Source organism: Paraburkholderia panacisoli, from assembly GCF_008369935.1.
GTDB classification, from domain to species: Bacteria; Pseudomonadota; Gammaproteobacteria; order Burkholderiales; family Burkholderiaceae; genus Paraburkholderia; species Paraburkholderia panacisoli.
The window spans coordinates 113,261-170,213 of record NZ_VTUZ01000015.1 but is presented as its reverse complement, the minus strand read 5'-3'; the positions used below and the strand labels follow the sequence as shown (position 1 = coordinate 170,213).

At 62.6% G+C, this 56,953-nt stretch carries 47 protein-coding genes and 6 pseudogenes (2 of these 53 cut by a window edge); 32 read left to right on the top strand and 21 right to left on the bottom strand.

Going from position 1 to position 56,953, the window contains the following annotated elements:
- The 4 genes in view from FVF58_RS23085 to FVF58_RS23070 are tightly spaced (at most 13 nt apart) and all read left to right on the top strand, a layout consistent with a single transcriptional unit that may run on beyond the window.
- Positions 1-664, top strand: partial view of a polysaccharide deacetylase family protein gene (locus FVF58_RS23085; RefSeq protein ID WP_246217160.1) — the 3' portion only. 308 nt of this gene lie to the left of the window's left edge; 664 of the gene's 972 nt are visible here — the last part of the coding sequence; its start codon lies beyond the left edge, outside the window; its stop codon occupies positions 662-664.
- Positions 661-1,974: a glycosyltransferase gene (locus FVF58_RS23080; protein ID WP_149672150.1), complete on the top strand. Its 1,314-nt coding sequence runs from the start codon at positions 661-663 to the stop codon at positions 1,972-1,974. The genes FVF58_RS23085 and FVF58_RS23080 overlap by 4 nt, the downstream gene beginning before the upstream one ends.
- A 5-nt stretch (positions 1,975-1,979) precedes the next feature.
- Positions 1,980-3,065: a CgeB family protein gene (locus FVF58_RS23075; RefSeq protein ID WP_149672149.1), complete on the top strand. Its 1,086-nt coding sequence runs from the start codon at positions 1,980-1,982 to the stop codon at positions 3,063-3,065.
- A 13-nt stretch (positions 3,066-3,078) separates the two neighbouring features.
- Entirely contained in the window at positions 3,079-4,548 is a 1,470-nt protein-coding gene (locus FVF58_RS23070) for a glycosyltransferase (protein ID WP_149672148.1), read from the top strand.
- A gap of 253 nt (positions 4,549-4,801) precedes the next feature.
- On the opposite strand, the gene FVF58_RS23065 is transcribed toward FVF58_RS23070, so the two are convergent.
- The 4 genes from FVF58_RS23065 to FVF58_RS51565 are packed head-to-tail and all read right to left on the bottom strand — an operon-like array spanning position 4,802 to position 5,648.
- Positions 4,802-5,152: a hypothetical protein gene (locus tag FVF58_RS23065; protein ID WP_149672147.1), complete on the bottom strand. Its 351-nt coding sequence runs from the start codon at positions 5,150-5,152 to the stop codon at positions 4,802-4,804.
- Entirely contained in the window at positions 5,149-5,352 is a 204-nt protein-coding gene (locus FVF58_RS23060; protein ID WP_149672146.1) for a hypothetical protein, read from the bottom strand. The genes FVF58_RS23065 and FVF58_RS23060 overlap by 4 nt, the downstream gene beginning before the upstream one ends.
- 2 nt (positions 5,353-5,354) lie before the next feature.
- Complete coding sequence (locus tag FVF58_RS51570; RefSeq protein ID WP_188130903.1) at positions 5,355-5,492, bottom strand: hypothetical protein; 138 nt, start codon at positions 5,490-5,492, stop codon at positions 5,355-5,357.
- Between the two features lie 15 nt (positions 5,493-5,507).
- Positions 5,508-5,648, bottom strand: coding sequence for a hypothetical protein (locus tag FVF58_RS51565; RefSeq protein WP_188130902.1), 141 nt, complete (start codon positions 5,646-5,648; stop codon positions 5,508-5,510).
- Positions 5,649-6,024: 376 nt separating this feature from the next.
- On the opposite strand from FVF58_RS51565, the gene FVF58_RS23055 reads away from it, so the two are divergent.
- The 8 genes from FVF58_RS23055 (at position 6,025) to wecB (ending at position 20,953) form a co-directional block, all read left to right on the top strand.
- On the top strand, positions 6,025-6,246 hold the full coding sequence (locus FVF58_RS23055) for a hypothetical protein (RefSeq protein WP_149672145.1): 222 nt from the start codon (positions 6,025-6,027) through the stop codon (positions 6,244-6,246).
- A 621-nt stretch (positions 6,247-6,867) separates the two neighbouring features.
- Complete coding sequence (locus FVF58_RS23050) at positions 6,868-7,662, top strand: SDR family NAD(P)-dependent oxidoreductase (RefSeq protein WP_149672144.1); 795 nt, start codon at positions 6,868-6,870, stop codon at positions 7,660-7,662.
- Complete coding sequence (locus FVF58_RS23045; RefSeq protein WP_149672143.1) at positions 7,663-9,198, top strand: LTA synthase family protein; 1,536 nt, start codon at positions 7,663-7,665, stop codon at positions 9,196-9,198.
- Position 9,199: 1 nt separating this feature from the next.
- Positions 9,200-16,822, top strand: coding sequence for a type I polyketide synthase (locus FVF58_RS23040; RefSeq protein ID WP_149672142.1), 7,623 nt, complete (start codon positions 9,200-9,202; stop codon positions 16,820-16,822).
- On the top strand, positions 16,819-17,733 hold the full coding sequence (locus FVF58_RS23035; RefSeq protein WP_149672181.1) for a UDP-3-O-acyl N-acetylglycosamine deacetylase: 915 nt from the start codon (positions 16,819-16,821) through the stop codon (positions 17,731-17,733). Before FVF58_RS23040 ends, FVF58_RS23035 begins: the two co-directional genes overlap by 4 nt.
- A gap of 39 nt (positions 17,734-17,772) precedes the next feature.
- Entirely contained in the window at positions 17,773-19,086 is a 1,314-nt protein-coding gene (locus tag FVF58_RS23030) for an aminotransferase class I/II-fold pyridoxal phosphate-dependent enzyme (RefSeq protein WP_149672141.1), read from the top strand.
- A gap of 2 nt (positions 19,087-19,088) precedes the next feature.
- On the top strand, positions 19,089-19,811 hold the full coding sequence (locus FVF58_RS23025; RefSeq protein ID WP_246217159.1) for a GNAT family N-acetyltransferase: 723 nt from the start codon (positions 19,089-19,091) through the stop codon (positions 19,809-19,811).
- Positions 19,808-20,953, top strand: a complete 1,146-nt coding sequence (wecB, locus tag FVF58_RS23020) for a non-hydrolyzing UDP-N-acetylglucosamine 2-epimerase (RefSeq protein ID WP_149672140.1) — start codon at positions 19,808-19,810, stop codon at positions 20,951-20,953. Before FVF58_RS23025 ends, wecB begins: the two co-directional genes overlap by 4 nt.
- A gap of 193 nt (positions 20,954-21,146) precedes the next feature.
- On the opposite strand, the gene FVF58_RS23015 is transcribed toward wecB, so the two are convergent.
- Entirely contained in the window at positions 21,147-21,605 is a 459-nt protein-coding gene (locus tag FVF58_RS23015) for a hypothetical protein (RefSeq protein WP_246217158.1), read from the bottom strand.
- A 21-nt stretch (positions 21,606-21,626) separates the two neighbouring features.
- Between FVF58_RS23015 and FVF58_RS23010 the strand changes: the two are divergent.
- Together FVF58_RS23010 and FVF58_RS23005 are read left to right on the top strand one after the other, a co-directional pair.
- A pseudogene (locus tag FVF58_RS23010) lies at positions 21,627-22,088 on the top strand (cupin domain-containing protein); the annotation flags it as partial.
- 249 nt (positions 22,089-22,337) lie between these two features.
- Positions 22,338-22,808: a hypothetical protein gene (locus tag FVF58_RS23005; RefSeq protein WP_149672139.1), complete on the top strand. Its 471-nt coding sequence runs from the start codon at positions 22,338-22,340 to the stop codon at positions 22,806-22,808.
- Between the two features lie 242 nt (positions 22,809-23,050).
- On the opposite strand, the gene FVF58_RS23000 is transcribed toward FVF58_RS23005, so the two are convergent.
- From FVF58_RS23000 to FVF58_RS22980, 5 genes are all read right to left on the bottom strand, one after another.
- Positions 23,051-23,365, bottom strand: a complete 315-nt coding sequence (locus tag FVF58_RS23000; RefSeq protein ID WP_149672138.1) for a hypothetical protein — start codon at positions 23,363-23,365, stop codon at positions 23,051-23,053.
- Positions 23,366-23,580: 215 nt separating this feature from the next.
- Positions 23,581-24,270, bottom strand: coding sequence for a hypothetical protein (locus FVF58_RS22995; protein ID WP_149672137.1), 690 nt, complete (start codon positions 24,268-24,270; stop codon positions 23,581-23,583).
- Positions 24,271-24,486: 216 nt separating this feature from the next.
- Positions 24,487-25,290 carry a hypothetical protein gene (locus FVF58_RS22990; RefSeq protein WP_149672136.1) on the bottom strand — a complete coding sequence of 268 codons (804 nt, stop codon included), beginning with the start codon at positions 25,288-25,290 and terminating at the stop codon, positions 24,487-24,489.
- A 41-nt stretch (positions 25,291-25,331) separates the two neighbouring features.
- The gene (locus tag FVF58_RS22985) at positions 25,332-25,817 is read right to left on the bottom strand and encodes a hypothetical protein (RefSeq protein ID WP_246217157.1); all 486 of its coding nucleotides are present in this window, start codon (positions 25,815-25,817) and stop codon (positions 25,332-25,334) included.
- A gap of 41 nt (positions 25,818-25,858) precedes the next feature.
- On the bottom strand, positions 25,859-26,908 hold the full coding sequence (locus FVF58_RS22980) for an integrase domain-containing protein (RefSeq protein ID WP_246217156.1): 1,050 nt from the start codon (positions 26,906-26,908) through the stop codon (positions 25,859-25,861).
- Positions 26,909-28,291: 1,383 nt separating this feature from the next.
- On the opposite strand from FVF58_RS22980, the pseudogene FVF58_RS22970 reads away from it, so the two are divergent.
- From FVF58_RS22970 to FVF58_RS22955, 4 genes and pseudogenes are all read left to right on the top strand, one after another.
- Positions 28,292-29,268: pseudogene (locus tag FVF58_RS22970) on the top strand (aminotransferase class I/II-fold pyridoxal phosphate-dependent enzyme); the annotation flags it as partial.
- A gap of 28 nt (positions 29,269-29,296) precedes the next feature.
- Positions 29,297-30,031 (top strand): GNAT family N-acetyltransferase, encoded by a 735-nt coding sequence (locus FVF58_RS22965; RefSeq protein ID WP_149672134.1) that lies wholly within the window; start codon positions 29,297-29,299, stop codon positions 30,029-30,031.
- 108 nt (positions 30,032-30,139) lie between these two features.
- A pseudogene (locus FVF58_RS22960) lies at positions 30,140-31,569 on the top strand (mannose-1-phosphate guanylyltransferase/mannose-6-phosphate isomerase).
- A 223-nt stretch (positions 31,570-31,792) separates the two neighbouring features.
- Positions 31,793-32,185, top strand: a complete 393-nt coding sequence (locus FVF58_RS22955) for a carboxymuconolactone decarboxylase family protein (RefSeq protein WP_149672133.1) — start codon at positions 31,793-31,795, stop codon at positions 32,183-32,185.
- Between the two features lie 153 nt (positions 32,186-32,338).
- Here the strand turns inward: FVF58_RS22955 and FVF58_RS22950 are convergent, their stop codons facing one another.
- A complete protein-coding gene (locus FVF58_RS22950; RefSeq protein WP_246217155.1) occupies positions 32,339-32,578 on the bottom strand; it encodes a hypothetical protein in 240 nt (79 codons plus the stop codon).
- A gap of 65 nt (positions 32,579-32,643) precedes the next feature.
- Complete coding sequence (gene tnpA / locus FVF58_RS22945) at positions 32,644-33,057, bottom strand: IS200/IS605 family transposase (RefSeq protein WP_149672131.1); 414 nt, start codon at positions 33,055-33,057, stop codon at positions 32,644-32,646.
- 22 nt (positions 33,058-33,079) lie between these two features.
- Between tnpA and FVF58_RS22940 the strand changes: the two genes are divergently transcribed.
- Positions 33,080-34,306, top strand: coding sequence for an RNA-guided endonuclease InsQ/TnpB family protein (locus FVF58_RS22940; protein WP_149672130.1), 1,227 nt, complete (start codon positions 33,080-33,082; stop codon positions 34,304-34,306).
- 303 nt (positions 34,307-34,609) lie between these two features.
- On the opposite strand, the gene FVF58_RS22935 is transcribed toward FVF58_RS22940, so the two are convergent.
- Positions 34,610-35,302, bottom strand: a complete 693-nt coding sequence (locus tag FVF58_RS22935; RefSeq protein ID WP_149672129.1) for an HAD family hydrolase — start codon at positions 35,300-35,302, stop codon at positions 34,610-34,612.
- 158 nt (positions 35,303-35,460) lie between these two features.
- Positions 35,461-35,823: pseudogene (locus FVF58_RS22930) on the bottom strand (cytochrome-c peroxidase); the annotation flags it as partial.
- On the opposite strand from FVF58_RS22930, the pseudogene FVF58_RS22925 reads away from it, so the two are divergent.
- The 3 genes and pseudogenes from FVF58_RS22925 to FVF58_RS54445 all read left to right on the top strand — a co-directional run.
- A pseudogene (locus FVF58_RS22925) lies at positions 35,819-36,249 on the top strand (transposase); the annotation flags it as partial. The pseudogenes FVF58_RS22930 and FVF58_RS22925 overlap by 5 nt on opposite strands.
- A gap of 992 nt (positions 36,250-37,241) precedes the next feature.
- Positions 37,242-37,907 (top strand): hypothetical protein, encoded by a 666-nt coding sequence (locus tag FVF58_RS22920; protein WP_188130901.1) that lies wholly within the window; start codon positions 37,242-37,244, stop codon positions 37,905-37,907.
- Positions 37,908-38,063: 156 nt separating this feature from the next.
- Positions 38,064-38,274, top strand: a pseudogene (locus FVF58_RS54445) (carboxymuconolactone decarboxylase family protein); the annotation flags it as partial.
- 132 nt (positions 38,275-38,406) lie between these two features.
- On the opposite strand, the gene FVF58_RS22910 reads toward FVF58_RS54445, so the two are convergent.
- Both FVF58_RS22910 and FVF58_RS22905 read right to left on the bottom strand, forming a co-directional pair.
- Positions 38,407-39,846 carry a cytochrome-c peroxidase gene (locus FVF58_RS22910; protein ID WP_149672128.1) on the bottom strand — a complete coding sequence of 480 codons (1,440 nt, stop codon included), beginning with the start codon at positions 39,844-39,846 and terminating at the stop codon, positions 38,407-38,409.
- A 195-nt stretch (positions 39,847-40,041) separates the two neighbouring features.
- Positions 40,042-41,823, bottom strand: a complete 1,782-nt coding sequence (locus FVF58_RS22905; RefSeq protein ID WP_149672127.1) for a phospholipase C — start codon at positions 41,821-41,823, stop codon at positions 40,042-40,044.
- 391 nt (positions 41,824-42,214) lie between these two features.
- On the opposite strand from FVF58_RS22905, the gene FVF58_RS54800 reads away from it, so the two are divergent.
- From FVF58_RS54800 to FVF58_RS22875, 6 genes are all read left to right on the top strand, one after another.
- Positions 42,215-42,535 carry a YXWGXW repeat-containing protein gene (locus FVF58_RS54800; protein WP_149672126.1) on the top strand — a complete coding sequence of 107 codons (321 nt, stop codon included), beginning with the start codon at positions 42,215-42,217 and terminating at the stop codon, positions 42,533-42,535.
- A 474-nt stretch (positions 42,536-43,009) separates the two neighbouring features.
- A complete protein-coding gene (locus FVF58_RS22895; protein WP_149672125.1) occupies positions 43,010-43,570 on the top strand; it encodes an RNA polymerase sigma factor in 561 nt (186 codons plus the stop codon).
- The gene (locus FVF58_RS22890; RefSeq protein ID WP_149672124.1) at positions 43,567-43,983 is read left to right on the top strand and encodes a hypothetical protein; all 417 of its coding nucleotides are present in this window, start codon (positions 43,567-43,569) and stop codon (positions 43,981-43,983) included. The genes FVF58_RS22895 and FVF58_RS22890 overlap by 4 nt, the downstream gene beginning before the upstream one ends.
- Positions 43,980-44,507 carry a periplasmic heavy metal sensor gene (locus FVF58_RS22885; protein ID WP_149672177.1) on the top strand — a complete coding sequence of 176 codons (528 nt, stop codon included), beginning with the start codon at positions 43,980-43,982 and terminating at the stop codon, positions 44,505-44,507. The genes FVF58_RS22890 and FVF58_RS22885 overlap by 4 nt, the downstream gene beginning before the upstream one ends.
- A 72-nt stretch (positions 44,508-44,579) precedes the next feature.
- The gene (locus FVF58_RS22880; RefSeq protein ID WP_149672123.1) at positions 44,580-46,121 is read left to right on the top strand and encodes a DUF1800 domain-containing protein; all 1,542 of its coding nucleotides are present in this window, start codon (positions 44,580-44,582) and stop codon (positions 46,119-46,121) included.
- A 5-nt stretch (positions 46,122-46,126) separates the two neighbouring features.
- The gene (locus FVF58_RS22875) at positions 46,127-47,272 is read left to right on the top strand and encodes a DUF1501 domain-containing protein (RefSeq protein ID WP_149672122.1); all 1,146 of its coding nucleotides are present in this window, start codon (positions 46,127-46,129) and stop codon (positions 47,270-47,272) included.
- 62 nt (positions 47,273-47,334) lie between these two features.
- On the opposite strand, the gene FVF58_RS22870 is transcribed toward FVF58_RS22875, so the two are convergent.
- Both FVF58_RS22870 and FVF58_RS22865 read right to left on the bottom strand, forming a co-directional pair.
- A complete protein-coding gene (locus FVF58_RS22870) occupies positions 47,335-47,850 on the bottom strand; it encodes a flavin reductase (RefSeq protein WP_149672121.1) in 516 nt (171 codons plus the stop codon).
- Positions 47,851-47,939: 89 nt separating this feature from the next.
- Positions 47,940-49,334, bottom strand: a complete 1,395-nt coding sequence (locus FVF58_RS22865) for an LLM class flavin-dependent oxidoreductase (RefSeq protein ID WP_149672120.1) — start codon at positions 49,332-49,334, stop codon at positions 47,940-47,942.
- Positions 49,335-49,733: 399 nt separating this feature from the next.
- On the opposite strand from FVF58_RS22865, the gene FVF58_RS22860 reads away from it, so the two are divergent.
- Entirely contained in the window at positions 49,734-50,303 is a 570-nt protein-coding gene (locus FVF58_RS22860) for a helix-turn-helix domain-containing protein (protein ID WP_149672119.1), read from the top strand.
- A 141-nt stretch (positions 50,304-50,444) separates the two neighbouring features.
- Here FVF58_RS22860 and FVF58_RS22855 read toward each other — a convergent pair whose 3' ends face one another.
- Positions 50,445-50,819: a BON domain-containing protein gene (locus tag FVF58_RS22855; RefSeq protein ID WP_149672118.1), complete on the bottom strand. Its 375-nt coding sequence runs from the start codon at positions 50,817-50,819 to the stop codon at positions 50,445-50,447.
- Between the two features lie 440 nt (positions 50,820-51,259).
- Between FVF58_RS22855 and FVF58_RS22850 the strand changes: the two genes are divergently transcribed.
- Positions 51,260-52,054: an IclR family transcriptional regulator gene (locus FVF58_RS22850; RefSeq protein WP_149672176.1), complete on the top strand. Its 795-nt coding sequence runs from the start codon at positions 51,260-51,262 to the stop codon at positions 52,052-52,054.
- A 22-nt stretch (positions 52,055-52,076) separates the two neighbouring features.
- Here FVF58_RS22850 and FVF58_RS22845 read toward each other — a convergent pair whose 3' ends face one another.
- Positions 52,077-53,882 (bottom strand): acyl-CoA dehydrogenase, encoded by a 1,806-nt coding sequence (locus FVF58_RS22845; protein WP_149672117.1) that lies wholly within the window; start codon positions 53,880-53,882, stop codon positions 52,077-52,079.
- A 265-nt stretch (positions 53,883-54,147) separates the two neighbouring features.
- Between FVF58_RS22845 and FVF58_RS22840 the strand changes: the two genes are divergently transcribed.
- Together FVF58_RS22840 and FVF58_RS22835 are read left to right on the top strand one after the other, a co-directional pair.
- Positions 54,148-54,921, top strand: coding sequence for an SDR family oxidoreductase (locus FVF58_RS22840; protein ID WP_149672116.1), 774 nt, complete (start codon positions 54,148-54,150; stop codon positions 54,919-54,921).
- A 102-nt stretch (positions 54,922-55,023) separates the two neighbouring features.
- Complete coding sequence (locus FVF58_RS22835; RefSeq protein ID WP_149672115.1) at positions 55,024-56,247, top strand: acyl-CoA dehydrogenase family protein; 1,224 nt, start codon at positions 55,024-55,026, stop codon at positions 56,245-56,247.
- Positions 56,248-56,484: 237 nt separating this feature from the next.
- Here the strand turns inward: FVF58_RS22835 and FVF58_RS22830 are convergent, their stop codons facing one another.
- Positions 56,485-56,953 carry the 3' portion of an RNA-guided endonuclease InsQ/TnpB family protein gene (locus tag FVF58_RS22830; protein ID WP_149672114.1) on the bottom strand. The gene runs 665 nt beyond the window's last position, so only the last 469 of its 1,134 coding nucleotides appear in the window; its start codon lies beyond the right edge, outside the window; the stop codon is at positions 56,485-56,487.

The window sequence follows — 56,953 nt, the reverse complement described above, 5'->3', positions numbered from 1 at the left end:
CGCGCGTCGGCCGCAGTATATGAATCAATATTCCGACGACGCGCGCGCTGAATTCGTCATCAGGCATTTCGGCGGGCTGATCTCGGAGCAAACGGGCAAGCCCGTGCTCGCGCATCGTGCGGGTTCGTTCCGCTGGAATGCGTCTACGATACGTGCGCTCGAAGCTGCGGGCGTGCGCGCGTCGTTCAACAATTCGATGTGCGCCGTTCACGCGAAGCAGGCGGTTTTCAGCGATCCGACGAATCTTCCGTACGTGTGGTCGAACGGCGTGCTCGAAGTGCCGATGACGGAAAAGAAAATCCTGCCCAAGGTGGGCAAGGAAGAATGGTGGGCGCGCCTCACATATCCGGAATCGCCGTATTTCCGCTTCCGTCCGTGGTGGGGCAAATTGCTGCTCGACGCGTTCAGCGGCAGCCCGACGTTTTCGATTTTCTTGCTGCATTCGTGGTCGCTGCTGTATTGGGACGAGAATGGCTACGCGACTTATCGCGACGATCAGCGCGTCGAGGGTTATCGTAACCTGTTGCGCCGTCTGACCAAAGACTACGACGTGATCACGACCGCCGAATTTCTCGATCTGCACGCGCGCGGCAAGATAAAGATGTCGAAGACGGTCGATCTCGCATACGCGGAACTCAAACCGCAAGGGACCGTCCCGGCATGAGCAACGCGCTCGATTCTTTGCAGACGCTCGCTACCGAGCCGTACCTGGGCTTGAGCCGATGGCTCACTGTCCGGACGCTGGAGCGCAAGGCGAAGCAGCGCGCGCGAGCCGCGTCATTCGAGGCCGATGACGCAGGCCTCCTGTATGTGGCGGCGAGCGCGTTGCCGTATCACACAAGTGGCTACACGACGCGCACGCACGAGGTCATTCGCGCGATGGTGTCGGTGGGCGGGCGTGTGCATGCGTTGACGCGACCGGGGTATCCGTTCGATCGAGTCGACCGTCTGCGCGACGCCGTGAGCGGGGAAACGCAGGTTGATGAAGTGCGTTACCTGCATGCGGCGGGGCCGGCCAATAATCGTCCGGTGCTGCTGTACGCGATGCAGGCGGCGCGTGTGGTGGCGCAGAGGGCGAGGCAGCATCGCGTGTCGGTGATTCATGCGGCTTCGAATCACGTCAACGCATTGCCGGCATTGCTGGCTGCGCGGCAATTGGGCATTCCGTTTCAGTATGAAATGCGCGGTCTCTGGGAACTCACGCGTATTTCGCGTATGCCGCATTACGAACGGCGCCAGGGGTTCGGGCAAGGACTCGAACTCGAAGGACTCGTTGCGCGCCACGCGGATCGCGTGTTCGTGATTTCGGAGCAGTTGGGACGTTTTGCGCGCGAGCGCTGGGGCATCGAAAAGGAACGGATGTTCCTTCTGCCCAATTGTGTCGAGCCCGAACGCTTCGCATCGCTCGCGCCGCGCGAAATCGAGGCGGACACGATCGGTTACGCGGGCTCGCTGATGGCCTATGAAGGACTCGACACGCTGATCGACGCCGTGGCGCAATTGCGCGCGCGCGGAGCGCGGACGTCCGTCAACATCATCGGCGATGGCGAGGCGCGCGCGTCGCTCGAGGCTCAGGTGCAGCGCCTCGGCTTGTCGGAGCACATCCGCTTTCTGGGCCGCATGTCGCCGCAACAAGCTCAGGAAACGCTGAGCCGCTGCGCGCTCGTGTGCATTCCGCGCAAGCCGTTCAAGGTCTGCGAGATCGTGCCGCCCATCAAGCTCGTCGAGGCGATGGCGATGGGCAAGCCGGTCATCGTTCCGGATCTACCGGTGTTTCGCGACGAAATGGGTGCGCAACCGGCGGGCTGGTTCTTCAAGGCCGGCGATGCCACTGATCTCGCGCGCGTGATCGAAATGGCAATGGCCGATCGCGCGGCGCTCGCCGCGCTCGGCGAACGAGCAAAGGAATACGCGACCACGCAGCGTTGCTGGCGCGATTTTGTCATTGAAGCACTACCGAAAAGTGCGGGGTGAGGGGAATGGTTGGCAGGGTCATTAGAAAACTGGGGTCACTCGTCTACGACTATCCAAAGGTCTCGGAGGACGCGGAGCGAACCGGGCACTTCGGCCGACTGAAAATCGCGCTCGTGACGGACTATTTCACGGCCGATTGTCTGTCCGCCGAATGCCGCGTGCGCGTGATGACGCCCGCGAATTACCGCGAGGTCATCAGCCACTGGAAGCCGGATCTCGTGATGGTGGAATCGGCGTTTCACGGCGTGGACGGCAGCTGGCGTTACGAGCTCGCGAAGCAGCCGAAAATGCTGCGCCTCACGAAACCGAAGGCGATCTTCCATCTGGTCGATCTCGCAAAAAAGGCCGGCATTCCCACGGTGTTTTGGAACAAGGACGATGGTCCGTTCTTCGACGCGTTCATCGATGTGGCGAAGGCGTTCGATTACGTCTTCACGACCGACGAAGAGTGCCTCGAACGCTATCGCCAGCAAGTGCCCGCGCACGTGCCCGTGAATACGCTGATCATGCCGTTTCAACCAGCTTTTCACAGCTTCACGGGTTTCAATTTCACGCGCAACGAAGTCTGTTTTACGGGCAGCTATTACCGGCGCATATTGAACGAGCGGCGCCGTTTTCTCGACATGGTGTTCGAGATCTGCGAGCACAACGCCATTCCGCTCAACGTGTTCGACCGCAACCACGACCGGCTCTCGCGCCACCTCGAGTTCCGCTTTCCGAAGACGAGCCAGATGCGGCTGCACGGCAAGGTCGCGCATCGCGAAACAGCGAACATCTACAAATCGCACACGGTGTCGATCAACGTGAATTCGGTCACGAGTTCGGAGACGATGTTCTCGCGCCGTCTGCTCGAAATCATCGCGTGCGGCGGCATCGCGGTGACGAACCCGAGCCGCGCCGTCGATCGTCATTTCCGCGAATTCTGCCACGTCGTGAATACCTATGAAGAGACGCGCGATCTGTTCGCGCGTCTGCATCACGGTCCTTCGCAGGAGGATCTGGATCGCGCCGAAGCCGGTGCGAGATACGTGCGCGAGCACCACACCTGGGCGCATCGGTTAGAGGAAATCTGCGCCGTCGTAAAGCTTTGAGGGATCGATCGCGATGCTTGTGCTGCTTTCCTGGTTTTGCCAGGCGGTATTTCTGGTCGTAGTCGTCTATTTTGCGCTATACGTTCTGCTCGAACTGCGGGTCTTTCTGATTTCGCGAAAGGTCGAACGACGCAAATTGACCGAACTCGCGCATTCGTCGGCCGACGCCGAAACCGAAACGGCTCGCTGGCCGTCGGTGAGCGTGCTGCTGCCGATCTACAATGAATCGGAAGTCGTGGAGCGGCTGATCGATGCGGTGTGCCGTCTGCGCTATCCGGGCGAATTGCTCGAAATTCTGGTGCTCGACGATTCGTCGGATGGCACCACAGAACTCGCACGCGTGCGTGTGGGGCAGCACGCGGCGCAGGGCGTCGATATTCGTCTCGTCAAGCGCCTCAATCGCAAGGGCTATAAAGCGGGCAATCTGGTCAACGGCATTCAGCAATCGCGCGGCGAATTCTTCGCGATCTTCGATGCCGATTTCGTGCCGCCCACCGACTTTCTGCTCAAAACCATTCCGTGTTTCAAGGACCCGAAGCTCGGTTTTCTGCAAACGGGCGTCGGTTACGATAATCGCGATGTGTCCTTTCTTACGCGCTTCCAGGCGATGGAGATGGGCCATCAACAATATGTGACGGTCGGGTTGAGCGAAGACGGCGACATGGCGTCGCTCAGCGGCAGCTCATGCGTCTGGCGCAAAGTGTGTGTGGATACGCTGGGCGGCTGGAACGCGTCGACGGTAACCGAAGACGTCGATCTCGGCTATCGCGCGCAATTCGGTGAATGGAAATATGCTTATTTGCGTAATGTGGTGTCGATGTCGATGCTGCCGGAAACTATGAGCGCCTTTCGGATTCAGCGCGAGCGCTGGGGTCGCGGGCTCATTCACAGCGGTTTCAAGCATTTCAAGCAAATGCTCTCGCAGCGCATGCCGCTGATAAAACGCATGCACGCGATGTCTGTGATGTTTTCGTCGGTGCTGCTGGCGTCGATCTATGTGCTGGTATTGCTGAGTTTGCCGCTCACTTATCTCGTGCATTTCGATGGCGCGGGCATGCGTTGGGGCGCCATTGCATTCTTCGGGCTCGTCGTGCTCTGGGGGCTGGAGAACGCATTCGGCGCGCGTAGAGGCGCGCGCTTCGACGGCAAGTCGAATGTGCTGAAAGACCTCTGGGATACCTATCGGTATATCGCGATGTTCTTGCCAATGGCCTGGTATTACTTTGCAGGCGGCGTGCGCGTGCTATTCGGCGTGTACGACGATTTTCATCGCACGCCGAAGGGCAAGCACGGCTATCGCGCGATTGTGCCGCGTATCAATTCCACATTGCTTGCCGGTGAGATTTTCACCTTTCTCTATTCGACGGCGACGGTTTGGGTGGCGTTGCGAAGCGGGAATTACTTTTTGATTCCGTTGAATGTCACCGTGTGTGTCGGCTTCAGCATGGTGTTGTATTGGTCGTGGCAAGACCGGCGCGCGTAGAGAAGGGAGTCGCATATGTCGACCAATCTCACGATCCGTCCCGCGCGAGCACGAGTTCGAGTTCTTTCTCGGCGCTCCCGCCGCGCAATGCATCGCGCTTCTCTGTGGGCTCGCGACATCCCCGCCTCAGCGCAAATCGATCACATAGATCAATGCAACGACAAGCAGGGGCTGCACTGGGCACCCGAAAGCGCCCAGTCATGACGGAGAAACGGAGCGGCTACTCGCGTGCCGCAACACGGCGTGAGGGCCGTCAAAAGTGCGAAAGCGGTCCACGATAAGCGATCGCGGCGAGCGCAATGAGGCTCGATGAAATCGTCGGCAGCGCGACGTCCAAGACCTTGTAGGCGTCCCACTGCCACGGAAACCAGCCGATCGCCCAAGTATAGGCATGTGGCGAAAACGCGAGCGCCTCCTCGGGCCGCAAGGTTTCGAGCTCCATCTCGAGCTTCTTGCGCGACCAATACCAGACGACTACGCCGAGCGCGCCGATTCGAAAGTCGAACAACAGTCCGAGCGGGATCTGAATCAGCAGTCCTTCCAGGCAATGCGATAACGACATGCGCCAGCGCACCGCGGCGAACCAGTTGAGCAAGGCACTCATTTCGTCTCCTTTGGGCAATTCTTATGGCGCGCGATCTCGTAGCTGATGATCTCGCGCTCGGTTTCGGTTGTGTCCGCGCTCGAGGCCGTCATCTGCGTCAGCCATGAGCATGTCGTTTCGATGACGTGTGACGCGGGCGGCGGGCAATGATGCGCGCTGCCGGCGAGCGCCGCGACTATGAGGACAATCAGAAGGCGCATGGTCAGTCCTTCCGGAGCGCGCTGAGTTGCTGCAGCTCCGCGTCGACGTTGGCATCGGCAACTGCCTGCTGATCGGCCTGTGCCTTGTTGGGTGCGTCCTGCTGCGAGGTGAGCGCCGCCGCAGCATTACCTACGGCCACCGAGGCCTGAGCCCTCTACTGGTCCCAGCGGCCTTGGCGGTCGCCGTCTTGGGCCTGCTGATGGCGGAACACACCGAAGAGCACTCCCACCATGCCGACGAGCCACGAGATGATAGCCGTCAGATGCGCGGTAAGGAAGGTGGCGATGAGTGACATGGTGGATTTGTCCCTGTACCTCCGGACGCCGCCTCATACTTAATGGCATGGACGCCTTCCCGACGCGACCCAAGCATTGTTGACGGGCAGCCGCAAGAAAGCGGCAATCAGTTTGGGCGGGGGTGCGGACCAGTCATGACCGTTGCGGGTAAAGAGCTGTGCCCTGCGGCGTCGATACGAGCCATCATGCGATAGCCGTCGAAATTGATTCCATATGAACAGTCGCCGAGGCACGGCGCCGGTCAACGAGCACAATGGCGAGAAGCCGCGCAGGGTAAAGGGACGGGTGCGAAGCGCCCTGAAAGCCATAAGGGACAACTATCACATCGCGATGATTTTGCCGATAACCCCGTATTGTTTCGCCGATTATCATTGAATGCCGAAGGGTAAGGAAGCGTATCGGTCGGTCGTGCCGCGCATCAACCCCGTACTGCTGGAGGGTGAAATCGTCACGTTATTTTATTCATTTGTAGCCGTCCTGATGGCTTTGCGCCGGGGACGTTATTTTCTGATTCGCCTTAGCTTGACCGTGTGCGTGGGCTTTGAAATGGTTCTCTATTGGATTTGGCAAGAAGGAAACACACGCAAACGCACCTGATTCAGACGGTCTTTCCGGCCCAGGGGCAACCTACGGTGAAGCAGGTGGCAACCTCGCGGAGATGCCTTGTAATCATGAGGTGGCGGTTTGGCGAAGGGCGAATGCCAAGGGCAGGAAGGAAAGTCGAAAGCAAGCCAACAGTGCGCATGTGCCGAAAATACGACACATCCGACTCGGCGTTCTACTCGCGACGAGCGGCTTGCCAATTACCGAATATTGGGGGCGTGAAGATAACAACGGACGGAATGGCTCAAATCTCGGCAAAAGTTCACCGAAACGCCGTCGTTAGCCGCCGATTTTGTTTTCAAAACGTCGGTGTTCCCTCGCTCGCCGTTTTGCCCAGGCAACGTGCGCGTCTATCGAGGTGGGGAATTTGAAAAAAATGGATCGCGTTGGCGCTCCTGGCGAGTTGGCAAGTTCGCGTAATACTGTAAGATAGCGCCAAAATATTAATCTTGACGCGCAAACCACCAAAGCGAAGTGCATCAGCTGCCAATCCCGTCCGCTGCCTGATTGGAATATCAGGGTGTGTTTAGCGTTTGGGATTTTGCAGTTGCATGGACTGCACTGACGAAATAACAAAGTCCATTTAGAAATGATGGAAAAACAATACTGTTTGAAATGGGGCAAGTAAGCGCGGGCGGGGAGCGTGGGGTTGTTATTACGGGCAGTAGCGCTGGACTTGGGCGTGCCCTCGCGTTATGTTATTCCGCGCCCAATATCACGCTAGGCCTGATTGGCCGGAATCCCGAGCGACTGGAGTCCATCGCGTCGGAATGCCGCGCGCGCGGCGCCGAAGTCGTGATCGGCTGCTTGGACGTGCGCGATTCGGCCGCGATTCAGCAGTGGGTGTTCGATTTCGACCAGCACTGCCCAATCGATTTGCTGATCGCCAACGCCGGCGTCGCCAGTACGCTCCAGTCGGCCGATGACTGGGAAGGCATCGACCGTACCACCGGTGTTATCGATACGAATCTCTACGGCGCGCTGCATACGGTGCTGCCGGTCATCGAGCGCATGCGTTCGCGCCGAAGCGGTCAGATTGCCGTCGTCAGTTCGCTGGCCGCCCTCAGAGGAATGGCAATCTCTCCCGCCTATTGCGCAAGCAAAGCCGCACTCATGTCCTACTGCGATTCCGTGCGTCCCATTCTGGCGCGAGACCATGTCGCGCTGTCGGTGATCATGCCAGGATTCGTCAAGACCGCCATGAGCGACGTGTTTCCCGGCAACAAGCCATACATGTGGTCCGCCGAGAAGGCCGCGCTACATATCCAGCACAACCTTGCCCGGCGCAACGTCGAAATTGCGTTTCCGTTTCGTTTGGCGTTTGGCATGAAACTGCTGCGCCTGTTGCCGGCGAAGGTTGCGGACGCAATTCTCGGCAGGCTGTCCTATCTTCCGCGCGAGGAGCTTTAAGTGCCGTATTGGCCAGTCGTCGCGGCCGCCGCCGTCGCGCTTTCTTTTGCTGTCGATGCGGTACCGACTCCCCGAGCTTCGTACCGTCCCGCAGCGGCAGTGTCATTGCACTTGGCAGCCGTGGCCGTGCTGGGCGGCTGCGGGATTGCGATCACCGCAAGGCCGTTTTTCTCCATCGGCGTCGCCATCGTTTTGATTGCACTGCTCGCGGTCGTGAGCAATGCAAAATTCGAATCGCTGCGTGAACCCTTCGTTTTTACCGACCTGAGCTTGTTCAGCCAGGTCTTTTCGCATCCCCGCCTATATTTGCCGTTTCTAAGCCTCGGAAAGACCTTGGTCATTGTGATTGGCGTGGCCATCGCCGTGACTGGATTTTTCATCGAGAATCCGATCGGCGTGCATGTGCGCGCCATGGCGGCGCTAGTGGCGGCCGGCTGTCTGGCAATCTGTTTTGCGCTGTCGAACCGGGTGCCGCTGACGCTCGATCCGATGGAAGACCAGCGGCGCTGCGGATTTTTCGCAGTATTCGTTGCATATCTGATCAACGGCTTTCGTCGCGCCGAGCGACGCGCGTTCGCGCGTGCCGTTGCGCACGGTCCGTTTGCGAGCGGGCAACCGGGCACGCGTGCTGACGTGATCGTGGTGCAGAGCGAATCCTATTTCGATGCCCGCCGCCTAAGCGCTCATGTGTTGCCGGATTCGTACGCGAACTTCGACAAAGCGAGGCGTGAGGCATTCGAGCATGGCGTCCTGACGGTGCCGGCATGGGGCGCGAATACGATGCGCAGCGAGTTCGCGATGTTGACCGGCTTGCCGTCGACGGCGCTCGGCTACGCCCGCTTCTATCCGTACATGTTCGTGCGCAGCGCATGCGCATCCATAGCAGGATGGTTCAAGCGAGGCGGATACCGGACGCTCGCGATCCACCCGTATTACGCGAGTTTCTTCGGCCGGGACAGGGCATTCCGGCAGATGCGGTTCGACCGGTTTATCGACATCCGCGATTTTGGAGAAGCGGCTCGAGTCGGCCCGTATGTCGGGGATGCGGCGGTTGCGGACGCCATCATCGCGGAGCTGCGGCGCAGCGATGACAAGCCGGTATTCGCGTTGGCAATCACGATGGAAAACCACGGCCCATTGCATCTGGAGTCGGTCGCATCCGGCGAATCCACGTCGAGACACACCCTCGGCGACGACAGCCGCTGGCGGGACCTTACCGCGTACCTGCGGCATGTCGAAAATGCAGACAGGATGATCGGAAAGCTGACCGATTTTCTGCGCGAGCGGGCGCGGCCAACCGTACTTTGTTTCTACGGCGACCACGTTCCCGCGTTACCACGAGTTTTCGATGCACTCGGAGCCACGCCGGCCACGAGTGACTATTTCATTTGGCGGAACTTCGGAGAACGCTTCGGCGAACAACAGGGCATTCATGTCGAGAACCTCGGCTTTGCAATCCAGCGCGCGATGACGCAGAAAAGCGTCGGCATCCGTGTTGAATCGCAAAGCGAGGACGCAGCACACGCCGAATATTAAGATGAAGAAAAAAATCGCAATTGTTGGGATGGCATGTCGCTTTCCCGGTGGGGTCGAGGGGCCCGACGATTTCTGGCAACTGCTTTGCGATGAACGCGACGCAGTCAGCGCCATTCCGCACGAGCGTTTCGGCACGGCGTTCCATCAGCATCCGGCGAAGCGCGAACCGGGCAAGGCCTATACGTTCGCCGCGGGCGTCCTGAACGATGTCGCGGGCTTTGACGCCGGGTTCTTCGGCATCTCGCCGCGCGAAGCGACGCAGATGGACCCGCAGCAGCGGCTGCTGCTGGAACTCGCGTGGGAAGCATTCGAGGACGCCGGCGTGCATCCGGCCGCGATGCGCGGCCGCGATTGCGGCGTGTTCGTCGGCGTGGCCGCCACGGATTACGGCAACCGCATCCTGGACGATCTGAATTCGATCGATCCTTACTCGGCGACCGGCAACACGCTCAGCATCGTGTCGAATCGCGTGTCCTATATGTTCGACCTGCGCGGTCCGAGCATGGCGGTCGATACCGCGTGCTCGTCGTCGCTGGTCGCGCTCCATCAGGCCGTCCAGGCGCTGCAGTCCGGCGAGACCGGGATGGCGCTGGCCGGCGGCGTCAATCTGCTGCTGCACCCGTTCGGCTTCGTCAGTTTCTCGAAGGCGTCGATGCTGTCGCCGCGCGGCCGTTGCCGCGCGTTCGACGCGACCGGTGACGGCTATGTCCGCGCCGAAGGCGGCGCGTTCGTGCTGCTCAAGCCGCTCGATGAGGCACTGGCGGACGGAGATACGATCCACGCGGTCATCGCCGGATCGGGCGTGAACTCGAACGGCCATTCGCACGGTGGCATCAACGTGCCGGCCGCGGCCACGCAGGCGGAGCTGCTGCGCTCGGTCTATCAGCGCGCCGCTGTCGATCCCCGCTCGCTCGCCTACCTGGAGGCGCATGGCACCGGCACCGCGGTCGGCGATCCGATCGAGGCGCGCGCGCTGATCGAGGCGGTGTCGAGCGGCCGTGCCGCGGCTGATCCGCTGCTGATCGGCTCGGTCAAGTCCAACATCGGTCACCTGGAAACCGCATCGGGCATGGCAGGCCTGCTGAAGGCCGTGCTGTGCCTCAAGCATCGCGCGGTGCCGCGCTCGCTGCATTTCGACACACCCAATCCCGCTATCGATTTCGACGGCGGCCGCCTGCGCGTCGTCAATCGCTTCACGCCGCTCGAACGGGGCGATGCTCCGCTGACGATCGGCATCAACTCGTTCGGCTTCGGCGGAACGAACGCGCACGTCATCGTGACGGAAGCGGTCGAGCCGCAAGCATCGAACGCAACCATGACGCAGGCGCCGACGCCAGCTAATGCGCCGTTGCCGCCGCTCGTACTTACGGCGCGCGCACCGGGCGCGCTGGCGGCGCTCGCGGCGCGCTATCTCGCGCGCTTGCAGGCCGGCGCGGATTGGATCTCACTCGCCGCCGGCGCGGCGCGCCGCCGTCAGTGGCACGATCACCGCGCGGTCGTCGCACCGGCCAATCTGGACGAGGCTCACGCGGCGCTGACGGCGCTTGCGGAGCCGGCTGCCGATGCGCTGCCAACGTGCGTCGCGCAAGGCCAGGCCACGGAGGTGGCGTCGCAGGTTGCGTTCGTCTATGCGGGCAACGGCTGTCAGTGGGCCGGGATGGGCAAGCAGCTGTACGCGCAGGACCCCGTGTTCCGTGCGGCGCTCGACGAAGTCGACGCGCTCTGGCGCGCGGACGGCAATGCATCGCTCGTCGCCGCGATGTGCGACGGCGTTAGCGCCGAATGGCTCGCGGCGACCGAGAACGCGCAACCGCTGCTGTTCGCGATGCAGGTCGGCATCACGCGTGTGCTCTCCGCGCGCGGCGTGCAGTGCGACGCGACGCTCGGCCATAGCGTCGGCGAGATCGCGGCCGCATGGGCGTCGGGTGCGCTGACGCTGGCCGAAGCCGTGCGCGTGATCCGCTTCCGCAGCGGCGCGCAGGCCTTGACGCGTGGCGCGGGCAGGATGGCGGCGGCCGGCGTCGGGGAGGCCGCTGCGCGTGAATGGATCGAGCGCCTAGGTCTTGCTCCCACGGTCGAAGTGGCCGGCACCAACAGCCCGGAAGCCGTCACGTTCGCCGGCTCGCCGCACGCGCTTGAGGCCATCGGCGCGGCGCTCGCTGGCGCCGGTCATTTCTTCCAGATGCTCGATCTCGATTACGCGTTCCACAGCAGCCATATGGACGTGATTGAGCCGGTCGTGCGCGACGGGCTCGCCGATCTCGCGCCGCGCGACGGCCACACGCGTTTCGTCTCGACAGTCACGGGCGACACGCTGCCCGGCACCGCGCTCGATGCCGGCTACTGGTGGCGCAACATCCGCGAGCCGGTGCGTTTCGGCGATGCGATCGCGCACCTCGCCAACGATCGCGTGCGCGTATTCATCGAAGTGGCGCCGCATTCGATCCTGCGCACTTACGTGAAGCAGACGCTCGCAACGCTGAAGCTGCCCGGCGCTGTGGTACCGACGCTCAAGCGCCATCACGACAGCGCGGAGATGCTTGCGCATTCGATTCTGTCGGCGGTGGCGCACGGCGCGCGCGTCGATCTGGAGCGCTTCGTCCCGGACGCGCCGCGCACCGTGTTGCCGAGCTATCCGTGGCAGCGCGAGCATCACTGGATCGAGCAGACCGTCGAAGGAAACGGCGTCGTGACCCGGCGCGTCGATCATCCGCTGCTCGGTTACCGGCTGCATCAGCACGCGTTCGCGTGGGAAAACCAGCTCGATCCGCAGCGCGTGCCGATGCTGGCCGATCACGTGGTCGACGGCGGTGTCGCGTTTCCCGGCGCCGGCTATGTCGAGATGGCGCTCGCGGCCGCGCGCACGTTCTTCGGCACGGCTGACGTCGCGCTCGAGAACGTCGAGATCCGCATGCCGGTCGTGTTCCAGCCGCAGCACGCCAAGCTGTTCAGGTTGGCGATCGACCCGCGAACCGCGTCGTTCACGATCGAAACGCATGACCGGATGAGCGAGGGTCCGTGGAATCTCAACGTGACGGGGCGCTTGCTGGAGAGTGGCAACACGCTCGGTCCTGACAGCGTGGCGGACGCATCGGTGATCGCCCGTTTGCAGGCAAGCCCGGCGATGCGCGGCGACACGTTGTACGCGAGTACGACGGCGATCGGCCTGAGCTATGGCCCGGCGTTCCGCTGGGTGCAAGCCGTACACGTCTCGGCCGACGAGGCACTGGCCGATCTCGAAGCACCGTCGGACCTCGGCGGCGCGCAGGCGCTCGCCAACTATCTATTGCATCCCGCGTTGATGGACAGCGGCTTCCATCCGCTCTTTGCCGTGCTCGGGCAGGACGGTGCTGCGCCCAGCGAAGCACGCGCGGCGTTCGTCCCCGTGCAGATCGGGCGCGTCGATTTCCTGCGCGGCGATCCGGTGCGGCGCGTGCTGGCGCGCGTCCATCGGCGCAGCCCGCATTCCATCGTGGCGTCGTTCGAGTTCCTCGACCCGCACGGTGCGATCGTCGCCCGCCTGTCCGCGTGCCGTTTCCGCCGGGTCGATCTGGCAGGCCGCCGGCACGGCGCGCCCGCGCGCTTTGCGTACGCGCTCGAAGCGCGGCCGTTGCAGGCCGGCTTCACTGCCGGCACGCTGCCGCCGCCGGCGGTACTCGTCGAGCGCGCCAACGCGCAGGTGTCGTCGCGTGAAAACGCCGCCGGCCGCACGCGTCACTTGACCGAAATTCTGCCGCTCGTCGACGTGTTGGCGGGCTTGCATGCGCTGGAAGCGCTCGACGCGCTGGACGCGTTCTCGCAGCCCGCGCTGCCGGCGCACCCGAATCCACAACTGGTCGCGCGGCTCGCGCAGATCGTCGTTGAAGACGGGCTGGCCTATTTCGACGGCGCCCGTCTGGTGCGCGACGACGAGGCCTGCGCGGCGATGCCAGCGCGCGATGCGCTGTGGCGCGACGTGCTCGCCGCGTCGCCGGCGCACGTCGCCGAATTGACGCTGCTCGCGCACGTCGGCGCGGCGCTGCCGCGCGTGCTGTGCGATGCCGCGCCGCAAGGTGCCGCACTGCTGTCGCCGACGGGGCGCAGTCTCGTCGAACAATATTTCGATGCGGGGCCGACCTGGGCGCATACGCGCGCGATGCTCGCCGCGTGCGTCACACAGGCTGTCGCGACATGGACGCAGACGCGCCGCGTGCGCGTGCTGGAGATCGGCGCGGCAAGCGGCGATGTATTGCAGCCGCTCGACTGCGACGTGCCCGCTGGGCGTTGCGAGTACACGCTGGCAGGCCCGCAGCAGTTGATCGGCGTCGACACGGAAGGGCATGCGCACGTGCAGACACTGCCGTTCACGCTCGACGAGCCGCTGTTCTCGCGTTACCGGGATACCGTGCCGTTCGACGTGATCGTCGTCAACCGGCTGCTTGGAGAGCACCCGGACCCGTTGTCGGCGCTTACGTCGATCGTCGAACGGCTTGCGCCGGGCGGGATCGTCGTACTCGCCGATGCGCGGCGCGGCCGTTTCGCGGACATCGTGTTTGGCGTGGCCGGCCGCGAGATTGCCGCGACGGCGCATGGCGCGCTGACGCCCGCCACACTCGTGTCGCTGTGCGAGCGTGCGGGTCTGGTCGACATCGTACGCGACACGGAACAGGACCTCGATCTCGAGGGCACGCCGACTTTCATCGTCGCGCGTAAGCCTGTCGCGAATGCGCGGCAAGAAGCGGCTTCACAGGGCGAGCGCCGCGCGCTTCAGTCAAGCGCATCCGACGGCGAACGCTGGCTGATCGCGCAGAATCACGCCGATGCGTTCGGCACCGCGCTGGCCGGCGAACTCACGCTGCTGGGATGCTGCGTCGAATCGGCGCCCGTGCGGGACGCGGCTGTATGGTCGGCGCGTCAGCCGGCAGGTCGGCGCTCGCATATCGTGTTCATTGCGCCGCACGTGTCGCCCAATGCCGACGGCGCAGCCGTAATGCAGGCGCAACGCGGCGGCGCGCTGGCGCTTGCCGCGCTTGTGCGCGAGCTCGATGTGGCCGGCGTGGCGGAGCGTGGCCGTCTGTGCGTCGTGACGCGCGGCGGCGCGCCGTTCGCAGTCGACGCATTGCCGCATCCCGAGCAGGCGAGCCTGTGGGGGCTCGGCCGCGTCATCGCGAATGAATATCCGGCGCTGTCGATGCGCCTGATCGACGTCGATCAGACCGGCGAGCAGCCGGCGCAGCAACTGGCGACGGCGCTCGTCGGCGACGACGGCGAAGAAGAAGTGCTGCTTGCGTGCGAGGGCCGCTATGTGCCGCGCATGCTGCCTGCCGCGCAGGCGGAGCAGCGCGGCAGCATGCCGGGCGACCCATCGGCCGCGGTGCTCGCGTTCGACATGCCCGGCTCGCTGCGCAACCTCGAATGGTTCGCGTTGCCGGCGCGCGATCTGGCGCCCGGCGACGTCGAGATCGAACCGGCGGCGACCGGGCTCAACTTCCGCGATGTGATGTACGCGATGGGCCTGCTGTCCGACGAAGCCGTCGAGACGGGTTTTGCGGGCGCGACGATCGGGATGGAACTGTCGGGCCGGATCGTGCGGGTCGGCGCGGACGTCGAAGGCTGGGCGCCGGGTGACGCGGTGCTCGGCTTTGCGCCCGCGTCGTTCGCGACGCGCGTGGTCACGCGCGCGACGGCGATCGCGCGCAAGCCCGAGCATCTGTCGTTCGAAGAAGCTGCGACGATTCCGACCACGTTCTTCACCGCGTACTACGCGCTGTGCGAGCTGGCGCGGATGCGACGCGGCGAGCGCATTCTCGTGCACGGCGGCGCGGGCGGAGTCGGCATCGCGGCGATCCAGATCGCCCGTCATCTCGGCGCGGAAGTGTTTGCGACGGCGGGCAGCGACGAGAAGCGCGAATTCATCCGTCTGCTCGGCGCCGATCACGTGCTCGACTCGCGCAGCCTCGCGTTTGCCGACGAAATTCTCAAGCGCACGAACGGCGAGGGCGTCGACATCGTGCTCAATTCGCTCGCGGGCGAAGCGATGGTGCGCAGCATCGATACGCTGCGTCCGTTCGGCCGCTTCCTCGAACTGGGCAAGCGCGATTTCTACGAAAATAGCCAGATCGGTTTGCGGCCGTTCCGCAACAACATCAGCTATTTCGGCATCGACGCGGACCAGTTGATGGGCGTGCTGCCCGCGCTGACCACGCGTCTGTTCGAGGCCGTGATGGAAATGTTCGCGAACGGCGCGCTGCATCCGCTGCCGTATCGCGCGTTCCCTGCCGCCCGCGCGGAAGAAGCGTTCCGCTACATGCAGCAGGCGCGCCAGATCGGCAAGGTGCTTGTCACGTATCCGTCTGGCACGCCGGCGCCGACGCGCGGTGTCACCCAGCCGACGTTGCAGCTGGATCCGCAGGCGGCGTATCTGATCGTCGGCGGGACCGGCGGACTCGGGTTCGCGACCGCTCGCTGGATGGTTGCGCGCGGCGCGCGGCACCTGACCCTCGCGAGCCGTGGCGGCGCTCTGGACACCGTGATGCAGGCCGAAGCCGACCGCTGGCGCGACCAACACGGCGTCACGGTGTCGGTGGTGGCGTGCGACGTGACCGATGCCGCGGCGCTCGCTCGGCTGATCGATGCAATCGAGGGCCGCGGCACGCCGCTCAAGGGCGTGCTGCACTCGGCGATGCGGATCGACGACGGACTGCTGCGCAACCTCGACGACGCGCGCTTCGCGGCCGTGCTGGAGCCGAAGGTCGCCGGCGCGTGGAACCTGCATCGCGCGACGCAACGCTGCGAGCTGGACTTTTTTGTGCTGTATTCGTCGGCAACGACCTATCTCGGCAATCCGGGGCAAGGCGCCTATGTCGCCGCGAACAGTTTCCTCGAGGCGCTCGTCGCGCATCGTCGCGCGGCGGGGCGGCCGGCTACCTTCATGGCGTGGGGGCCGATCGAGGACGTCGGTTTCCTCGCGCGCCACAGCGGCACGCGTGAGGCGCTGCAGGCGCGGATCGGCGGCGCGTCGATCACTTCCGACGAAGCAATGGCGGCGCTCGAACACGCGCTGGCGAACGGCGCGGCCGGCGAAGCCGTGGTGCGTCTGGACTGGCGCGCGATCTCGCGCGGCATGCCCGCCTCCCAGGCGCATCGCTACATGGCGCTGCGAACGGGCGGCGCGGCCGAGACGACCGGCGAGGACGGCGTGCTGCTGGCGCAGGTGCGCGCATTGCCGACCGCAGAAGCGCTCGCGCTCGTCGAAGCGGCGCTGCGCAGCCAGATCGCGCGCATTCTCCACATGTCGCCGGAGCGGATCGACCTCGACCGGTCGGTCCTCGATCTCGGGATGGACTCGCTGATGGGCATGGAACTCGGCATGGCCGTCGAGGAGTCGTTCGGCGTCAAGCTGTCGATCATGGCGATCGCGGAGGGCGCGACGGTCCATACGCTGGCCGTGCGCATCGTCGACATGCTTGACGAGCGCGGCGATGCTGGTGGCGAAGCGGCCGACGAGATGGAGGCGGCGCTCGTTGCACGCCATGCATCCGACGACGAAGCGCGCGCCATGCTCGAACTCAAGCAGGATCAAGCGCAGGACCAAAAGAACCAGGGAGCTGCACCATGCAAGTCGACGCCGGCGCTTGCCGAATGACGTTGCCACCGGGTTGGCACGCCGCCGAAGGCACACTGGCGAAGCCGCTGGTGTTGTCAGGACACGGCCTTCACACCGGGCGGCGCGTGCAGGTTCGGATCTCGCCCGTCGCGCTGTCGGGCGAGCGGCACGGTATCGTGTTTCGCCGGGTCCAAGGCGGGCGCGAACTCGGCGTGCTCGCCGCCGGTCCGGCAGTGCGCCACGCACAGCCGCTCTGCACGATGCTGCGGGGAGCCGACGGTGTCGGCGTGCGCACCGTCGAGCATCTGCTCGCGGCGCTGTTGGCGTGCGAGATCGATCACGCGGTCGTCGAACTCGACGCGGAAGAGGTGCCGATTCTCGACGGCAGTGCGCGGCCGTGGATCGAAGCGATCGAGGCTTGCGGCCGCACCGCGCTGCCGAGTCCGAAGCGCTTTCTGCGCGTGCTGAAGCCGGTGAGCGTCGTCGATGGCGAAGGCGCGGCGCGGCGCGAGTTGAGCGTCGAGCCAGCCGAGCATTACGAATTCAGCGTACGCGACGAACTCAAGGGCTTCGGCGACATGCAGTGGAACGGCCGCCTCACGCCACGCACGTTTGCCGACGATATCTCGTCGTCCCGCTCGTACGGACGTATCAAGTGGGCCGTGCCGGCGATCGTGGCGGGCTACGTGACCGGCGTGCCGATCCTGCGCGGCGCGCGGCCGTCGTGCACCGCGTCGATCATCGGCAATCACGTGATCGGCGGGCTGCGCGGCACGGACGAATTCGTGCGGCACCGCGTGCTCGATCTCGTCGGCGATCTCGCGTTGGCGGGCGGCCCGCTGCTCGCACGCGTGACGGCGTTGCGCCCGACCCACGAAATGAACTACCGGCTGCTCGCGAAGCTGCTCGGCACGCCAGGCGCGTGCGAGTGGGTCGACGCGTCGGCGTAACGCCGGACAAACTGAACAGAACGGACCAGAATGCACGACATGGGAATCGGAGAAAACCTTCGCCAGCAGCTGGCCGCGAAAGCGCTGAAGCGGCAATTCGATCGCGCTACTGAAGCAGCGGCCGCGCCGTCGTCGGTGGAGTCGGTGGATACCGGCGCATCGGCGCGCAGCCGTTTCGAAGCGATGCCGCTTTATCAGCAGGTCAGGATCATGCGCGAGATGGGCGAGAAGTTGCACGTCGACTCGCCGTTCTTTCGTGTGCATGACGGCGTCGCGGGCGCGACGACTCGCATCGGCGGCCGCGAATATCTGAACTTCGCGAACTACAACTATCTCGGCTTCGCGGGCGACCCGGGCGTGTCCGCGCGCGCGAAGGCCGCGATCGACCGCTACGGCACGTCGGCATCGGCGAGCCGGATGGTTGCGGGCGAGCGGCCCGTGCAGCGCGCGCTCGAGTGGGCGCTCGCCTCGTTCTACGAAACCGACGACTGCGTCGCGTTCGTAAGCGGCCATGCGACCAACGTCACCGTGATCGGCGCGCTGTTCGGTCCCGGCGATCTGATCGTGCACGACGCGCTCGCGCACAACAGCATCGTGCAGGGCGCGCAGATGAGCGGCGCGAAGCGGCTGAGCTTTCCGCACAACGACTGGCAGGCGCTCGACGAGCTGCTCACGCGTGTGCGCCGCGACTATCGGCACGTGCTGATCGCGATCGAAGGGCTGTACAGCATGGACGGGGATTTTCCCGATCTGCAGCGCTTCGTCGACGTGAAGACGCGTCACGGCGCGTTCCTTATGATCGACGAGGCACATGCGCTCGGCGTACTCGGTGCGTCCGGCAAAGGCATCCGCGAGCATTGCGGCGTCGCGTCCGATCAGGTCGACCTGTGGATGGGCTCGATGAGCAAGACGCTGGCCGGCTGCGGCGGCTTCATCGCCGGCTGCCAGCCGCTCGTCGACATGCTGCGCCATCTTGCTCCCGGCTTCCTGTACAGCGTCGGGATTGCGCCGATGCTGGCCGAAGCGTCGCTGGCGGCGCTCGAGCGTCTGCAGGCCGAACCGGAGCGGGTCGCGCGCTTGCAGGCGAACGGGCGGCAGTTCCTGAGCGAGGCGCGCGCGGCCGGCCTGAACACCGGGACGAGCGAAGGCTACGCGGTCGTGCCCGTCATCACGGGCAGTTCGGTGAAGGCGGCCAAGTGGGCCAACGCGATGTTCGCGGACGGCATCAACGTGCAGCCGATTTTCTATCCGGCCGTCGAGGAAAAGGCCGCGCGACTGCGCTTCTTCGTCTGCTCGACGCATCAGCCCGAGCAGATCAGTCGCACCATCGCGACGCTGGCACGGATCGCATAACGATGACTACCGTGATGGATGCGGCGCACGAAGCCGGCGTGATTGTCGAATCGTCGAAGCCGGCTTCCGGCATCGACGGGCTAAGGTTCTGTCGCGCCTGCGTCGAGGATGCCGTTCAATGCGCGCCGCTGATCTACGCATCGGGCGAGCGCGAGTTTGACTACTTCCTCGGCGTGCCGCCCGACGCGTGCATCGCGTTTCTCGAGGCGGCGTTCCGGTCATCGGCGGGACGCTTTTCGTGGCGACGACATCACGTCGCCGTCGATGCGAGCGGCGTCGTTCTCGGGATACTAGCGGCGCACGACGGCCGCGCAATCCTCTGGGACGACCCGCACATCGCCTGGGCGCTCGTGCGCTTCTTCGGCCTGCGACGCGCCGTTGGCATGCTGCTGCGAGGGCTCGTCCTCGAAAGCGAACTGCCGAAGCCCAAGCGCAACCAGACGCTGATGGCGCATTGCGCGACGGTGGCCATGGCGAGGAGTCGCGGCGTATTCAGCACGCTGTTTCAGTATGCCATCGAAAGCGGGGTTTTCCGTCTGGGCGCCGGCAGGCAACTCGTGCTCGACGTGCTCATCAGCAATCACGCCGCCGGAGCGCTCTATGAACGCCTTGGCTTTGCCTCGGCTGCGGCCGGACGCAACCGGTCCCGCCGCCTTCCGTCGGTACTGCGATCGACCCGCATGCACCTCGATGTGATGCCGGGCAACAAGGAAGGACAATCGTGAAAAAACAGGATGTCGCCGTCGTATTCGGAACCCGGCCGGAAGCCGTGAAAATGGCGCCGCTCGTCCATGCGCTCCGTGCATCCCGCTACCTGAAGCCCGTGGTCATCGTGACCGCGCAGCATCGGGAGATGCTGGATCAGATGCTCAGGATCTTCGACATCGTTCCCGACTACGATCTGGATCTGATGCGTCCGAATCAAGGACTTAGCGAATTGACTGCGCGGTTGACGCTTTCTCTCGACGACGTCTTGAAGGAAGTGAAGCCCCGCGCGATGCTCGTTCAAGGCGATACGACGAGTGTCCTGGCGGCATCGCTGGTGGCTTTCTATCATCGTATTCCAGTGGGCCATGTCGAAGCCGGCTTGCGGACCCGGGACATGCGCAATCCGTTCCCGGAGGAGATGAACCGCGTTTTGACGGGACGTCTCGCGGACTGGCATTTTGCGCCGACGAGATCGGCTGTCGATAATCTGCTCGAGGAAGGCGTGCGGGCGGACTCCGTGTTCATGACGGGGAACACAGTCATCGATGCGCTCCTCGAAGCGCGCAAAAAGCCGGAGGCGGCGGCGCGTGCGGTGGCGCCGGGGCGCAGGATGGTTCTAGTGACGACTCATCGCCGGGAAAACTTCGGCGAGCCGCTGGCGAATATCTGCCTTGCCGTTCGGCAACTTTTGGAAGCCAATTCCGATTTGGACGTGCTCTTTCCTGTACATCCAAATCCGAACGTGTCGGCGGTGGTGCACGCGGTGCTTTCGGGTCATCCTCGTGTTACGTTATGCGAACCGCTTGACTATCTGTCATTCATTTCGGCGATGGACGCGGCGTATTTTGTGATGAGCGACTCCGGAGGCGTGCAGGAAGAAGCGCCTGCACTTGGGAAGCCGGTGCTGGTGTTGCGCGAAGAGACCGAGCGCGCGGAAGCCATCTCCTTTGGCGTCGCGGAACTGGTCGGCACGGACACCAGCCGGATCGTCCAGCGAGCACAAAACCTACTTTCGAGCGGGGAGGACTATCGTCAAATGGCGACCGGTGCGTCGCCTTTTGGGGACGGCCACGCGGCGGGGAGAATTGTCTCGATTCTTGAGAGATCGCTCTCTGGGAATACTTCCTCTGAGCAGGGATTGCTTCAGATGGAAACGTGATTTGGCGGCCGTGGACGCCTTCGTATGCAAGCACGCGTTCGAGCCATAATCCGATTTTTGTGTGACCGCTTTTGCAACTGCCACAAGCATGACTAAGCCGATGTGACGATGGACCTGTCGACGTTGCCCGAAGTCAGTGGGGACGAGTCGCAAGCAGGATGAAAAAGGTGCGCGAAGTTTTCGTTCCGCGATCTCACGAATGCGATTGAAGCTGTCGCGAAAATACTTCTGCACCAATGTATCGACGATATTGATCGTCATCGTCTATGCCGCTGTCGCGGCCGGCCACGCAATGCGGCGGGTTCAACAAGGCACCCGCACAACGGGGGTTGTGCCGTATCTGAATGATGCGACGTTGCTTCAATGTCCCCCAAGTCAGATCTCCCTTGCCAATCCCCTGGCGGATGCAACTCGGAAACGGCCAACCCTCCTGGTGAAATCGCCTGACCGTGGCGGTAGTTAAGGCAGCTTGCCGAAATGCGTCGAAGAGCAACTGTAGCGCGCCCCGGACCTGTTGATCAGGATCGAGCACGACTGAGCCGTTCGGGTGGTACACAAGCCCGATGGGTAACGGTACTTCCAGTTCGTCTAGGCGTGCCTTGTTCTTGATCCAGCGTTGTAGCTGGCCCTTGAGGTTACGAAGTTCAGCCATCGCTAATGGCAACCTTTAACCGTCGTTATCGTTGAAACTGCAGATGCCGTGCTCGTCGAGCATCGCGACCAGACGCAGGACGTGAGGAAGATCGTTACCCAATTGAATGAAATGGGCCGCCACGAATCCGACACATCGTCGTGTGGTGCGACCGTGGGGTTCGTATGAAGGCATCGACAGCGGCGATCGCTTCCAGGTCAAACGTATCGTCGGTAGCCCAGGTGCGCAACTGAGCTTGCAGCTGCACCATCATCGCGCTGAACTTCGGATCGTCGTGAAGGGCACCGCACTTGTCACAAAGGGTGACAAGGAAATCATCTTCACCGAGAATCAATCGACGTAGATCCCGCTGAAATTACACATCGGTTGCTGAACCCAGGCAAGATTCCGCTAGAGTTGATCGAAGTACAGTCGGGCGCCTATCTTGGCGAGGACGATATTGTTCGTTTCGAAGACACGTACGGGCGTTTGGCGAAGGTGTAAGCCCACCCACGTTCAGCCTCTGCGTGCGTCTCGCAGGCCACCTGACGCAGAATTGGAGCTTCCACCAAACCGCGGGCGGCTCACTTCGCTGGCGTCGAGATCATTCGAACTCCTGCAAATTTTTGCCTCCATGTACCCTGATGACGTTGTCCGGCGCAGGCTTGACTTTGCGATTTTGGGTAAATACTGGGTTAGCGAATGTCCTCCGGAACGAGGCGATCGCTAACCTCGTTAATCAGGAGAATTCAGATGACGTTTGATGAAACGCCTCGATGCCAGCGCGGCGACAATCTCGTGTGTACTGACTGTGAATGCATTTTTGAGATGCTTGCGCGTGGGCCACTCGAAGGGCGGTGTACCGTCAAACACGCGATTGCCCAATCCACAGAAGATAGAGAGATCAAGGGGGCAGTGCGTGGCTTCCATTGCCGACGTTGCATGGTGGGATGCGTCGACGAACCCGACAACTGGCTGGCTTCCTATGTCCGTACGCAGCTAAGGGCAATGGCGGGCGATGTCTTTTTGGTATCCCGCCACACCGCGGACTTTACCGCACGCGCGTTGCAGGATCATTTCCTTGCGGAAACGGATGCCGTGCTAAAGCGAATCTTCGATCTTGCAGCGCTAAGGTATTTGCGTGATGGATCGAGCACCATCACGCAAGAGGACGTTACGTTAGCGTTGCGCCTTGTTACATATGAGGGCCGGGGTCCCATGTGAACCTGGACTGGCTGCAGTTGTGCTTGAATCGATTGGCGGCTACGACGTACTGTCGACGAACCTAAAACGTTCCGATCATTGAGGCAAACGGCGGCGCCAACCTCACCGAGCCGGTGCCGCCACACATTCCCGCAATGCCGGCGTCGCAATCGCAACCTGCTTCAAATGCGCATCTGCAGGGAGCGGCCCATTCCGCAATCTTTACGACGCTACCCGCCTGCGACAGTCTCAAGTCCTTCGAGCTACGAAAAAAGACCGAACTCGACGGTCGGGTCCATCCGAACAAACATACGCACATCCGGAACGAGGCAAGGACCGATGAGCGCTTTCGGGGCAACGCGCATTGGGCAAATCGTGTGCAGGACGGGGCGATCACGTGTATTGAGCAAAACTGGATGCAAATGTTCTGATGGGGCGACGGAGAATAGCGATTGAAAACTTTCAATGCCGTGAAATTCCCGTCGACTGTGCATTGGCGAGGGGTAGAAAATGCCGGTCAGATTCGGCGCGACATCAAAAGTCACTCTGTGGGGCCAAAAGAAAGGCAGTTCGTTCAATCAGATGGCCTGTGGTCATCGCGAAATTAGCGTGCGGTGTCACGCCACCTTGCGAGAAACCACGCCGCTGGGTTGGACGAAGGTCGAATGGGTGTATCAATTCAGAGCGAGGTACCCGCCGAGCCCCGGCGGGTACCGTTCACCAAAACGGCGCTTCTTAGCGCAGCCGTGCTTTTAGGTGCCAGGCGCGTCCGCGGAATTCCCAGCTAACGTGGTCAATGGGGTCGCGTCGTTTCATGAGTGTGACGCGCCTCCTGCACCAGCGACACGATTTCCGCATCGAGTTCCGCGCTCATGATTCGGGAGAGCGCGCTGGCAACGCCCGCTCGCTCTGCGGCGTTGCTTGCGTCGCAATATATATTGAGAACGCATCCCTGAACGAAGTGGCGGCCCTCAAACGGATGCACCACGCCTGGACCACTGTATTCTTTAAAGAATTCATCGATTCGTTCCGTAAGCAGAATGTCGATTGGTAGGTGCGGGAACGGGCCATCGCGGCGAGTGCTTAGGATTAGCGGATCCTCAGCGATGGCATTGAGCAGGAACTCGAGCGAAATTGCGTCGCAGTTTCCGTCATCAACGTCGTTAGGAGCGAGGGGCCGCATCAACTTCAAAGCCAAGCTTCCCCACGAGGTAGCTCGATGCCAAACGGCGGCACTCTTTAACTTCGCGTGTCGACGCATGTATGCGGACGACATGCGCAGGGAGTCGGCCCTAGTCGCCCACCGATACATATGCGTTTCATAGTTAATGCGCCGCGCCGCGCGCGCTAGTGCGCTGTTCAGAGCGATGGCGTCGGTGAGGAGTGGTGGCAACGGCTCGCAGCGAAGACTGAGAGCGCGAGCGACAGATTCTACAAGGGCCTTTCGTTCAATCTCTGACGTCATTTGATGGAACTTATTCATTGCAATATCCCTATAGTTCAACGGAACGATGTGAGAGCCAGGCTCATTCAACTGCACGGACGCCGGCAGCGCAATGCCAATATGGGAGCGATGGTAGTGCTCTCATGTCTCGAATGGCGTAGGTACGCAGTCTTCGGCGACCAAAAGCCAATCGGCTGCGCGGACCAACAGGCCGTGAGTGGAAGTGGGCCGTCGGTCCGTCTTGATTGAGATCCCTTAATCGAGCGTTGTCGTCTTCGTCCGCTTCCGGTTCGTGGCCGGGGCCAATTCGGCACGCCACTCGTCCTGCGAGATGGTTGGTATTCCGAGTGCGTCGGCTACGCGTTTGAACGTATCAACCGCATCCAGAAGTTCGCGCTGCGCGATCACCTTGTGGGCTAGCGCGTGCATGATTTTCTCCGGCGCACCGTTGAGCCGCGCTGCAGTCAGTTCTGTTTCGAAGTCGACTGCGCGGTTCAGGACAGCGGCGATCGGCATCTTGAATTGCTGCGCCTTCGCAAAAGATATTGATACAGGAAGCGTAGCCTCCGGCGACACCGCGATGCTTGCTTCGCGTGCATAGTCAGCGACTACTCGGTAGCCATCCTCGATGGCGGTGTTTGCTGGGGCGTCGGTACATAGGATCCGGATGCAGGATGGCGCCACGCCCGCTGCACAAATAGCGCCAAGCGTTTCTACGGTAGCCTGCTGTGACGCTGCGTCCGGAGACGTCGAGATAATGATCGTTTTCAGTTCGGTGAGAACAGTGCGCCTCGCCTGGATGAATGCGACCGTTGCCTTCCGATATTCAGGTGACACATCGATAATTCCCCCGCGCCGGGAAGTCATCAAGGTGCAGTAATGATCCTGAAGTTCATTTTCAATGTCCGTCAAATTTCCGTTGCTCACTTGCTCGCTGGTCGCATCGAGCAGGCTCGGATTCAGGAGCAAGCCTCCTGTCCGTGCGTGAAGAATTTGCGCTGCCGAAGTTTGCGCGGCACTGTTCGAGCTTTGAAAGTGAGCCACAATCAGATGAGTCATGGTTGTTCCTTCGATAGATGTAGATGGAGCGATGAAAAGCGTTAAGGACGTTGCGTACATGAGGGCGTGTCGGCGCGACCATTGTCCTGCGCGCACGCTTCGCGCTTGGCCAGGCGTCTGCGACTCCGGGCGATTTTCGAAGATTCGAGCGGCTGGTAGGTTCGCAAGCGAAATGCGGCCCACAGTCGGTTCTCGACGGGTCGACGAATGCGCGGGATCACAACGGAGCGCAATATCTTGCCGTTGTAACCCGCGTGCAGGCAGACAAGAAGGACCGCGCTAAGCGCGACCAGCGCGTCATCGACATGGCAGTCCCGGTGGTCGAGATAGCTCGCGTACGCACGAAGCGTATCCTCCGGAATATCGAGGATGGAAGCTGGCGACAGACTGTGCGAGCGCAGGAAGTCTTCAAACTGCAACCATAGTGGCAGCAGCGTTTCGACGGCCTTTTTGCTGCTGTACCGATTAAGCGTGGCGCGAGCGTCCCCGGTGAGTGGTGATTCAAGCACGTTGTCTTGCTCTTTCATAGATGTTCAGGTTGCGTTCGTTGTTTAATTTGGAATACATATTAATTTGATTTATGCTTGATTCCTTTCCCTCCATGGTTGATTTGGAAGCGCGGTCCGCGCGCCCGCCCTGGTCGTCTGGAAGCGGCGCCGTTGTCTTGAGGTTGATCGTCTGGACGACCTGTTGCCGACGTCTGCAGATTCCTCGTTCGCTGTCTGGGAACGAAGTCGCTCGGCAGCTGAATTTTTTCGGGGAACCGGTGGCGAATCTGCCAGCAGTAGACCTCAAGAATCATCTTTACCCGCGACGGGCCGTGTCCAAGGCGGTCGGATAGTTGAGTCAGTACATCGACAGGCGGTATGCCTCGATCCAGTGCGGCGTTCGCAAAGTCGACAGCGTACGTGAATCTCAGGCTGTGACTAGCAAGCTCCCGGCGCATTGGCAGTTGATCAAAGCGTAACTTGAGGCGGGATTTGGCGCTTTTTAGATCGTCATGGCAGCCGCTCACCAGCTCAAAATCGCGGTCGCGGCAGAACGCCAACGCTGCGTTGATGGCCTCGAGCGTTTCGTCGACGTGATCCGCAAGCACTTCGGTGCGACGGGGACGCCCGTTCTTGGCGCCCCGCTCGATAGGCAGGCGAAGATCGCCCTGCAAGATCAGATCTCGCCAGGTTTCCAGTGACTTGCCGCACATGAGTGCTTCGCGCATGCGAAGTCCAAGCCAACGCATCAGTCGAATCACGTGCACGACACTGTTATCCAACGCTTGGGCCGCGGCGAGCAAGTCGTTGAATTCCTGCTGCGTGCGCGCACGATGCCTGCCATGTCGGTCCCGTCGCTCAAGCTGGAGGTCCCGGCTGCTGGTTGAGCCGGACATATCCTGTCCGGCAGTCGCCTGTATCACTGAGAGCGACGCCCGATAGTTCGCGAGCGTGCCAGGTTTCATCGCCCCCGCAACGAGGAACCAGACAAAGAACTCGAGCATCCAGTCTTCCGCTTCATTGACTGTTTCCAGCGTGTGACCAATCCGGGCTGCGAAACGCGAAAACTCGCTCCAATGTAAGCGACGGTGCTTCTGTGAGTCTTTGCTTCCGCCTGCTTTGAGGCTCATCTGTGCGGCATGGTTGACGCCTCTTGATCTTCGTCCCATACGGTTCCTTTCCTGTGACAGGTTGTTCCGCCTCTACCTGAGCCTCAAGCGCGGGCGGGACGCGAATGAGGGCACCCTGTTGCCATCGGCTGCGATGGCGACGTGTCCCATAAGGACACTTGATTGAGCGGGATCAACGAGGGCGCGACGTTGATCTGCTGTGTGATTCGGAAGTGCAAGAAATTGGGCAGAGGCGGTTTAGCTGAGGGTCCCCGGTTGACACCGGCGGAAAGGTCTGCGCGCTTGGAAGTGAGAGCCCGGGGCGGGACGAACACCGTGCGTCGCCAGGCGACGCATTCGATGTCCAACCGCATTCGTGTGCATGCAGCACGTGGGCGATGACGGCTCGCGTGAGGGCGAGCGCGATGTGGGCGGAAATTCGGGTGAGCAAGTCACGTCGAGATCGCGCTTGAGGGTGTGGGAAATGATCGATATGCGCCATTGCGGCGCGTCGCAGACCGAAACGATCTATGGGCTCGAGCGGCTCGAGCGTCTCAAAGATGCAAAGGAAGCGTACGATTATCCGCAGGCGGACAATCGAAGCTTGCTGGTGACCCCGGCTGCACCGGGAACCAGCTCAATTGCTTGGATAAACCACACAAAACAGTGCTGTGCCACGCTCAGATGGCGAGTCATTCGGGGCGGCCTCTGCATCAGAGGAGCGTGCGATGGATGTCGACTCAGCCCGGAGTCGTCCAGATGGACGCGGGCGGGGTCGATGCGTCGACGGCGCTTGAGAAATCCGCGCTCGTTGACAGCGCAAGCAGGGAGAAGACGGGCAGTTTAGGCCGCGTGCTTTGTCATGGTGGTGTGCTGCGAGCTGCAGCCAGAAAGGTGGTTTTCGCTGGGCGGACTACGAGAGCCGTGCCCGGGGCGTTCATCGATGCGTCAGAGACGCGTAGAAGCTATTTTCGCTGGACCGACTACAAGAGCCGTGCCCGAGGCGTTCTTAAAAAGGCTCTTCCGGCAGTGCAAGGGAGCTCGACCGAAGTCGTCACTGTTGCAGGGTGCCAGTCAAGCAATTGGCATGGATACCATGCCGAGCCGTTGCGTCAGAGACGCGGAACTTGGAGCAACACTATCACAGTCTTTTGCGTTTGAAAATCGTGATCATCTGAATTTGTGGGATCAATGGCAAAAGACCCGATTTTTCTCACGTAAGGCATCGAAAGACGCCAAAAAACAAGCGTCTTTCGAAGCTTCACCCTGAACAGCAGGAGCGGCGACAACGACTAGACGTCGAGCCGCCTCTGACAATCGCGCTCGAACTGAAGCGTCGTTTGCAGCAGAACGAACTGGTCGCGGGAACCTTGACGCACTACCCGCGCTATGCCCAACTCCGTCTCGATCGACCGCTACGGCACGTCGGCGTCGGCGAACCGCATGGTCGCGGGAGAGCGTCGGTGCAGCGTGAACTCGAAATGGCGCTCGCGTTGTTCTATGAGGTCCACGATTGCGTCGTGTTCGTCAGCGGCCACGGGACCAACGTGATCGTGATCGGCTCTCTATGCGGTTCTGGCGGCCTGATCGTGCACGACTCGCTCGCGCACAACAGCATCGTACAGGGCGCGCAGTTGAGCGGCGCGAAGCGCCTGAGTTTCGCGCACAACGACTGGCAGGCGCTCGACGCGCTGCTCGCGCGCGTGCGGCACGACTACCGGCGGGTGCTGATCGCGATCGAAGGCTTGTACAGCATGGATGGCGATATTCCCGATCTCGCGCAGTTCGTCGACATCAAGCGCCGCCACGCGGCGTTTCTGATGGTCGACGAAGCGCATTCGCTGGGCGTGCTGGGTGAGCGGGGCAAGGGCGTTCGCGAGCATTGCGGTGTTGCGAGCGGGGATGTCGATATCTGGATGGGTACGCTCAGCAAGACGCTGGCCGGTTGCGGCGGTTTTATCGCCGGGTCGCGGGCGTTGATCGATATTCTGCGGCACCTCGCGCCGGGCTTCCTGTATAGCGTCGGCCTCGCGCCGGCACTCGCGGCGGCGTCGCTGGCCGCGCTCGAACGCCTGATCGCCGAGCCCGAACGGGTGGCGCTGCTGCGCGCTCGCGGCAAACAGTTTCTCGACGAAGCGCGCGCGGCGGGCCTCGATACCGGCAAGAGCGCGGGCTACGCGGTCGTGCCGATCATCACCGGCAGCACGCTGAAGGCGGCGCAATGGGCCAACGCGATGTTCGCGGACGGCATCAACGTGCAGCCGATTTTCTATCCGGCGGTCGAAGAGAAGGCGGCGCGTCTGCGGTTTTTCATCTGCTCGACGCACGAGCCCGAGCAGATCAGCCGAACCATTGCGGCGCTCAAACGACTGCCGCGCTAACGAGAAAGCAAAGAGAAGACTTCCTGTCATGTACGCCGTCGAACCCGTGCGCGCCGAAGCGCTTCATCGCGACCCCGAATGGGGCGAGTTGCGCTTTCGCCCCGCGAGAGCGGAAGATGCCGAGGCTTGCGCGCCGCTGATTTTCGCATCGGGCGTGCGGGAGTTCGGTTTCTTTCTCGGCGAAACCGCTGACTTGTGCATCGAGTTTCTCGCGTTTGCGTTCGCGTCGAAATTCGGGCGCTTCTCGTACCGGCGTCACCCGGTTGCCGTTACTGGCGTCGATCAGGTGGCGGCGGTGCTCGCGGTGCACGACGGCCGCGAGACTTGGTTCGACGATCCACATGTCGCGTTGATGCTGTTGCTGTTCTTCGGCTTGCCCCGCACGGTTCGGATGCTATTGCGCGGGCTCGTGCTGGAGAGTGAATTGCCGGCGCCGAAATCGTCGCAAACGCTGATCGCCCATTGCGCGACGCACGAGACGATGCGCGGCACGGGGGTGTTCAGCGCGCTGTTCGCCAACGCACTGCATGCGGGTGCGATGGATGGCGACGGCGGCCGGCAGATCGTACAGGATGTGCTGGTGAGCAATACCCGTGCATACGCTCTGTATCGACGCTTGGGGTTTGTCGAGTTGCCGCGCCGTGGCCCGGTCTCGCCGCGTTTGCCGCGTGAGCTCGAATCGGTGCGGATGGGGTTTGTGGGAAGGGGGCGGGGGGGCGAGACAAACCCGATCAAACGGATTTATAGATCGGTGTGCGAATAAAAAATGCAATTCCGTTACGGTTCAAGAGGCTCCGTTGGCAGAAGTAGCGCTTTCGGAGTGATGTACCAGTGTCCGTTAAAACAATAGGAAAAAAAAGGAAGTAAAAAGATGCACATTCATCCGGTGATTCTTTGCGGTGGAAGTGGGACGCGACTGTGGCCGATGTCACGCGGTGGATATCCCAAGCAGTACCTCAAGTTGACTGGCGAAAATACCCTGATTCAGCAGACCGCGTTGCGGCTGCGCGCGATCAAGGACATGTCGTCTTCGATCGTCGTGACAAATACTGAGCAGCGCTTTCTGGTTGCCGAGCAGTTGCGAGAGGTCAAGGTCGAGTCGTCGGCGATCGTGCTTGAGCCTACGAGCCGAAACACGGCGGCTGCTATCGCAGTATCGGCGCTCCTTGCCATGCGCGATTCTCCGGAGTCGTTGTTGCTTGTTCTGCCGTCTGATCACGTTATTACTGGCGAAGCGGTTTTTGTCAAAGCGGTCGAGTCTGCCGCCCAGATTGCGAAAGATGGCTACCTGGTTACCTTCGGCATTGCTCCGACTGAACCGCATACGGGTTATGGTTACATTCGTGCGGGCGCTGAACTCGTTAAAGGCGAGAAGGTGTTTGCTGTCGATTCATTTGTCGAAAAGCCAGATGTGGTGTCGGCGGGACGCTTCCTCGCGGACGGCGGATACTACTGGAACAGTGGCATGTTCATGCTGAAGGCTTCCACTTACATGGAAGAACTGCGCCGCTATGAGCCGGAAATCGCGCTGCAGGCCGAGCTTTCGCTGAACGCCGCGCAGCGCGACCATGACTTCGTGCGCCTCGACGCGCAAACCTTCTCCGCGTGCCCGAACATCTCCGTCGACCACGCGGTGATGGAGAAGACGAAGCGCGCCGCCGTGGTGGCGGTATCGGATCTCGGCTGGAACGATATCGGTTCGTGGACCGCGCTCGCCGACATCGCCGAGCGCAATGCGCAAGACAACGCACTGATTGGCGACGTGCTCACCGATGCAGTGACGAACTCGTACATTCGCGCTGAACACCGACTGGTGGCTGCAATCGGTCTGGACAACGTCGTGATCGTCGAGACCGCCGACGCCGTGCTGGTCGCGCATCGCGATAAGGCGCAGGACGTCAAGAAGATCGTTGCCCAATTGAATGAAATGGGGCGCCACGAATTCGTCACGCATCGTCGCGTGGTGCGCCCATGGGGTTCGTACGAAGGCATCGACAGCGGCGACCGGTTCCAGGTCAAGCGCATCGTCGTCAGCCCCGGGGCGCAATTGAGCTTGCAGATGCATCATCATCGCGCGGAACACTGGATCGTCGTGAAGGCACCGCACTGGTCACGAACGGCGACAAGGAAATCATCCTGACCGAGAATCAGTCGACGTACATCCCGGTCGGAGTCACGCATCGGTTGCTGAACCCGGGCATGATTCCGCTGGAGTTGATCGAAGTGCAGTCGGGCGCCTATCTCGGCGAGGACGACATTGTGCGTTTCGAAGACACCTATGGGCGTGTAGCCAAGGCTTAACGGAGTTCGCTTTACGCGCTTTCGTATGTTTGGCATGCTTACCGAGGCCACCCGTCGCAAGACTGGTGGCTTTTTTTATCCTCCGGCATCTGCCATGTGTATTCTCCGCCAGACACAACTTAACCCGCACCCGCTAAACTGAACGTTACCGCAGCTCACAATAGCCGGTCGCAGCCTACCCACGCATAGCGCCGCTAATTCCCATCCCCCGATCGGAGAACTCATGACCCAGCCCAAAGCCGTCGAATACTCCGCAGCGTCCCCCGAAGTCAAAGCCGTCTACGACGACATCAAGCAGACCCGCCAGGTCGACGACGTCAACAACTTCTGGAAGTACATCGCGCAGCATCCACCGACGCTCGCGCGCACATGGGACAGTCTGAAAGACGTGATGGCACCCGGCGCACTCGATCCGTTGATCAAGGAGTTGCTCTACGTCGCGGTGAGCGTGACGAACAACTGCGGCTACTGTGTCGCGAGTCACACGGCCGCCGCGCGCCGCGCGGGCATGACCGACGAGATGTTCGGCGAGCTGATGGCAGTAGTTGGGATGGCTAACGAAACCAATCGTCTCGCGGTTGGCTATCGCGTGCCGATCGACACGGCTTTCGAGTAAAGCCACGATCGCAAACTCGCCAACGGCGTGCGCCGCGAAGCGAGAAAAGCAAAAGCAAACCATAGCAAAGCAGGCGCCCGCCGCAAATCGCAAGCGACATAAGCGGTGCCTGCTTCGCAACTTTCACATACCGAAGTGTCGAAGGCGCGCCGCTCACATTGGCGTGACCACTCCCACCGGATACGAAGGCAGGTGCTCGTAAGGCTTGAACACCGGTCCGCAACCGACGTGAACCGGCGGGTACCCGTCCCAGCCGGGGTGGACGAAAACCGGTGGCACGACACCACCGTTGCATCCCCCTGGGTCGCCACGCGTGATGTAGGCAATGCCGCCGCGCACGGATTGCGTCGCCGCATGGTCGAGTTCGTCGAAGCGGGACAGGTCTTTGAGCACGTGCGCGGCAACCCTCTCCCTGCAGGGAAGGATAGCGCGGACGCCGTAGGCGTCCTTCCTCGGCCCTAGTGCGGCGTTCGCTGTTGCTCGATGTACTGGCGGATGACATTGATCGGCGCCCCGCCGCAGCTACCGGTGAAATAGGACGGCGACCAAAGCGCACCGCCCCACAGCGTGCGCCGGATGCTCGGGTGATTCTTCTTTCGGATCATTCGACTCGAAACGCCTTTCAGGCTGTTCACCAGTGCCGATACGGGGACCTTAGGCGGGTAGTTCACCAGCAGGTGTACATCTTCCTCGCCATCGAACTCGACTAGCTCGGCCTCGAAGTCGGCGCACACACTCGTGAAGACGCCGCGCATATCGTCGAGGATCTCTTTCGTAAACACGCCACGCCGGTACCTGGTCACGAAGACCAAATGCACGTGCATCAAGAATATGCAGTGGCGTCCGTTTCGAATATCGTTGTCTGTAGTCATAGACCAAATTATGATCGTGTCTATGGAACGACTCCAGGCCTTCAAATTCGAATTGATGCCAACCGCCGGGCAGGTGCGCAAGATGCGCCAGTTCGCGGGCGCGTGTCGGTTCGTCTATAACAAGGCGTTGGCGCTCCAGAAGGAAAACCACGCGGCCGGCGGAAAGTTTATCGGCAAGTTTGCGATGAAAAAGTGCTTCACTGAATGGCGCAACAGCGCGGCTACTCCGTGGCTCGCGGATGCGCCGCGCCATCCTGTCGACGAGGCGATTCTCGACCTTGATCGTGCGTTTCAGAACTTCTTTGCTAAACGCGCCGACTTCCCGCAGTTCAAGCGCAAAGGGAAGTCATCCGACAGTTTCCGCTATCCCGATCCCAAGCAGATCAAACTGGATCGCGAGAACGGCCGCATTTCGCTGCCGAAGCTCGGCTATATCCGCTACCGCAACAGCCGCATGGTACTCGGCGAAGTACGCAGCGCGACGGTATCGCATCGCGCCGGCAAGTGTTACGTGTCGATCCTCACGAAACGCGAGGTCGCGCAGCCGGTGCCGCACGGCCCGGCGGTCGGTATCGACGTCGGCGTGGCTCGCCTCGCGACCATGAGCGACGGCAAGTTCATCGCGCCGCTCGCGAGCTTCAAAAAGCACGAGCAACGCCTCGCGAAATATCAGCGCCGCATGTCGCGCAAGGTCAAGGGCTCGTCGAACTGGAAAAAGGCGAAGGCCCGCGTGCAGCGCATCCACGCTCGCATCGCGGACGCCCGCAAAGACTTCCTGCACAAAGCATCGAACACGATCAGCAAAAACCACGCAATGATCGCCGTCGAAGACTTGCAGGTGCGCAACATGAGCAAATCGGCGAGCGGTACGGCCGACGCGCCGGGGCGCAATGTCCGCGCCAAAAGTGGGCTCAATAAGTCGATTCTGGATCAAGGCTGGTTCGAGTTCCGCCGCCAACTCGAATACAAAACCGCATGGCGCGGCGGTTTCTTTGTCGCCGTCCCGGCGGCCAACACGAGCCGCACGTGCCCATGCTGCGGCCATATGTCGGCCGACAATCGTCGCACGCAAGCCCTGTTCGCGTGTGTGCGCTGCGGTCATGAAGCAAACTCCGATCACGTCGGCGCGATCAATGTTTTAGAGCGCGGACAGCGCTTGTTAGCCTGTGGAGAAACGGTGCAGTCAGGCCGTTCGAAGAAGCAGGAACCCGCCGAAGCTGCCCAAGCCATTGCGGCTTGGGTGCAGTAGGAATCCCCGCCCTTTAGGGGCCTTTAGGGCGGGGAGGATGTCAAGATCAGGGTTGTCATGGTGGATTTCCTAGAAGGTTGGATTGGCAACGAGCCCGGACAACGCCGCGCTCACGCAATCCATTTACACACACCATGCCATGCGCCGCAAAAGCGGCGTGGGCTTCACTCGATGCAAACATGCGCGCGCAAAGTGATAGTCATGGACCAACTTGCGAAGCGCCGGATGTCGTGACGGCGCCGACACTCTTCTCTCGAACGCTGGACCGCGCGCTCGAATCCACACATCAAGGAGCGGTCGACGTCAGCCCGTAAGCCCGCGCCATTGCGCGAGCAACGCGGGCAATTCGGCCATGTCCTGAAAGACGTGCACCGCGCCCGCGCCATGCAGCGCGGTCGCGCTGCTATGGCCGAGTTCTGCCGGACAATAGCCGAACACCGTCGCACCTGCGGCGACGCCCGCGGTCGCGCCCGTCACCGTGTCTTCCACCACCGCGCAACGTTTCGGGTTCACGCCCAACGCGGCGGCGGCCGCCAGGTACACATCGGGAAACGGTTTGCTGCGAGGCATTTCGTGACCGCTGAAAATGCGTCCTTCGAAGCAGTCGAGAATACCGGCCTTGGCCAACTGCAATTCGACCTTGATCCGGTCGGCGCCGGACGCGACCGCAATGCGTCCGTCCAGCGCGGTATGAAGTGCTCGCACCGCCGATGCCGCGCCAGCAATAGCCTGCAATTCGCGATCGAGCGCCGTATTGCGGCGCTCGCGAAACTGCATGAGCCAGTCGGTGGTGATCGCGAAGCCGGTGCGCGCTTCGATCAGCGCGGCTTCGTCCTTGACGGTCTTGCCGACGAAAATGCGCATCGTCTCTTCGACGCTCAAGTGCCAGCCCAGCTCGCCGAGCATCTCGGTCAGCACGCGGTTGGTGATGGGTTCGGAGTCGACGAGCACGCCGTCGCAGTCGAAGAGTACGGCATCGAAGGGAAAATCGGCCATCGGGCAGGGTGGGGATAGAGGTCGCGGAACCGGCAAGGATACCTCACCGGACCGCGCGCCGCCGCGCGAAGGCTGTGCAACCGCAACGCCAGGGCTGCGCAAGAACCGCGCGTAGGCATTGCTACTACAACGCAACCCGCCTTCACGCGATCACATCCTCATTCCTTATACCCGTCGCTCAGCGTCTTCATGAACGCGATGATGTCCTGAATATCCTGATCGGTCATCGCGGGCTGGTCGCCGAACTTGCGGTCGAACGGCGCGTCGGCGGAATCGATGTTGGCGTGATACTGAGGCGGCAGGTCGTTGTACTTCTGCACCTTGCCCGACGGATCGCGCGGATAGATCTTCGCGGGTGCCGTATTGCGCAGGTTGTAGAAGTCCATCACCTGCTTGAGGTCGTGATACACGCCGTTATGGAAGAACACCTTGCGCTCGGCGACGTTGCGCAGCGTCGGCGTCAGGAACATGCCGCAGTACTGCGTCTGTTTCGCGAGATCGTCGCGGAACGGGCCGCACATTCACGTCGATGCAAATGGCGTCCCCGTCAGTGCCATCCGGACCGGCGCGAACCGCAACGACGTTACCCAATTGCTACCGCTCGTCGATGCCATGACGCCGATTCGCAGTTTACGTGGCCGGCCGTTTCAGAAGCCTAAAGTCATTTACGCCGATCGCGGCTACGCTCCGAACCACATCGCCGGAAACTTCGCAAACGCGGCATCCCGGTGATCGCAAAGCACCGGACCGAGCACGGCAGTGACCTCGGCAAATTTTGCTGGGTGGTCGAGCGGGCTCACGCATGATTCTACAACTTTCGTCGTCGTCGCATTCGCTTTGATCGTCGCGCCGACATTCACGAAGCTTTCCTCAAACTCGGTTGCTCCCTCGTCTGCTGGAACATCTTCAGGCGTTCAGAACAGCCTTTTGAAACGGTCTCTAAGTAGTTCTCCCTATGAAACAATGACCGGATTCCGCCGTTAAAAGCTTCAGATTAGACGGGAACATAGTGAGCTGTCGAACGTGAGAACGCTAACGTTTGCGCAGAAATGGTGGCGACCGTTTCACGCGGGTAGACGACAGACATTCAGTGCTTCAGAAGTTCGAAGGAGACGAATGTTGAGACGAATGTGGACGCCACGGAGACCGAGATCGGAGAGCTGGAAAAGACGGTGAACGCTTTGGTCTTTTGCCCCCCCGACTTATCCGTCGGGAATACTGGGGGTCGCGCAGACAGAAAGCTGCTGGAGCGTCTTGGGGATAGCGGCGTTGAACTGGCAACGACTAGACGTGTACCTTGATCTGCCAAGGAATGATTCCGCGGAGCGTTTCGCCACAGCATCCGATGACGGACTCATTAAAAAGTCTCGAAGTCGCATCCTGACAGGAGGTATGGCTTTCGCCAGGCAGTAGGCCGTCGTGACAGACGTCGATTATCTGGCACACGTAGTCAGCGGCTGCATGTAGCGACCGCTCGTACGAGCGCGTGCGCCGCAGTCACGTGAGACGTGCTGCGACTACCCTCACGCTCGCGTTGCGTTTCATGAATTCACGTTAGCTGCTCGAACGCTGACGCAAACGTTTGGCGAAGCCGGGTCAGTCCAGATCAATCGAATATACGGCGGCCAGTTGCTTGTGAACGCTGTCCATCGTCAGGCCTTCCTCGCCGGGTTCTATCAGAGGCAGCAGATGTTCGCCCATGCCACGCGCCGGACACAAGCCTCATCGTGGGCCCGTTCGACGCATTGGGAGCATGGCTGACGAGCCGGAAGACGCCACTTCCGCAGCGGCCATCGCGTAAAGCTTGATCGTTTCGTTTCTCTCACGTAGTCCCACAGACGCATTACTCCGCTGCCCATAGTTTGCTTCGTAACCAGGCGAGGCCACGGCGATGCTCGCGCGTGCCTACGGCTGTCGCTTTCCCCAGGGAGACGAGGTCATGGAAACACCTAGCCGTTGGTGCATGCTGTCAGCCGTCGTTTGGGTAATTGTGACGAACGCCGACGCCCAGGAGATATTCGTCCAGGCCGGCACACAAGGACCGGGTATAGGCGGAGCGATCACCGTCACGCAGATCGTCGGTCTGCATGTGGATTTCAACGCGATCAGCTTTCACCACGATTTCACCGTCTCGGGGATCAGATATAAGGACGACCTCGATCTCCGTCAAGGAGGCTTGTATCTCGATCTGTTTCCGCCTTACGCCAGCGGCTTCCGCATAACGGCCGGCGTGCGCTTCAGCGATGACCATCTGAAGGGGACGTCGGTTCCGACCAATGGCACGTATCTGTTCGGGGGGAAGCAGTATCCGGCGTTTCCCGGAGAATACGCCGTCGCCGAAGCCCGTTATCCGTCCGTGATGCCTTATTTTGGCGTCGGCTATGGACATCATCCGCAGGCAAAAGGCTTAGGGTTTATCGCAGACCTGGGGGTCGCCTATGGCATCCCCGAGGTTTCCTACACGCTCTCGCCGACACTGATCCAGAGAACCGGTCCAGCGATGAGTCAGCAAATCGCAAGCGAAGGGCTCAATGAACTGAAGTCCAAGGTGTCGCCCTACCGCTGGTATCCGGTAGTGCAAATCGGCGTGTCGTATCGCTTCTAGCGCGATCAGACACTGTGCACTCGAAGCTTCATGCGCGCGGAGTCGAGCGGCGCCGGCATCCGGCGCGACCGCTCGCGCGCGCTCACGCGGCAACGCAAGAAAGCCAGGACGATCAAAAGGACTGCGCGCGCGATGATTGGATGTCAGCGCATCTAGAAGCATCCACCGACGCTCGCGCGCACATGGGACAGTCTGAAAGACGTGATGGCGCCCGGCGCACTCGATCCGTTGATCAAGGAGCTGCTCTACGTCGCGGTGAGCGTGACGAACAACTGCGGCTACTGTGTCGCGAGTCACGGCCGCCGCGCGCCGCGCGGGCATGACCGCAGAGATGTTCGGCGAGCTGATGGCAGTAATAGAGGTCGCAGAACCGGCAAGGATACCTCACCGGATCGCGCGCCGCCGCGCGAAGGCTGTGCAACCGCAACGCCAGGGCTGCGCAAGAACCTCGCGTAGGCATTGCCACTACAACGCAACCCGCCTTCACGCGATCACATCCTCATTCCTTATACCCGTCGCTCAGCGTCTTCATGAACGCGATGATGTCCTGAATATCCTGATCGGTCATCGCGGGCTGGTCGCCGAACTTGCGGTCGAACGGCGCGTCGGCGGAATCGATGTTGGCTTGATACTGAGGCGGCAGGTCGTTGTACTTCTGCACCTTGCCCGACGCATCGCGCGGATAGATCTTCGCGGGCTCCGTATTGCGCAGGTTGTAGAAGTCCATCACCTGCTTGAGATCGTGATACACGCCGTTATGGAAGAACACCTTGCGCTCGGCGACGTTGCGCAGCGTCGGCGTCAGGAACATGCCGCAGTACTGCGTCTGTTTCGCGAGATCGTCGCGGAACGGGCCGCACACGCCCATATCGAAGTACTTCGGGTCCTTGTTGGCCGGAATCGCCGGATTGCGCGGCACGCCGAGTGCTTCGTACTGCGTGTCGGTGAAGACGGGCGGCAGGCCGTCGCGACTTGGCTGGCTCAAATGGCAGCCCGCGCAATTCGCCTTGTCCTTGTCGTTGAACAATTGCAGACCGTGCAGCTCGGCATGCGTCAAACGCGTCTTGCCTTCGAGCCAGTAATCGTACTTGCTGGTGAAAGCATGGAACGATTGATCCTCGATCTGATAGCGGCCCACCGCGAACATCGCTTCGGAAACCAGCAGGCTCGGATTGCTGACGATGGAAGGACCGAAGATCTGCTTGAACTGGTCGAGATACTTCGTTTGCAGCAGTTTGCGCGCGACGTCTTCTTCCGTCGCGTTCGCCATCTCCACCGGATTCGTCAGCGGACCGAGCGCCTGGTTCTGCAACGTATCCGCGCGGCCGTCCCAGAACAGACCGCCTTGCGGCACCATCGCCGCAGCGGCGGGCGCGGCGAGCGCGGTCTTTTGCGCGCGCTGCATGCCGGCGGCCTGGGTCGCGAGCTGCGTCATGTCGACCGGCACGTCGGTATCGCCCTGATCCGGGCCGATGCTGAACGGCGCCTGGCGGTACAGATACGCGAGCGAAGGCGGCGGACGGTAACCGGTCTGCGTCATATGCGCGCCGCCGAGCTGGACCGGGAACGCGTTATCGGGTGCGTACGAATGCTGCGGCGAGTGGCACGACGCGCACGACTGCATGCCGGAAGCCGACAGCGTCGGATCGAAGAAGATCTGTTTGCCGAGCAACGCGACCGCGCTGAGCGGCGCGTTCTGCGGGCGCATCAGTTGCACCGGATGCGGGTTAGCGCCAGTGATGTTCTCGACGATCTCGCCGACCGCCGGCGGCATACGCGCCGGGTACACGAGCGCATAGGCGCTCAGCGCGGCGAGCACGAGCACGAGGCCGGCCGCGCTCCACGCCAGCAGCCTGAGCCACGAGCGGCGGGTGATCACTGGGCCCGGCTCGCCGCCCGCGGGCAACGGCCGCATGACGGCGTCTGAAGGATGGTTCATGGCGTTGACAGGTAATTCGATCGGATGCGGTAAACAGGAAAATCGAGCCAGCACGTTTGCACTGGCTCGATCCCAACTACAGTTCGTCGTCTCGCGCGCTCTTCATCGCATGCGCGGCCTGCCGTGTTGTACGCTGACAGCTCGTGCAGCACGCGAGGGCAAACAGAAGAGAAGGGCGCGCGCCACGGCTGCCGCTCACATAGCCGGCGCCGACGACAGCTTGGTGCCGAGGTTCTGATCCAGATACACCGTAGGAGCGTTGCCGGAACCCGTGAAGTTGAACATGTTCATGATGCTGCCGGCGGTGGCGTCGAACGAACCGCCGCCGATGCGTTGACCGCCGAGCCAGTTGTCCTCGATGAAGCGCACCACGGACGCCTGGGTGATCGGCCTATCGTCGACGAAGTTGACCTTCGCCCACGGCGACACCACGATGAACGGCGTGCGCGTACCCGGACCGCAACGGCCGTTGACCGCGCCGCCGCTCACGCCTTGCGGCTGCACTGCGCCCGCTGCCGTGCACTGACCCGGCGCGCTGAGGTTGTCGCTGCCCGCCACCGTCTTGCCGCCGGCCGACTGCGCCGTGGTGGAGTCGAACGACGAGCTCGTCGGCGCCTTGTAGCGATGGTCGTACCAGCCGTCCGAATCGTCGTAAGCGATGATCACGGCGGTGTTCTTCCAGTCAGGCTGTTGCTGCAGGAAGTTGATCACCTTCGTGACGAATGCCTGCTCGTCGATCGGGTCCGAGTTGCCCGGGTGACCGTCGCTGACTGCCGGCGCCTTCAGGAAGCTCACCGACGGAAAGTTGCCCGCCTTCACCGCGGTGAAGAAGTCGTCGGTGTCGTACTGGTGGTGCACCGGCGTCGCGGTGTTGTCGAGCGGATCGTTCGCGCCGATCGCAGCCACCGACGACGGCCGCGTATGCGCGAGGTTGGCCGTGCTCGGGTAGTACTGGAACCACGCGTGATGCTGCACGTAGTCGGGCTTGGACGCGTTCAGCACTTGCGAGAAGGTCGAGCGCAAGCAGCCGGTCGTGCCGTTCGCGTTGACCGTCTGCAGATTGAAGCCGCCCATGAAGCCGCCCCACGTGATGTTCTTCCCGTTGAGCAGGTCACCGATGTTCTTGTTGCTCGACGTCATCGCGCCGGTCGTTGCGCTGGCCGCCGCGATCGTGCAGACGTCGCCGGTCGGGTCGAGGTCGCCGACCAACGTGAAGCCGCCTGTCGAGTCGGGAATCGCGTTGGCCGAGCTGGGGCCCGTCACGACCACGCCGTTGTTCTGACCGGACACCACTTCGAGCGCGCCCGGCGTCGACGGACCATACGTGTCGGTGTACGCGTTTTCGTTCATCGCGAAGTTCTGCGCGTAGTTCCACAGCGCCGTGACCGTGTTGCCGTCGAAGTAGCCGAGCACCTGGCCCTTCGTCGCGAACGCGCCGGTGCTGCCGGCAATCGTCGAACCCGACGCCGTGAACAGCGGGAACGAGTCCATCGCGCCATTGTTATACGCGAGCTGTTCGGCGGCGTACGCGTGATTCTGGCTCGACGTGTTGGCTTGCGAGCGGTCCAGGCGGAACGGCAGCAGATCGGCGGCCGGCAGGCCGAGGCCCGCAATCGTCACCGCGCCTACCGTGCGGCCCGCCGTGTTCGGCGAGGTGGCGAGCGCGTTCGGGTTGGCCGCGATCAGGTTGTTGCTGCTGAGGTTGTTCACCGTCGGCGTACCGGTGGCCGCGGTGAATTGCGGTTCGCCGACCGGATTGGCGGCTTGCGGGTAGGTCGCGAAGTAGTGATCGAACGAGACGTTCTCACCGAAGATCACCACCACGTGCTTGATCGGCGTGGCCGTCGCGACCGCGTCCTGCGCGGAGACGACCGGCGTCGGTGTGCTCGACGACGTCGAACTGACGCTATTGCTGCCGCATGCAGCGAGCGTCAGCAACGCGGCAAACGGAATGGGTAAGAGGGTGTTACGGAACATGTCACTGGCTCCAGATTCGACTTCGCCGTTCAGCGTTTCCATCGACAAGCGTGTGGAGTGCGCTGGAGGATATTGTTAGAAATACAACTGATGTTTTACCGCTTAAAACTGCGCGCATTGGACCATCCGATGATTAAGATTTCGGGGCGCAAACATTACGTTGGCTCTCGTCCGCCATTCGTTTGCATAACCTTTGCTGTCGTTAAGCTGACATGGAGTCGTTCATCGGGTCTTTCATTGCTCATTTCCCAAGCTTGTTTTCGCCGCCACGCAGCGCGTATTTCCCCCGCGTGTTCTTCCAGAGCAAAGCGCAGCGACGGATTTTTTCCGCTGCTGCGTTCAAGAAGAAACGGAGCCGCTTCGGGCTTCGCATCTAATGGGAGGGACCAACATGAAATCGGCTCGACCGCTTCGCTTTCTGGGCTCCATGCTGGCCGCGTCGCTGTGCGGGGCCGTCACGCTGACGGCCGCGCCCGCGTTCGCGCAGGCCGTGATCGTCGCGCCGATGGCGCCGCCGCCGCCGCGTGTGGAAGTCATGCCCGCGCCGCGTGCCGGCTATGTGTGGGATCAAGGTCGCTGGCGCTGGGAGCATGGCCGTTATGTGTGGGTGCCGGGACACTGGCAGCCGGTGCGCGTCGGCTATCACTGGGTGCCGGGGCACTGGGCGCAGCGCGGGCCGAACTGGCGCTGGGTGGAAGGGCATTGGGCGTGAACGGCGCGTTCCACGACGCCGTGCGACGCTCGCTTCGCATCACTCAACCAGGCAGACTGCCATGAAAATACTCACGATGATTCTACTGGCGCTCACGCTCGCCGGCTGCGTGGTCTACCCGGCGCGGCCGGCCTACTATCGGCCGGCGCTCGTCGTATATTGATTGCGGCCGGCGCAGCGCGTAGTACGCTGCGACTCGTCGTTCGCGTGTGCCGGTCGATGCGGTGCGCCTGCAACGATCCGTTAGAGGTGAGACCAACGTGAGTTGCATCGGAAGGAGCCGCGGCAAGTGAACCACGTTCGTTCCATGAGGCGATGCGTCGGGGTGGCCCGGTTCGAGCGCGCGCGAGTCATGCGGCCATGGCTTCGGCTGTATGGGTTCGAGGCGCGCGGGTTTGAGCTTCGGCAACCCGAACCGCAACGCCCTGGAGCATCCGCCCGCCGCCCCCAACTCGCGCGCTGGAGCGCCACGCCTTGAGCGAACGCGATCCCGACGCCGAGCTGATCGAGCGGGTCGGCCGGCAGGACCCGGCGGCGGTGCGCTCGCTTGTCGCGCGCAAGCTGCCGCGTCTGCTCGCGCTCGCGATGCGTATGCTGGGCGACCGCATGGAAGCGGAGGACGTCGCGCAGGAAGTGTTCGTCCGAATCTGGAAACAGGCGTCGCGCTGGCGCGAAGGCGACGCGAAATTCGATACCTGGATTCATCGTGTCGCGCTCAATCTTTGCTACGACCGTTTGCGCGGCCGGCGCGAAGACCCGCGCGACGAACTGCCCGAAGAGGCCGATCCCGCCGCGCCGCCCGACGCCCGTCTCGAAGCACGCGCGCAGGACGAACGGGTGCGCGCCGCGCTCGCCGCATTGCCGGCGCGGCAACGTGAGGCACTCGTGCTCTGCTATTACCAGGAGATGTCGAACATCGACGCCGCGGCCCTGATGGGCATCACCGTCGATGCGTTGGAAAGTCTGCTGGCCCGCGCGCGCCGCAATCTGCGCGCTCAACTGGCCGGCAGCGGCCTTAGCAAGGACAAGTCATGACGCCCGAAAGATTCCATCAGATCGTCGAAGCCTACGGCGCCGATCCGCGTCGCTGGCCGATGCAGGAGCGCGCGGCGGCACAAGCGTGGGCGCAGTCGCATCGCGCTGAAGCCGTCGCGGTATTGAGCGACGCGGCCGGCCTTGACGCGTGGCTCGCGGCCGACAAAATCGATCCGCCGGGCGCGGCTTTGCAGCAACGCATCGTCGAGCGCGCGCCGGTACGGCGGCCGGCGGCGCGGCGGCGGCTGTGGTGGTCGGGCGCGGCGGTCGCCGGCGTCGGGCTGCTGGGCGGCGCGGCCGGCGCGTTCGCGGTGTCGTTCTTCGTGCTGACGGAGAACGCGCCGCTGCTGCACGACTCCTCTTATTTAACTTCGAGCTTCGGCGGCACGTCCGCCGATTGGAGCGGCGAATGAACTGCCGGACGTGGAAAGTCGTGCTGATGGCGTCGCTCGTGCTCAATGTGTTCTTGCTGGGCGCGATCGTCGGGGGTGCTTATCAATGGTTCGCGGCGCACGGCGCCATCGCGCCGGTGCTCGCGCAACAGCGCACGCTGCGCTTCGCGGCGCAGACGCTGTCTGTCGAGCGGCAGCAGGCCTTTATCGATGGCCTGAAGAATGCGCGTCGGGACGGGCGGCAGTTTGCGCGCGAGGGGCGCGAAGGGCGGCGCGACGTGCTGCGCCTGCTCGCGGCGCCGCAATTCGATCGCGCGGCGCTGGATGCCGCGCTTGCCCGCACGCGGGCGGCCGACAGCAGTCTGCGCGCGCAGGTGGAAGGCAGCGTGGCGGATTTCGCTGCGACGTTGTCGCCCGAGGAGCGGGTGCGGTTCGCCGAGAGCCTGAAGTTGCGCGGGCAGTGGCGGGAGCCGGCGGCGGCCAATGCGCGAAACCCGGCAAACCCGGCGAGCCAGGCTGCGTCCGGCGAGTCTTCGGGCGATTAAAAAAACCGTGCGGGCGCGACGGATTATCGATTCGCGGCCGTTTAACGCATATCCGATGCCGAAGAGGGTGCTATGGCTAACTCACCGAACCTGAACACCGCGGCGATTGCGCTGAACCGATTCGGGCTGGGCGCGCGTGCCGACGACGCGCCGCCCGCCGATCCGAAGGGCTGGCTGCTCGCACAGTTCGAGCAGTATCAGCCACGGCCGGCCGCGTGGGCGAGCCAGCCCGACTCGGTGGCGTTGTCGACCGAACTGGCGCAGCAGCGCATGCAAATCAGTCAGCAGGCCCGGCAGAATCCGGCGGAGGGCGCGAGTGTCAATCAGGTGGGGGCGGCGAGCGGCGCGTCCGCGGGTGCGCAAACCAATGCTCAGATCAGCGCGCAATCCAATGCCCAAACCATCAGGCAAGCCGAACGAAAAGCCCTGCGTGGTGAAATCCTCGACCTGTACCGCGCGTCAGTGAATGCGCGCGTGACAAGCGCGTTGACCACACCGACGCCGTTCGTCGAACGCCTCGTGCATTTCTGGGCCAACCACTTCGCGGTCTCCGTCGAGAAAGCCGGGGTCGCCGCGCTGGCCGGCTCGTTCGAAGCGGAAGCGATCCGCCCGCATGTGCTCGGCCGCTTCGAGGACATGCTGGTGGCGGTTGAACGTCATCCGGCCATGCAGGTGTTTCTCGATCAGACCCGTTCGGTCGGACCGGACAGCATGGCGGCGCTGCGAGCGGCGCAACGCAACCCCGAGCGCAAACGCGGTCTGAACGAAAACCTCGCGCGCGAGATCATGGAACTGCATACGCTCGGCGTGCGCAGCGGCTATAGCCAGGGCGACGTCACCGAATTCGCGCGCGCGCTGACCGGCTGGAGTCTCGCCGGCAATCCGGGCAATCTGGGCAATACGGGCAACCTCGCCAACGCAAACCGGCGCGGCATCGAGCAAAGCGCCGCGCCCGGCAGCTTCGTGTTTCGCGCGGCGCTGCACGAGCCCGGTTCGCGGACCATCATGGGACGCAGCTACGACGAACCCGGCGAAGCGCAGGCGCTCGCGATCCTGCACGACCTCGCACACGCGCCGGCGACCGCACAGCATATCGGCGTCAAGCTGGCGCGCCACTTCGTCGCCGACAATCCGCCGCCGGGCGTGAGCGAACGTCTTGCGAATGCCTTCGAGCGCAGCGGCGGCGATCTGCCGACCGTGTACCGCGCGTTGCTCGATACGCCGCAAGCGTGGTCGCCGACGGCTGTGAAGTTCAAGACGCCGTGGGAGTGGACCATTTCTTCGATGCGCGGACTCGGCTGGCAGGACCTCGGCAATCTGCAAAGCGCGCCGATCCTCACGCAGCTCGGCCAGCCGGTATGGCGCCCCGGCTCGCCCGCCGGATACGACGACATCGCGGCGAGCTGGGCCGCGCCCGATGCGCTGGTGCGCCGGGTGGAAGTGGCGCAGCGTTTCGCCGCGCGCGTCGGCGACCGGCTCGACGCGCGCTCGCTCGGGCAGACCTTGCTGGCCGGATCGCTCGGTGAACCCACGGCTACCGCTGTAGCGCGAGCGGAAAGCGCGTCCACGGCGATCGCGCTGCTGCTGGTCTCGCCGGATTTTCAACGGAGATGAATGCCATGCTGTCACGTCGCAGTTTTCTGAGCGTCGCCGCCGCTGGCGCGGGCGCGTGGCTCGTGTCGCCGCGTATCGCGTTGGCGGGCGTCGCCACCGATCGCCGTTTCGTGTTCGTCATCCAGCGCGGGGCCGCCGATGGGTTGAACATCGTCGTGCCCTACGCGGAACCTGCTTACGCGACGCTGCGCGGCGCGCTCGCGATTGATACATCGAACGCGACTAGGCTCGACGGCACCTTCGCGTTGCATCCGGCGCTTACCCAGACCGCCGCGATGTATGCGAACCGGCAGGCGCTGTTCGTGCACGCGGTGGCATCGCCTTATCGCGACCGCTCGCACTTCGACGGGCAGAACGTGCTGGAGACGGGCGGCGCGTCGCCGTATCAGGTCAAGGATGGGTGGCTCAACCGGCTGGTTGCGCAACTGCCCGCCACCCGAGAAAACGCGATCGCCTTCGCGCCGACCGTGCCGATGGCGCTGCGCGGTGCTGCGGCCGTGACCTCGTATGCGCCCTCGGCATTGCCGCAAGCGCCCGACGATCTGCTCACACGGGTCTCGCAACTCTACGAGCAGGACGCCCAATTGCGCCCGCTGTGGGAGTCGGCGATGACGGCGCGCGGTCTCGCGGGCGACGCCAGCGCGCGTCAGGACCCGGCGAGCCTGGGCAAGCTCGCGGCCGGCTTTCTGTCACGCGACGATGGTCCACGGATCGCGATGATCGAAACCGGCGGGTGGGACACGCACAGCGCGCAGAATGCGCGCCTCGCGAATCAGTTGAAAGCGCTCGACACGATGCTCGCGGCGTTGCGTGACGGCATGGGCCCGTTGTGGAGCCGCACCACCGTGCTGGTGGCCACCGAGTTCGGCAGGACCGCTGCGGCCAACGGCACGGGCGGCACCGATCATGGCACCGGGTCGGTGGCGATGGTCTTGGGCGGCTCGGTGCAGGGCGGGCGCGTGATCGCCGATTGGCCGGGTCTTGCGTCGCGCGAGCTTTACGAAGGGCGCGACCTGAAGCCGACGACTTCGCTCGATGCGTTGATCGCCGGCACCGCGAGCGAGAGCCTTGGGCTCGATCCTCAGCGCACCGCGGCGGCGCTGTTTGGGAAAGCGGGGGGAACGCCGCTCACGGGTGTTGTCAGCGTGTGATGGTGGTGCGTGAAAGTGTCGTGCGGGTGGGGGCGTGAGCATTACGCCGCAACCGCCCCACTTCAACCGCACGCATGATGCGTCGCATGCACCGAACGCTTGCCAACCCGGTGATAGCGCCGCCCAAAATAAATCAGCGCATCGCCAGCGTCATGTGTTCGCGCCGCCTTCACCGCGCAGAAGAACACCGTATGCGTGCCCACCTCAGTGACCGATTCAATCTCGCAGTCCAGCGACGCAAGCGCACCATGCAGCGCCGGCGCGCCGGTCACGAGCTGCTCCCATTGCGCGGCGGCGAAGCGTTCCGCGATCGGCAGTGCGCTGGTCGCGAAGTGCGCGGCGAGCGTTTGCTGTTCCGCGCTCAGCACGTTCACGCAGAGCTTGCCGTTGCGGCGGAAAGCCGCGTTATTGCGGCTGCTGCGATTGATGCAGACGAGCAGGGTAGGCGGCGCGTCCGTCACGCCGCAAACCGCCGACGCAGTGCAGCCGGCGAGACCTGCGTCGCCATCGCTAGTGATGATGTTGACGGCGGTGCCGAGTCCGGCCATGGCGTCGCGGAAGATGCGCTTGTCAAGCATGGGAAGCCTCTGCTGAAAGATCGGCGTGTCGTTGAACGACGATACGCGCCGCACTCATGACACAAAACTAAACACGCGCAGCCACGGCATCAGTTCGACGCGCCGCCCGTTCCCGCCTCGGCGCAAGCCGGCGAACGAAATCGCGCCGCCGTGTGAGTCGACGGCAAACGCGCATGGCCGAACAGCTTCTCGCGCAACGTGCCCTCGCGATACGCGCGCTTGTACGCGCCGCGTTCCTGCAGCAGCGGCACCACCAGTTCGATGAAATCCTCGAAGCACTCGGGCGCCACCGTGCGCGACAGATTGAAACCATCCACGCCGGTTTCCTCGGTCCACGCGATCAACTCATCGGCAATGCGTTCGGCCGATCCGACCAGCGGCGTCTGCCGGCTGCCGAGCATCATCTGTTCGAGCAGCTTGCGTTTGGTCCATTGCGGACCGGCGGCGCGCGTCATCGCTTCGACGTTCGACACGATCGCCTGGCTCTTGCCGGTTTCGATCGGCTCGTCGAGGTCGTAGCGCGCGAAGTCGATACCGAGCGACGCCGCCGCATGCACGAGCGCCGCTTCGGAGCTGACGCAGCGCCGGTACTCCTCATACTTCTCCTGCGCGTCACGCTCGGTGCGGCCCGTGATGACCGTTTGCCCGAGCAGCACCTTGATGTCGTCCGCGCGCCGCCCGCCTGCGACCGCATGAGCGCGAATGTCGTCGACGATCGCTTTCACCGCGGGCTTCGCCTGGCCGTTGACGAACACGCACTCCGCATGCGCCGCCGCGAAGCGTTTGCCGCGCGCCGACGAGCCGGCCTGGTAGAGCACCGGCGTGCGCTGCGGCGACGGCTCGCTCAGATGCAGCGCGTCCACGCGATACTGCTTGCCGTGGTGATGAATCACATGCACCTTCGCCGTGTCCGCATAGACGCCGCGCGCTTTGTCGCACAGCACCGCGCCGTCTTCCCAACTGCATTCCCACAGTTTGTAGACCAGCTCCATATATTCGTCGGCGAGGTCGTAGCGGTCGTCGTGCGCCATCTGGCCGCTCAGGCCGATCGCGCGCGACGCGCTGTCGAGATAGCCCGTCACGATGTTCCAGCCGACCCGGCCGCGCGTCAGATGATCGAGTGTCGACATGCGCCGCGCGAACAGATAGGGTTGCTCGACCGAGAGATTCGACGTGACGCCGAACGACAGATGACGCGTGAACGCGGCCATCGCCGGGATCAGCAGCATGGGGTCGTTGACCGGCACCTGCACCGCGCCACGCAGCGCCGCGTCGGGGCTGCCGCCGTAGACGTCGTAGACGCCCGCCACGTCGGCGAAAAAGATGCTGTCGAACAACCCCGCTTCCAGCGTGCGGGCGTAGTCGGTCCAGTACTGAAGGTCCGTATAGCGAGTGGACTGATCGCGCGGATGGGTCCACAAGCCTTGCTGGATGTGGCCTACGCAGTTCATGTCAAATGCGTTGAGAACGATTTCCTTCGGCATAGTGTCTTCCGGCTAAGGTGGACGAATGCTTGCGGTTTGCCTTCGAATCGAGGAATGATGGTTTGCCGGCAGTACCGGGCAGCGCTTGCGCATCGAGTTGATGTGTTTAATATAATGGACAAAAAATTACTATACAAGACGACATTTCACTTCTGCGCGTCATATCTGCGCGATGCTTGAACCCGGCGAGCCGCCCATTAAAAGCGGCATCGTTTCGATATGATTTTGGGCTAATCGGATTTTCGTGTGGAAAGCTGTAGGGTAGTCAAGATGTCGACTTGCACTTCCGGTCCTGGTCAGCCAAGGTAACGTCAAAGGATTCTTACGGTTAAACGCGTTTCAACACGATAATCCGAATACCCTAATTTTGCGGTGCCCACTTCATCCATAGCGACTCCCATGTCCGAATCCGCCGCCATCGATCTGACCCAGGCCATCTCCGCGCGCGTGAAGACCGAGCGCGAAGCGCGCAACTGGTCGCTCAGCGAACTGGCGGAGCGCTCGGGCGTGTCGAAGGCGATGATCAGCAAGATCGAGCGCGGCGAGGCGAGCCCCACCGCGACGGTGCTCGGGCGTTTGTCGGGGGCGTTCGGGCTGACCTTGTCGACCTTGCTGGCGCTCGCCGAACAAACCGGCGAGCGGCTCGTGCGTCATGCGGATCAGGCGCTCTGGCGGGACCCCGAAACGGGCTACACGCGGCGGCGCATTTCACCGCCTACCGGCGGGGTGCTGGAGTTGCTGGAGATCGAATTGCCGGCGGGCGTGAGCGTGCCTTATCCATCGGATGCATTCGTGTTTCAGCATCAGCAGATCTGGGTCACGCAAGGGGTGTTGACGTTTCGCGAGGGCAGCCAGGCTTACCGGCTCGAAGCGGGAGATTGTCTGCAACTCGGCGCGCCGGTCGAGTGCGAGTTCCGCAATGCGGGCGATGAGGTGTGCCGCTACGTCGTCGGCCTCGTTCGACGCTGAGGGTTTCAACGACCGGGGAAACCGGCAAAATCCGCCAGATCACGAAAGCGGGCGGCGCCCCATATTCGCGGTTCGCGATGTACGCTTCGCAATCCACGATTCGCGGTGCCACCCGTGGTCATCCAATCGACCGTTGCGCGCTTAACCTCCACCACCGCCGCCTTGCACGCCAAGCGTGAGCCTGTTGGTCACCGACGTCACGCCGGGAACCCCTTTCGCCACGTCCGCCGCCTGCTGAATCTGTCCGCCGACGGGCACCGATCCGGTCAAGGTCACAGCGCCGCCGCGCGCTCGCACGAACACGTTCGATACGTCGAAGCCCTGCGTTCTCGACAGCGCGCGCCGCACGTCGCGGCCCAGCTTGCGGTCGGCTGCGCGAGTTGATTTGGCACTGGTGGCTGGAGCGGCCATCTCACCCGACGCCGCCATGGCGTCGCTGGCCTGGGCATAAGCGCTGGAGGCGGTTGCCACACACAACGCGATACCGAGCGCCTTCAAAAGATTGACTGTTTTCACGTTTTTCCCATCCTCGAAAAGTTGATGTCGCTTCGTTGCATGCAAAAAAACGCGCGCTTGCGAGCAAGTCGTGGCCCGCGTGGAGCGTCCGTCTTATAGAAGAGTGATGCCTCCGCGCTCCCGGCGCGCTTAAACAATACTCCAGCCAACGCGCTCACGCTGGAAAAACTGGTGCAGGTGTTGCGTCGGCGGACATGTCGGCGTGCTCGCGCGCTTCACTCGTCAACAGTCCGGATTAAAAGTGTTTCAGGTTTCGGACTATAATTCCGCAGCCCGGATCAGCCTCGACCCGGCCTCACGGTTTGTCCTTCAGATGCAACCGTTTCGCGGGAGCGCGTTCCGTTTTGAGCAAAGCCCATCACAGCCAGGTCGATCCGACGATCGACGGCCCAAGCGTCGACGATAAGGCGCAGACCACGACTTCAGCGGCGCGGCCGCCCGTGCTCGCAACCCGCACGGCGCACGAAGCGCACAAGGACGACCGGCACTTCGTCACGGCGCTCGCACGCGGGCTCGAAGTGCTGGCCTGTTTTCGTTCCGGCGACAAATCGTTGAGCAATCAGGAACTGGCCTTGCGTTGCCGGCTGCCCAAGTCGACAGTCTCGCGCCTCACTCACACGTTGACGCTGCTGGGCTACCTGATTCATCTGAAGGAGAGCGGCAAGTACCGGCTCGGCACCGCGTCGCTCGCGCTCGGCAGCGCGATGCTGGCGCGTCTGGACGTGCGCAAGATCGCGCGGCCGGTGATGCAGGAGCTGGCCGATGTGTCCGGCGCGACGGTGTCGCTCGGCACGCGCGACCGGCTCTCGATGATCTACGTGGAGAATTGCCGAGGCTCGGTGGCGCTCACGCTGACGCTCGAAGTCGGCTCGCGCATCCCGGTCGCGACCTCTGCGATTGGCCGCGCGTGGCTCGCGGCGATTCCCGAGCATGATCGTCTTAGCTTCATGGAGCAGGTGCGCGAGCTCGACCACGTCGCGTGGCCCAAGACGCGGCGCGGCATCGAGAAAGCGCTCGACGATTACCACACGCTCGGCGTGACGACCTCGTTCGGCGACTGGCAGAAAGACGTGAACGGGATTGCGCGCGCGTTCCAGCCGGGCGGCGAACTGCCGATCATGGCGATCAACGTGGGCGGCCCGTCCTTCAAACTCTCGAAAGAGTTTCTGCTCGAAGAAGTGCGGCCACGCCTGATCGACGTGGTCACGCAACTCGAAATCGCGCTGGTGCATTGAGCGGCCGCGCGATCTTCATCGCCTAGAACCACTGCGGCGCCATCTCGAGCGTGGTGTCGTCGAGACTGCGCAGCGTCGCGAGCATCAACGCGACACGCGGCAATTCCCAGCGGAAGAACCATTGGCAAGCGTACAGCTTGCCGCGATAGAAGTCCGCGTCTGTTTCATCGCGCGCGCCGGGTAGGGCGGTGCTCGCGACGATCGCCTGTTTCAGCCAGGTCCACGCAATCACGATATGGCCGAATGCTTCGAGAAAGGCATTCGCGTTCGCGAGCGCGCGTTCGGTTTCATGAGCCAGCGTGGGCAGCAGCGCTTCGACGGTCAGGCTCAGATCGCGCCACGCGTGGTCGAGCGCTTGCGCATGAGCATGCAGCGGCGCGTGGCTGCGCGCCGCGTCGATTGTGTGCTGGAACTCGCGCGTCAGCAGTGCCAGCGCGGCGCCCTGTTTCATCACGACCTTGCGGCCCAGCAGGTCGATTGCCTGAATGCCGTGCGTGCCTTCATGAATCATGTTCAGCCGGTTGTCGCGATAGAACTGTTCGACCGGGTACTCGCGCGTATAGCCATAGCCGCCGTGAATCTGGATCGCGAGGCTATTCGCTTCGAGGCACCATTGCGACGGCCAGGATTTCACCACCGGCGTCAGCAGGTCGAGCAGCAGCGCCGCGTCGGCACGCGCGGCGTCGCTCTCACCGGTGTGCTGCTCGTCGACGAGACGCGCCGCATACAGGCAGAGCGCGTAAGCGCCCTCCACATAGGCCTTTTGTGCAAGCAGCATGCGGCGCACGTCCGCGTGTTCGATCAGCGGCAATTGCGGATCGAGCGGATTCTTGTTGTCGGGGCGGCGTCCTTGCGGCCGCTCGCGTGCGTAGTCGAGCGAGGCCAGATAGCCGCGATAGCCGAGCATCACGGCGCCAAGGCCCACGCCGATGCGTGCCTCGTTCATCATGTGGAACATATAGGCGAGGCCGTGATGCGGTTCGCCCACCAGTTCGCCGACGCATTCGCCATGCTCGCCGAACGACAGCATGGTCGATGTCGTGCCGCGCCATCCCATCTTGTGAATCAAACCCGCCAGCGCGACGTCGTTGCGTGCGCCGAGGCTGCCGTCGTCGTTGACATGGAATTTCGGCACGGTGAACAGCGATATGCCCTTGACCCCCGGCGGGCCGCCGGGAATGCGCGCGAGCACCAGATGGACGATGTTCTCGCTCAATTCATGATCGCCGCCTGAAATGAAAATCTTGTTGCCGCGAATCGAATAGGTGCCGTCTTCGTTCGGCGTGGCGGTGGTGACGAGGTCGGACAGGCTCGAGCCCGCCTGCGGTTCGGTGAGTGCCATCGTGCCGAATGCGCGGCCTTCGAAAAGCGCCTGCAGGTACTTGCGTTTTTGCGTCGCGCTGCCGAAGCGTTCGATCACGTTCGCATTCGCGGTGGTCAGCATGGCGTAAGAGGACGTCGCGATGTTGGCGCTCTTGAAGAGCGACAGGCACGCAAACGAAATCAGCGACGGCAACTGCATGCCGCCCCATTCGTAGTCTTTGCCCGCGGCGAGAAAGCCGGTGCCGCGTAACGCGTCGAGCGCCTCTTTCACTTCATCCGGCATCGAGACCCGTTGCCCGTCGAATTGCGGTTCGTGCTCGTCGAGCAGACGGTTGTGCGGCGCGAATTTTTCGACGGCCACCGCATGCGCGGTTTCGAGCGCGGCGCTGAAGGTCTCGCGGCTATGGTCGGCGTGACGCGCGCGTCGTGTGAGCGTCTCGGCCTCGAGTACCTCGAATAGCTGAAAATCCAGATCACGCGTATTGATGATCAGCGCATCTTGCATGGAAGTCGACCTCGTCCAAAGTTAAGCCGCTATGCAGAACAACTGCGCGAGGCGCAACAAAACGTGCGCTGAGACTCGGCACTGTTCGATTGAGAGAGCGCGCTATGCGGGTAATCCCGATAAGCCACACAGCGACGATACGTGTCAGTTTATATTGAAAGTGAATGATCGTGCTTTTATTTACACGCCGAATTTCGGCACGTATGATGGTCGACAAATATGGAATCCAAATCTGCATAGCAGAACACACTGGAGGAGCGACGCAATGTCTGTGAAAGACCTGTTTCAACTGGACGGCAAGGTTGCCTTGATCACCGGAGGTTCGCGCGGACTCGGTCTGCAAATGGCCGAAGCGCTCGGCGAGATGGGTTGCCGCGTCGCGATCACCGCGCGCAAGGCCGACGAACTCGCCGAAGCGAAGGCGCATCTGCAGGGCCGTGGCATCGAGGTGCTGACCGTGAAGAACGATCTGCAGCGCTTCGAGGGAATACCCGGTCTCGTCGACGAAGTACTAGGCGCGCATGGCCGCATCGACATCCTGGTGAACAATGCGGGCGCCACGTGGGGCGCGCCGGCCGAGGACTATCCGGACGAAGCGTGGCACAAGGTGATGAACCTGAACGTCAACGCGCCGTTCTTTCTCGCGCGCGAAGTCGGCAAGCGCAGCATGATCCCGCGGCGCGCGGGCAAGATCGTCAACATCGCGTCGGTGGCGGGGCTCAAGGGCTCGCCGGCGGGCATGAACACGATCGCGTACAACACGTCGAAGGCCGCGGCGATCAATTTCACGCGCGCGCTGGCGGCCGAATGGGGCAAGTACAACATCAACGTCAATGCAATCTGCCCGGGTTTTTTCCCGTCGAAGATGTCAGCGGGGCTGCTCGACAAACTCGAAGACACGATCGTCGCGCGCACGCCGTTGCAGCGTCTGGGCGGCGAGGAGGATCTCAAGGGTCCGGTGGTGTTTCTCGCGAGCGATGCGTCGCGTCACATCACCGGTCAGTACTTCGCGGTGGACGGGGGGGCGATCATCGTCTGAGGCGAGGCGTACCGTTTCAGATCGCAGTGATCGCAGCGATCGCAGCGATCAACGCGCGGCGCGAGCGCGCTGCGCTTACGCAAAAAAACAAGGAGACGCCGCATGGATTTTCAACACTCGGACAAGGTCAAGAGTTTGCAGAAGCGCCTGAGCGCTTTCATGGACGAGCATGTGTATCCGGCCGAGGCGGTTTTCGACGCGCAGATGGACGCCGCGCGCGAGTCCGGCAACCGCTGGCAGCCTGCGCCGGTGATCGAGCAATTGAAGGAGAAGGCAAAGGCCGCCGGCTTGTGGAACCTGTTTCTGCCCGAGTCGAAATACGGCGCGGGTCTCACGAACCTCGAATACGCGCCGCTGTGCGAAATCATGGGGCGCTCGCACATCGGCGCGGAACCGTTCAACTGTTCCGCGCCCGACACCGGCAACATGGAAACGCTGGTGCGTTACGCGACACATGAGCAGCAACAGCAATGGCTGCTGCCGTTGCTCGACGGCACGATCCGCTCCTCGTTCGCGATGACGGAGCCGGAAGTGGCGTCGTCGGATGCGACCAATATCGAAGCGCGCATCGTGCGCGACGGCGATCACTACGTGATCAACGGCCGCAAGTGGTGGACCTCGGGCGCGAACGATCCGCGCTGCAAGATCCTGATCTTCATGGGCAAGTCCAATCCGGATCATCCGAACCGGCACCAGCAGCAGTCGATGATCCTGGTGCCGATGGCAACGCCCGGCGTCAAGGTGCTGCGCCACCTGCCGGTGTTCGGCTACGACGACGCGCCGCACGGCCACGCCGAAATCGCCTTTGAAAACGTGCGTGTGCCGGCGAGCAATATGCTGCTCGGCGAAGGGCGCGGCTTCGAGATCGCGCAAGGCCGGCTCGGACCGGGCCGCATTCATCACTGCATGCGCCTGATCGGGCGCGCCGAACGCGCGCTCGAAGCGATGTGCCGCCGCTCGCTCGAACGTGTCGCGTTCGGCAAGCCGCTCGCGGACCAGGGCGTGACGCGCGAACGGATCGCCGACGCGCGGATCATGATCGACCAGACGCGCTTTCTCGTGCTCAATGCCGCGCACAAGATGGACACGGTCGGCAACAAGGACGCGCGCCAGGAAATCGCGATGATCAAAGTGGCCGCGCCGACCATGGCCTGCCAGGTGATCGACTGGGCGATGCAGGTGCACGGCGGCGGCGCGGTCAGCGACGACTTCGGCCTCGCGCGCGCTTACGCGAGTTCACGCACGCTGCGCTTCGCCGATGGTCCCGACGAAGTGCATCGCAATGCGATCGCGAGCATGGAGCTGGGGCGTCGTCTCGCGCATTGAACGCGCGTGAAATTTAACGACGCCGTATATGGCGAGCCGACTTTTTTAGCGCTGACTCCAGCGCTGAACCTCGAGCCGAGCGAGAAGCCCAGCGCCGAACCACGCACAAAACTCCAGTGCGTCCGCCCGTGTGGCGGACGCGAGCGAAGCGCGCCCGACAAGCAGGAGACGCCTTTGACTGCTCCCCTCCCTAAAGGAAGGGGATTCCCACTTCACAGACGGCAACCCTAAATCATCTCAGAAAGACATGGGACTTACGCTTTCTCCGTGGGCTGACGCCGCCAGTCCGGCGGCCAAAACATTGCGCGCAGCGTTGATGTCGCGGTCGTGGATGCTGCCGCATTCCGGGCACGTCCACGAACGCACATTCAATGGCATCTTGGCGACGGTGTGCCCGCAATCGCTGCATCGCTTGCTGGATGGATACCAGCGGTCGATGCCGACCAGCGTGCGCCCGTACCACTGCGCTTTGTATTCAAGTAGCCCGACGAATTCAGACCAGCTTGCATCGCTGATCGACTTCGCCAGAGATCGCTTCTTCTGCATGTTCTTGACGGACAGGCTTTCGATGGCGATCACTTGGTTTTCGTTTATCAACCGGGTCGAAAGTTTATGCAGGAAGTCCCTGCGAGAATCTGCCGTCCTGGCATGCATGCGTGCGACTTTGAGTTTCGCTTTTTTGCGATTGGCGGAACCCTTTTGCTTC

What these genes read in the sequence shown, in the direction of transcription:
- FVF58_RS22870 (WP_149672121.1), bottom strand. Translation starts at nt 47,850, where the DNA reads ATGCTTGACAAGCGCATCTTCCGCGACGCCATGGCCGGACTCGGCACC.
- FVF58_RS23065 (WP_149672147.1), bottom strand. Translation starts at nt 5,152, where the DNA reads ATGAGTGCCTTGCTCAACTGGTTCGCCGCGGTGCGCTGGCGCATGTCG.
- FVF58_RS22860 (WP_149672119.1), top strand. Translation starts at nt 49,734, where the DNA reads ATGTCCGAATCCGCCGCCATCGATCTGACCCAGGCCATCTCCGCGCGC.
- FVF58_RS22880 (WP_149672123.1), top strand. Translation starts at nt 44,580, where the DNA reads ATGGCTAACTCACCGAACCTGAACACCGCGGCGATTGCGCTGAACCGA.
- FVF58_RS22955 (WP_149672133.1), top strand. Translation starts at nt 31,793, where the DNA reads ATGACCCAGCCCAAAGCCGTCGAATACTCCGCAGCGTCCCCCGAAGTC.
- FVF58_RS51565 (WP_188130902.1), bottom strand. Translation starts at nt 5,648, where the DNA reads ATGTCACTCATCGCCACCTTCCTTACCGCGCATCTGACGGCTATCATC.
- FVF58_RS23060 (WP_149672146.1), bottom strand. Translation starts at nt 5,352, where the DNA reads ATGCGCCTTCTGATTGTCCTCATAGTCGCGGCGCTCGCCGGCAGCGCG.
- FVF58_RS23030 (WP_149672141.1), top strand. Translation starts at nt 17,773, where the DNA reads ATGGGAATCGGAGAAAACCTTCGCCAGCAGCTGGCCGCGAAAGCGCTG.
- FVF58_RS23015 (WP_246217158.1), bottom strand. Translation starts at nt 21,605, where the DNA reads ATGGCTGAACTTCGTAACCTCAAGGGCCAGCTACAACGCTGGATCAAG.
- FVF58_RS22910 (WP_149672128.1), bottom strand. Translation starts at nt 39,846, where the DNA reads ATGAACCATCCTTCAGACGCCGTCATGCGGCCGTTGCCCGCGGGCGGC.
- FVF58_RS22865 (WP_149672120.1), bottom strand. Translation starts at nt 49,334, where the DNA reads ATGCCGAAGGAAATCGTTCTCAACGCATTTGACATGAACTGCGTAGGC.
- FVF58_RS22875 (WP_149672122.1), top strand. Translation starts at nt 46,127, where the DNA reads ATGCTGTCACGTCGCAGTTTTCTGAGCGTCGCCGCCGCTGGCGCGGGC.
- FVF58_RS23055 (WP_149672145.1), top strand. Translation starts at nt 6,025, where the DNA reads ATGCCGAAGGGTAAGGAAGCGTATCGGTCGGTCGTGCCGCGCATCAAC.
- FVF58_RS22965 (WP_149672134.1), top strand. Translation starts at nt 29,297, where the DNA reads ATGTACGCCGTCGAACCCGTGCGCGCCGAAGCGCTTCATCGCGACCCC.
- FVF58_RS22840 (WP_149672116.1), top strand. Translation starts at nt 54,148, where the DNA reads ATGTCTGTGAAAGACCTGTTTCAACTGGACGGCAAGGTTGCCTTGATC.
- FVF58_RS22905 (WP_149672127.1), bottom strand. Translation starts at nt 41,823, where the DNA reads ATGTTCCGTAACACCCTCTTACCCATTCCGTTTGCCGCGTTGCTGACG.
- FVF58_RS23070 (WP_149672148.1), top strand. Translation starts at nt 3,079, where the DNA reads ATGCTTGTGCTGCTTTCCTGGTTTTGCCAGGCGGTATTTCTGGTCGTA.
- FVF58_RS23040 (WP_149672142.1), top strand. Translation starts at nt 9,200, where the DNA reads ATGAAGAAAAAAATCGCAATTGTTGGGATGGCATGTCGCTTTCCCGGT.
- FVF58_RS54800 (WP_149672126.1), top strand. Translation starts at nt 42,215, where the DNA reads ATGAAATCGGCTCGACCGCTTCGCTTTCTGGGCTCCATGCTGGCCGCG.
- FVF58_RS22940 (WP_149672130.1), top strand. Translation starts at nt 33,080, where the DNA reads ATGGAACGACTCCAGGCCTTCAAATTCGAATTGATGCCAACCGCCGGG.
- FVF58_RS23050 (WP_149672144.1), top strand. Translation starts at nt 6,868, where the DNA reads ATGGGGCAAGTAAGCGCGGGCGGGGAGCGTGGGGTTGTTATTACGGGC.
- FVF58_RS22990 (WP_149672136.1), bottom strand. Translation starts at nt 25,290, where the DNA reads ATGACTCATCTGATTGTGGCTCACTTTCAAAGCTCGAACAGTGCCGCG.
- FVF58_RS22885 (WP_149672177.1), top strand. Translation starts at nt 43,980, where the DNA reads ATGAACTGCCGGACGTGGAAAGTCGTGCTGATGGCGTCGCTCGTGCTC.
- FVF58_RS22995 (WP_149672137.1), bottom strand. Translation starts at nt 24,270, where the DNA reads ATGAATAAGTTCCATCAAATGACGTCAGAGATTGAACGAAAGGCCCTT.
- FVF58_RS22890 (WP_149672124.1), top strand. Translation starts at nt 43,567, where the DNA reads ATGACGCCCGAAAGATTCCATCAGATCGTCGAAGCCTACGGCGCCGAT.
- FVF58_RS22920 (WP_188130901.1), top strand. Translation starts at nt 37,242, where the DNA reads ATGGAAACACCTAGCCGTTGGTGCATGCTGTCAGCCGTCGTTTGGGTA.
- FVF58_RS22845 (WP_149672117.1), bottom strand. Translation starts at nt 53,882, where the DNA reads ATGCAAGATGCGCTGATCATCAATACGCGTGATCTGGATTTTCAGCTA.
- FVF58_RS23005 (WP_149672139.1), top strand. Translation starts at nt 22,338, where the DNA reads ATGACGTTTGATGAAACGCCTCGATGCCAGCGCGGCGACAATCTCGTG.
- FVF58_RS22980 (WP_246217156.1), bottom strand. Translation starts at nt 26,908, where the DNA reads ATGAGCCTCAAAGCAGGCGGAAGCAAAGACTCACAGAAGCACCGTCGC.
- tnpA (WP_149672131.1), bottom strand. Translation starts at nt 33,057, where the DNA reads ATGACTACAGACAACGATATTCGAAACGGACGCCACTGCATATTCTTG.
- FVF58_RS23075 (WP_149672149.1), top strand. Translation starts at nt 1,980, where the DNA reads ATGGTTGGCAGGGTCATTAGAAAACTGGGGTCACTCGTCTACGACTAT.
- FVF58_RS23035 (WP_149672181.1), top strand. Translation starts at nt 16,819, where the DNA reads ATGACGTTGCCACCGGGTTGGCACGCCGCCGAAGGCACACTGGCGAAG.
- FVF58_RS22985 (WP_246217157.1), bottom strand. Translation starts at nt 25,817, where the DNA reads ATGAAAGAGCAAGACAACGTGCTTGAATCACCACTCACCGGGGACGCT.
- FVF58_RS22935 (WP_149672129.1), bottom strand. Translation starts at nt 35,302, where the DNA reads ATGGCCGATTTTCCCTTCGATGCCGTACTCTTCGACTGCGACGGCGTG.
- FVF58_RS23080 (WP_149672150.1), top strand. Translation starts at nt 661, where the DNA reads ATGAGCAACGCGCTCGATTCTTTGCAGACGCTCGCTACCGAGCCGTAC.
- FVF58_RS22835 (WP_149672115.1), top strand. Translation starts at nt 55,024, where the DNA reads ATGGATTTTCAACACTCGGACAAGGTCAAGAGTTTGCAGAAGCGCCTG.
- FVF58_RS23025 (WP_246217159.1), top strand. Translation starts at nt 19,089, where the DNA reads ATGACTACCGTGATGGATGCGGCGCACGAAGCCGGCGTGATTGTCGAA.